The organism is Paenibacillus sp. NPDC057967, assembly GCF_042887015.1.
GTDB lineage: Bacteria > Bacillota > Bacilli > Paenibacillales > Paenibacillaceae > Pristimantibacillus.
The window spans coordinates 115344-173014 of the sequence record NZ_JBHVQB010000012.1 but is presented as its reverse complement, the minus strand read 5'-3'; the positions used below and the strand labels follow the sequence as shown (position 1 = coordinate 173014).

The 57671-nt window shown below is 52.3% G+C and carries 52 protein-coding genes and 1 pseudogene (2 of these 53 cut by a window edge); 41 read left to right on the top strand and 12 right to left on the bottom strand.

The window, feature by feature from the left end; genetic code table 11:
- From ACFVSO_RS26335 to rlmN, 3 genes are all read left to right on the top strand, one after another.
- Positions 1-180 carry the 3' end of a hypothetical protein gene (locus tag ACFVSO_RS26335; protein WP_387479701.1) on the top strand. 858 nt of this gene lie to the left of the window's left edge, so only the last 180 of its 1038 coding nucleotides appear in the window; its start codon lies off the left edge, out of view; it ends in the stop codon at positions 178-180.
- Positions 181-263: 83 nt separating this feature from the next.
- Entirely contained in the window at positions 264-1364 is a 1101-nt protein-coding gene (locus tag ACFVSO_RS26330; RefSeq protein ID WP_387479700.1) for a TlpA family protein disulfide reductase, read from the top strand.
- 105 nt (positions 1365-1469) lie between these two features.
- Positions 1470-2534: a dual-specificity RNA methyltransferase RlmN gene (gene rlmN / locus ACFVSO_RS26325; protein WP_387479699.1), complete on the top strand. Its 1065-nt coding sequence runs from the start codon at positions 1470-1472 to the stop codon at positions 2532-2534.
- A gap of 86 nt (positions 2535-2620) precedes the next feature.
- Here the strand turns inward: rlmN and ACFVSO_RS26320 are convergent, their stop codons facing one another.
- From ACFVSO_RS26320 to ACFVSO_RS26305, 4 genes are all read right to left on the bottom strand, one after another.
- Positions 2621-3400 (bottom strand): zinc ribbon domain-containing protein, encoded by a 780-nt coding sequence (locus ACFVSO_RS26320; RefSeq protein ID WP_387479698.1) that lies wholly within the window; start codon positions 3398-3400, stop codon positions 2621-2623.
- A gap of 68 nt (positions 3401-3468) precedes the next feature.
- Positions 3469-4416, bottom strand: coding sequence for a helix-turn-helix transcriptional regulator (locus ACFVSO_RS26315; RefSeq protein ID WP_387479697.1), 948 nt, complete (start codon positions 4414-4416; stop codon positions 3469-3471).
- Positions 4417-4495: 79 nt separating this feature from the next.
- Positions 4496-5557: a glycosyltransferase family 2 protein gene (locus ACFVSO_RS26310; RefSeq protein ID WP_387479696.1), complete on the bottom strand. Its 1062-nt coding sequence runs from the start codon at positions 5555-5557 to the stop codon at positions 4496-4498.
- 45 nt (positions 5558-5602) lie between these two features.
- On the bottom strand, positions 5603-6664 hold the full coding sequence (locus ACFVSO_RS26305) for a glycosyltransferase family 2 protein (protein WP_387479695.1): 1062 nt from the start codon (positions 6662-6664) through the stop codon (positions 5603-5605).
- A 250-nt stretch (positions 6665-6914) separates the two neighbouring features.
- Here ACFVSO_RS26305 and ACFVSO_RS26300 point away from each other — a divergent pair, with 250 nt between their 5' ends.
- Both ACFVSO_RS26300 and ACFVSO_RS26295 read left to right on the top strand, forming a co-directional pair.
- Entirely contained in the window at positions 6915-7655 is a 741-nt protein-coding gene (locus ACFVSO_RS26300; RefSeq protein ID WP_387479694.1) for an ABC transporter ATP-binding protein, read from the top strand.
- On the top strand, positions 7652-9001 hold the full coding sequence (locus ACFVSO_RS26295) for an ABC transporter permease (protein ID WP_387479693.1): 1350 nt from the start codon (positions 7652-7654) through the stop codon (positions 8999-9001). The genes ACFVSO_RS26300 and ACFVSO_RS26295 overlap by 4 nt, the downstream gene beginning before the upstream one ends.
- A gap of 333 nt (positions 9002-9334) precedes the next feature.
- Here the strand turns inward: ACFVSO_RS26295 and ACFVSO_RS26290 are convergent, their stop codons facing one another.
- Complete coding sequence (locus ACFVSO_RS26290; protein ID WP_387479692.1) at positions 9335-9517, bottom strand: hypothetical protein; 183 nt, start codon at positions 9515-9517, stop codon at positions 9335-9337.
- A gap of 15 nt (positions 9518-9532) precedes the next feature.
- Positions 9533-9826 (bottom strand): annotated as a pseudogene (locus tag ACFVSO_RS26285) (MBL fold metallo-hydrolase); the annotation flags it as partial.
- A 293-nt stretch (positions 9827-10119) separates the two neighbouring features.
- On the opposite strand from ACFVSO_RS26285, the gene ACFVSO_RS26280 reads away from it, so the two are divergent.
- The 6 genes from ACFVSO_RS26280 (at position 10120) to ACFVSO_RS26255 (ending at position 13813) form a co-directional block, all read left to right on the top strand.
- Positions 10120-10335, top strand: a complete 216-nt coding sequence (locus ACFVSO_RS26280) for an Lrp/AsnC family transcriptional regulator (protein ID WP_387479691.1) — start codon at positions 10120-10122, stop codon at positions 10333-10335.
- Positions 10332-10508 carry an Lrp/AsnC ligand binding domain-containing protein gene (locus tag ACFVSO_RS26275; protein WP_387479690.1) on the top strand — a complete coding sequence of 59 codons (177 nt, stop codon included), beginning with the start codon at positions 10332-10334 and terminating at the stop codon, positions 10506-10508. The genes ACFVSO_RS26280 and ACFVSO_RS26275 overlap by 4 nt, the downstream gene beginning before the upstream one ends.
- Positions 10509-10658: 150 nt before the next feature.
- Complete coding sequence (locus ACFVSO_RS26270; protein ID WP_387479689.1) at positions 10659-11279, top strand: TetR/AcrR family transcriptional regulator; 621 nt, start codon at positions 10659-10661, stop codon at positions 11277-11279.
- Between the two features lie 40 nt (positions 11280-11319).
- A complete protein-coding gene (locus ACFVSO_RS26265; RefSeq protein ID WP_387479688.1) occupies positions 11320-12204 on the top strand; it encodes an ABC transporter ATP-binding protein in 885 nt (294 codons plus the stop codon).
- A gap of 4 nt (positions 12205-12208) precedes the next feature.
- On the top strand, positions 12209-13006 hold the full coding sequence (locus ACFVSO_RS26260; RefSeq protein WP_387479687.1) for an ABC transporter permease subunit: 798 nt from the start codon (positions 12209-12211) through the stop codon (positions 13004-13006).
- A 15-nt stretch (positions 13007-13021) separates the two neighbouring features.
- Positions 13022-13813 carry an ABC transporter permease subunit gene (locus ACFVSO_RS26255; protein ID WP_387479686.1) on the top strand — a complete coding sequence of 264 codons (792 nt, stop codon included), beginning with the start codon at positions 13022-13024 and terminating at the stop codon, positions 13811-13813.
- A 298-nt stretch (positions 13814-14111) separates the two neighbouring features.
- On the opposite strand, the gene ggt is transcribed toward ACFVSO_RS26255, so the two are convergent.
- Positions 14112-15692, bottom strand: a complete 1581-nt coding sequence (gene ggt / locus ACFVSO_RS26250) for a gamma-glutamyltransferase (RefSeq protein ID WP_387479685.1) — start codon at positions 15690-15692, stop codon at positions 14112-14114.
- 256 nt (positions 15693-15948) lie between these two features.
- Here ggt and chrS point away from each other — a divergent pair, with 256 nt between their 5' ends.
- The 7 genes from chrS to ACFVSO_RS26215 all read left to right on the top strand — a co-directional run bounded on the left by chrS (position 15949) and on the right by ACFVSO_RS26215 (position 29243).
- The gene (gene chrS / locus ACFVSO_RS26245; protein ID WP_387479684.1) at positions 15949-16431 is read left to right on the top strand and encodes a chromate efflux transcriptional regulator ChrS; all 483 of its coding nucleotides are present in this window, start codon (positions 15949-15951) and stop codon (positions 16429-16431) included.
- A gap of 5 nt (positions 16432-16436) precedes the next feature.
- Positions 16437-17090: a chromate efflux transporter ChrB gene (chrB, locus tag ACFVSO_RS26240; protein ID WP_387479683.1), complete on the top strand. Its 654-nt coding sequence runs from the start codon at positions 16437-16439 to the stop codon at positions 17088-17090.
- Complete coding sequence (gene chrA / locus ACFVSO_RS26235) at positions 17077-17628, top strand: chromate efflux transporter ChrA (protein ID WP_387479682.1); 552 nt, start codon at positions 17077-17079, stop codon at positions 17626-17628. The genes chrB and chrA overlap by 14 nt, the downstream gene beginning before the upstream one ends.
- A 327-nt stretch (positions 17629-17955) precedes the next feature.
- Positions 17956-19866 carry a beta-N-acetylhexosaminidase gene (locus tag ACFVSO_RS26230; RefSeq protein WP_387479681.1) on the top strand — a complete coding sequence of 637 codons (1911 nt, stop codon included), beginning with the start codon at positions 17956-17958 and terminating at the stop codon, positions 19864-19866.
- 413 nt (positions 19867-20279) lie between these two features.
- On the top strand, positions 20280-25850 hold the full coding sequence (locus ACFVSO_RS26225) for a phosphodiester glycosidase family protein (RefSeq protein WP_387479680.1): 5571 nt from the start codon (positions 20280-20282) through the stop codon (positions 25848-25850).
- Between the two features lie 199 nt (positions 25851-26049).
- Positions 26050-27957: a CotS family spore coat protein gene (locus ACFVSO_RS26220; RefSeq protein ID WP_387479679.1), complete on the top strand. Its 1908-nt coding sequence runs from the start codon at positions 26050-26052 to the stop codon at positions 27955-27957.
- Positions 27954-29243, top strand: a complete 1290-nt coding sequence (locus ACFVSO_RS26215; RefSeq protein WP_387479678.1) for a glycosyltransferase family 4 protein — start codon at positions 27954-27956, stop codon at positions 29241-29243. The genes ACFVSO_RS26220 and ACFVSO_RS26215 overlap by 4 nt, the downstream gene beginning before the upstream one ends.
- 209 nt (positions 29244-29452) lie before the next feature.
- Here the strand turns inward: ACFVSO_RS26215 and ACFVSO_RS26210 are convergent, their stop codons facing one another.
- Positions 29453-29671 (bottom strand): hypothetical protein, encoded by a 219-nt coding sequence (locus ACFVSO_RS26210; protein WP_387479677.1) that lies wholly within the window; start codon positions 29669-29671, stop codon positions 29453-29455.
- A gap of 78 nt (positions 29672-29749) precedes the next feature.
- Positions 29750-30160 carry a hypothetical protein gene (locus ACFVSO_RS26205; protein WP_387479676.1) on the bottom strand — a complete coding sequence of 137 codons (411 nt, stop codon included), beginning with the start codon at positions 30158-30160 and terminating at the stop codon, positions 29750-29752.
- A gap of 198 nt (positions 30161-30358) precedes the next feature.
- On the opposite strand from ACFVSO_RS26205, the gene ACFVSO_RS26200 reads away from it, so the two are divergent.
- The 3 genes from ACFVSO_RS26200 to ACFVSO_RS26190 all read left to right on the top strand — a co-directional run bounded on the left by ACFVSO_RS26200 (position 30359) and on the right by ACFVSO_RS26190 (position 33001).
- The gene (locus tag ACFVSO_RS26200) at positions 30359-31102 is read left to right on the top strand and encodes a MerR family transcriptional regulator (protein ID WP_387479675.1); all 744 of its coding nucleotides are present in this window, start codon (positions 30359-30361) and stop codon (positions 31100-31102) included.
- Between the two features lie 329 nt (positions 31103-31431).
- Positions 31432-32565 (top strand): glycerate kinase, encoded by a 1134-nt coding sequence (locus ACFVSO_RS26195; RefSeq protein WP_387479674.1) that lies wholly within the window; start codon positions 31432-31434, stop codon positions 32563-32565.
- A 10-nt stretch (positions 32566-32575) separates the two neighbouring features.
- Entirely contained in the window at positions 32576-33001 is a 426-nt protein-coding gene (locus ACFVSO_RS26190) for a GntT/GntP/DsdX family permease (protein ID WP_387479673.1), read from the top strand.
- A 51-nt stretch (positions 33002-33052) separates the two neighbouring features.
- Here the strand turns inward: ACFVSO_RS26190 and ACFVSO_RS26185 are convergent, their stop codons facing one another.
- Positions 33053-34012, bottom strand: coding sequence for a BadF/BadG/BcrA/BcrD ATPase family protein (locus tag ACFVSO_RS26185; protein WP_387479672.1), 960 nt, complete (start codon positions 34010-34012; stop codon positions 33053-33055).
- Positions 34013-34171: 159 nt separating this feature from the next.
- Here ACFVSO_RS26185 and ACFVSO_RS26180 point away from each other — a divergent pair, with 159 nt between their 5' ends.
- On the top strand, positions 34172-34669 hold the full coding sequence (locus tag ACFVSO_RS26180; RefSeq protein WP_387479671.1) for a hypothetical protein: 498 nt from the start codon (positions 34172-34174) through the stop codon (positions 34667-34669).
- A gap of 97 nt (positions 34670-34766) precedes the next feature.
- A complete protein-coding gene (locus ACFVSO_RS26175; RefSeq protein WP_387479670.1) occupies positions 34767-35639 on the top strand; it encodes a hypothetical protein in 873 nt (290 codons plus the stop codon).
- A gap of 60 nt (positions 35640-35699) precedes the next feature.
- On the opposite strand, the gene trpS is transcribed toward ACFVSO_RS26175, so the two are convergent.
- Complete coding sequence (trpS, locus tag ACFVSO_RS26170) at positions 35700-36686, bottom strand: tryptophan--tRNA ligase (RefSeq protein WP_387479669.1); 987 nt, start codon at positions 36684-36686, stop codon at positions 35700-35702.
- Between the two features lie 525 nt (positions 36687-37211).
- Here trpS and ACFVSO_RS26165 point away from each other — a divergent pair.
- From ACFVSO_RS26165 to ACFVSO_RS26120, 10 genes are all read left to right on the top strand, one after another.
- Positions 37212-38792: a spore germination protein gene (locus tag ACFVSO_RS26165; RefSeq protein WP_387479668.1), complete on the top strand. Its 1581-nt coding sequence runs from the start codon at positions 37212-37214 to the stop codon at positions 38790-38792.
- Between the two features lie 32 nt (positions 38793-38824).
- Positions 38825-40024 carry a Ger(x)C family spore germination protein gene (locus ACFVSO_RS26160; protein ID WP_387479667.1) on the top strand — a complete coding sequence of 400 codons (1200 nt, stop codon included), beginning with the start codon at positions 38825-38827 and terminating at the stop codon, positions 40022-40024.
- 7 nt (positions 40025-40031) lie between these two features.
- The gene (locus ACFVSO_RS26155; protein WP_387479665.1) at positions 40032-40265 is read left to right on the top strand and encodes a hypothetical protein; all 234 of its coding nucleotides are present in this window, start codon (positions 40032-40034) and stop codon (positions 40263-40265) included.
- 14 nt (positions 40266-40279) lie between these two features.
- Positions 40280-41392: a GerAB/ArcD/ProY family transporter gene (locus ACFVSO_RS26150; RefSeq protein WP_387479663.1), complete on the top strand. Its 1113-nt coding sequence runs from the start codon at positions 40280-40282 to the stop codon at positions 41390-41392.
- Positions 41389-42480: a GerAB/ArcD/ProY family transporter gene (locus ACFVSO_RS26145; RefSeq protein WP_387479662.1), complete on the top strand. Its 1092-nt coding sequence runs from the start codon at positions 41389-41391 to the stop codon at positions 42478-42480. Before ACFVSO_RS26150 ends, ACFVSO_RS26145 begins: the two co-directional genes overlap by 4 nt.
- 127 nt (positions 42481-42607) lie before the next feature.
- Positions 42608-44014 (top strand): MATE family efflux transporter, encoded by a 1407-nt coding sequence (locus tag ACFVSO_RS26140; RefSeq protein ID WP_387479724.1) that lies wholly within the window; start codon positions 42608-42610, stop codon positions 44012-44014.
- A gap of 249 nt (positions 44015-44263) precedes the next feature.
- Positions 44264-44710 carry a MarR family winged helix-turn-helix transcriptional regulator gene (locus ACFVSO_RS26135; protein WP_387479660.1) on the top strand — a complete coding sequence of 149 codons (447 nt, stop codon included), beginning with the start codon at positions 44264-44266 and terminating at the stop codon, positions 44708-44710.
- A 93-nt stretch (positions 44711-44803) separates the two neighbouring features.
- Complete coding sequence (locus ACFVSO_RS26130) at positions 44804-45751, top strand: ring-cleaving dioxygenase (protein ID WP_387479658.1); 948 nt, start codon at positions 44804-44806, stop codon at positions 45749-45751.
- A complete protein-coding gene (locus tag ACFVSO_RS26125; RefSeq protein WP_387479723.1) occupies positions 45751-46356 on the top strand; it encodes an alpha/beta hydrolase in 606 nt (201 codons plus the stop codon). Before ACFVSO_RS26130 ends, ACFVSO_RS26125 begins: the two co-directional genes overlap by 1 nt.
- Positions 46357-47586: 1230 nt before the next feature.
- Positions 47587-48198 (top strand): flavin reductase family protein, encoded by a 612-nt coding sequence (locus ACFVSO_RS26120; protein WP_387479656.1) that lies wholly within the window; start codon positions 47587-47589, stop codon positions 48196-48198.
- 122 nt (positions 48199-48320) lie between these two features.
- Here ACFVSO_RS26120 and ACFVSO_RS26115 read toward each other — a convergent pair whose 3' ends face one another.
- A complete protein-coding gene (locus ACFVSO_RS26115) occupies positions 48321-49082 on the bottom strand; it encodes a helix-turn-helix transcriptional regulator (RefSeq protein WP_387479654.1) in 762 nt (253 codons plus the stop codon).
- 181 nt (positions 49083-49263) lie between these two features.
- On the opposite strand from ACFVSO_RS26115, the gene ACFVSO_RS26110 reads away from it, so the two are divergent.
- The 8 genes from ACFVSO_RS26110 to ACFVSO_RS26075 form a co-directional block, all read left to right on the top strand.
- On the top strand, positions 49264-50388 hold the full coding sequence (locus ACFVSO_RS26110; RefSeq protein WP_387479652.1) for a BMP family ABC transporter substrate-binding protein: 1125 nt from the start codon (positions 49264-49266) through the stop codon (positions 50386-50388).
- A gap of 122 nt (positions 50389-50510) precedes the next feature.
- Positions 50511-52082: an ABC transporter ATP-binding protein gene (locus ACFVSO_RS26105; RefSeq protein ID WP_387479650.1), complete on the top strand. Its 1572-nt coding sequence runs from the start codon at positions 50511-50513 to the stop codon at positions 52080-52082.
- Positions 52066-53109 carry an ABC transporter permease gene (locus tag ACFVSO_RS26100; protein WP_387479648.1) on the top strand — a complete coding sequence of 348 codons (1044 nt, stop codon included), beginning with the start codon at positions 52066-52068 and terminating at the stop codon, positions 53107-53109. The genes ACFVSO_RS26105 and ACFVSO_RS26100 overlap by 17 nt, the downstream gene beginning before the upstream one ends.
- Positions 53102-54028, top strand: coding sequence for an ABC transporter permease (locus ACFVSO_RS26095; RefSeq protein ID WP_387479646.1), 927 nt, complete (start codon positions 53102-53104; stop codon positions 54026-54028). The genes ACFVSO_RS26100 and ACFVSO_RS26095 overlap by 8 nt, the downstream gene beginning before the upstream one ends.
- 20 nt (positions 54029-54048) lie before the next feature.
- Positions 54049-54966: a nucleoside hydrolase gene (locus ACFVSO_RS26090; protein WP_387479644.1), complete on the top strand. Its 918-nt coding sequence runs from the start codon at positions 54049-54051 to the stop codon at positions 54964-54966.
- The gene (gene rbsK / locus ACFVSO_RS26085; protein ID WP_387479642.1) at positions 54963-55880 is read left to right on the top strand and encodes a ribokinase; all 918 of its coding nucleotides are present in this window, start codon (positions 54963-54965) and stop codon (positions 55878-55880) included. Before ACFVSO_RS26090 ends, rbsK begins: the two co-directional genes overlap by 4 nt.
- Before the next feature lie 25 nt (positions 55881-55905).
- On the top strand, positions 55906-56850 hold the full coding sequence (locus ACFVSO_RS26080; protein ID WP_387479722.1) for a nucleoside hydrolase: 945 nt from the start codon (positions 55906-55908) through the stop codon (positions 56848-56850).
- Positions 56851-57083: 233 nt separating this feature from the next.
- On the top strand, positions 57084-57671 hold the 5' portion of the coding sequence (locus ACFVSO_RS26075) for an NAD(P)/FAD-dependent oxidoreductase (RefSeq protein WP_387479640.1). 315 nt of this gene lie beyond the right edge of the window; only the first 588 of its 903 coding nucleotides appear in the window; the start codon lies at positions 57084-57086; its stop codon lies off the right edge, out of view.

Here is a 57671-nt window from a genome sequence, read left to right as displayed (position 1 = left end):
CCGTTCTCCGCCAGCCGGTATTATCAGGAGTTGAGCTGGTCGATTATCGATCCATCACATGCGAACAGGCAGTATATTTACCGAGTAGGATCAGAGTCGAAGGGGATCGGGAAAGCTGAGCTGCTTCGCTTGGCGGAGAGCTTTGTGAATCCACACGCCGAGCTGCGACAGGCAGCCTGATGATAGAGAGCGGCGTTCGCCTGGCCGCGCTTATCATGATATGATGAAGCTTAATCTTATTGTGATGAAGGGCGGATAGAGGAATGACGAACATACAACTGGGCTCGCTTGTGCTCAATACGGAGCTGCTCGTCTATTTGGCTGCCGGAATGATAGGTGTATTCGCGCTTCGGATCGGAAGCAGAGGCTTGGACAAGGCGGAGTTGGAGAAGGATATATCGGTGGCCTGGAGCGCCGTTATTATATGGATTGCCGTTTGGAAAGGAAGCCTGCTGCTAGTCGATCCTATGAGTGTCGTCAACCATCCGATGTCACTGCTGTTCTTCAGCGGCGGACGAATCGGTTTTTGGCTGGCATCGGCTGCGGCACTCGTATGGTGCGGTTACAAATACAAAAGGCATGGCATAGGCGGAGCCGCGGCAAGAATAGCGCTGCTCGCATCAGGATGGGTGAGCGTCTATGCGCTGGCCTTATTGTTTTTTGATCGGACCGCTTTCCATTATGGACATAGTATTGGTCTGCTGCTCGCCATATTCGTAGGGGTGCTGCTTCGCCGGATGGACCGTCTGGATCAATGGCGGCAGAGCTGGACGGGGGATAGAGGTTCTGCCAAACGAATGTTGACGCAGGGAGTTGTAGCGCTTGGCATAATCGGTTTGCTGGGCTTCACACTGCAGGATCAAGTTCAGTCGGGCGTTATTGCCAAGCTGCTGGACGGCAGCGGAGAGGATGCTGCTGTCGGCGCACGAGAAGGGCAGATTGCGCCTCCATTCGAGCTTGCCAATCTGGAGGATGAAGCATTGTCCCTCGCTCAGAATAAAGGGAGCATTGTCATCGTCAACTTCTGGACGACTTGGTGCAAAGTATGCAAGACGGAGATGCCGCATGTGCAGAAGCTGTATGAGCATTATGCCGCACAAGGGAAGTCGGTGCAGTTGTTGTCGGTGAACGTGACGAGCCAGGAGGCGAGCGTTGCAGGCGTGGAGCGATATATGAAGGATTACGGTTACAGCTTCCCGCTAGCGCTAGATATGCAGGGTGAGGCGGCTGATCAGTACCGGGTGAAAGCTTTTCCAGCGACTTTCATTATTGATTCGGAAGGAGTCATACAGGAGAGGATGCTGGGGGCGATTAGCTTCTCCGATATGAAGAAGCGCGTTGAGCGGGTGGAGGCGGCGCAGTAAGTCTTGTATTCGCCCTGTATTTTTGGGACAATAGGAGGATGCTGCGGGTCAGCTCTACAGGCTGGACCGGCGTGGAATATAGAGGTTTTGGAAAGAGGAACGATCATGATTACAACATCCATCTATGGATTAACTTTAGATCAATTGACCGCTTGGCTGGAAGAGAAGGGCCACCGCAAATTCCGGGCGCAGCAAGTATGGGACTGGCTGTACCGGAAGCGGGTTGTCTCCTTCGATGAGATGACGGATGTCCATGCCGACTGTATCGCGCTGCTGAAGCAGCACTTTGCCATGAGCACGATGGCCGAGCATGTGAAGCAGGAATCCAAGGACGGCACAATCAAGTTTTTGTTCAAGCTGTATGACGGCAACCTGATTGAGACGGTGCTCATGCGGCATAAGTTCGGTCTGTCCGTATGCGTCACGACGCAAGTCGGCTGCAATATCGGGTGCAGCTTCTGTGCCAGCGGACTCATCGCGAAGAGCCGCGATCTGTCAAGCGGCGAGATTGTGGAGCAGTTGATGCGGGTGCAGCTTCATCTGGATGCGGCAGGCCTCGGCGAGAGAGTCAGTCATATTGTCGTCATGGGTATCGGTGAGCCGTTCGATAACTTCCAGCACATGGGCGACTTCATCCGTGTCGTGAAGGATCATAAGGGACTGGCGATCGGTGCGCGTCACATTACGGTGTCGACAAGCGGCCTCGCCGGCAAGATCAGGGAGTTCGCTGACAGCGATCTGAATGTCAATCTGGCGGTATCCCTGCATGCGCCGAACAATGAGCTTCGTACGCGCATTATGAAGATTAACAAAGCCATTCCGATCGAGAAGCTGATGGACGCCATCGATTATTATCTGGAGACGACCAATCGCCGGATGACCATTGAGTATATTCTACTGAAGGATGTCAATGATGGCGTAGAGCAAGCGTTGGAGCTGGCGGAGCTGATGCGTGAACGGAGCAAGCTGGTGAACGTCAATCTGATTCCCTACAATCCCGTTGATGAGCACAGCCAATACCAGCGCAGCGAACAGGAATCCATCCGGTCGTTCTATGATGTGCTGAAGAAGCAAGGCATTAGCGTAAGCGTCAGACTGGAGCATGGCACGGACATCGATGCGGCATGCGGACAGCTCCGAAGCAAGCAAATGCGTGCGGCGAACGAATAACGGAGTGTAACAAAGGTCGGGTATAGAGGGGATTGCCTCTATGCCCGACCTTTTTTTGTTTGATGTTGTTTCCTTGAGCCATTGTTTTATTTGATCGCGATATAAATGTCAACTTGGGCAGAGGATGGGTCGGCTGCACGTTCACCGTAATATTCGAAGTCTCCGCTGAAGGTCCGCTCAACCTCCGAATGGGCGAACCAATACCAGATATCTTCCCATGCCCGGTACAAGACATGATGGAGGGGACCTGTCTCCGTAGTGAAGACGGCATATTTGGCCGCAGGGATCGTAATGGTGCCCAGGTTCAAGCCGGGGTCGATGTCTGAAGGGTTTACTCGCGTTCCTGCCATCAAGTCGTAGCGGCCCGCCGTTCCATTCTCGTAGTTGTGATAACAGGCATAGACGTCGCCATCCATACGGACTGCGGCTAATTGCGTCTGAAGATCAGGGTTCGAGAAGTGATTCCAGAGCTCGGCAATTCGCCCCTTGCCGCTTATCTCATCGGCATTGGTCGTCGTGATGGCGATGCCGGCAATGGTGAACGCCTCCCTCTCTCCGATTCGAGCCGGCTGCAGCCTGTCCCGATTCGGCGCCCAGCGCTTCAATCCCGGCAGCTGCTGTTGCAGAATGGCTTCTGCCGCCGCAGCTTCCATGCCGTCCTCTACCATATGAGGCACACAAATGCCGATCATATCTTCAATGGATAGATCCGGTTGTGTGAATGCTCCGTCCAAGTAGCAATATTGGCAGTAATCCGTTGATCTCTCGCCGTTTTGTTCCGTGCCCCGTATTTCTGGTTCGAGCATGGGCATGCTGCAGCTTTGGCAAAAAACGGGCTGCTGATGTTCCTGATTCATCATACTCATTGCAAATCACTCTCCTATTGGGATATGCCCTAAGTATAAAGAACCTAACCTGACAGCCCATTGTCAGGTTAGGTTCTATTGTCTCGATATATGTGTAAAATTCGGGCGGCACGATCCTCGAGGATTTCCCGCAGATGGGGTGGATGAAGCACTTCCGCTGCCGGACCGAAGCTTAGTAGAAAGCCGTAGAGCCACTCGTTCTCAGGAAAGGACGTTCTGACGATACAGCCTCCGTCTTCAATCGGTTCCAACTCTTCGATGTCGAACCATTCCTCTGCCAGATGCATCGCCTGGGGATAGAATTGGAGTGTGACCGCGATGTGATTTCCGGAATCATACCATACTTCTCCCACCCGCTCGTCCTCTACGGGAATGGTCTTGCGGATGAAGGTCTGCGGCAAGGGCGTAAGGTCTTTTATTCGCAGCAGCTTGAAAATGCGAAATTGCTCGCGTTCATGGCAGTAGGCTTGCAGATACCAATGCTTGCCCTTCCATATCAGCGTATGAGGCTCGACTGTGCGCTGCGACAGCTCGCCTTCCGCATTGGAATAGCGGAATTGCACAAGACAAGACTGATTAATCGCTTCCTTCAGCACAGCTTGCTTCTGTTCCAGAGGGCCTCTCATGCCCCAAGGAGAATAGTCGATCAGTACTTGATTGGCCTTCTTATGGAAGGCTTCGGCGCTGTCAGGGGTAACGATGCTCGTGATCTTCTCCATAAGAAGCTGATTAGGTCGTTGATCGTAGGTGGTCGATATGCTGCGAAGCGCGGTTACGATCGACGCCAGCTCATCATTGGTAAGGACGTTGCGGTCCAGCTTGTAGCCATCGGCAAGTCCGATCCCTCCATTCGTTCCCTGAAAGGTGACGATGGGAATGCCGGACTGATTAATCGCTTCAATGTCACGGTAGATGGTTCTGACGGATACCTCGAATCGATCCGCCAATTCCTTGGCCTGGACCATGCGGCGATTAAGCAGCAGAATGACAATGGACAAGAGTCGGTCAAGCTTCATAAGGGCAGTTCCTCCGAGTGTGGCATGTAGGCTCCATTGTAATCGAAAGGACAGCTGTGACGCTACTTCTGTATGGTACTCACCACAAATCTACGGGTCTTCGCAAAAAGTTGTTGCTCTTCTTCACGGAAAAGAGGATACAGCATAGGAGCAGCAGGTTGAACAGGTTCACATTATGCTTCATGGATTGCAGGCAGTAGCGTAGCCCCTTGCGCTTCTCGAAGCGATGGATGTAGCTCAGTGTGTAATATTGACGAGCCAGCGTGTAGCTGGACAGCACCAGCAGCCGCCTCCGGTCTTGCCAATCACAGTCTTCAATCTTCCGCCGCAAATATTGCTTGAAGGCGAGCGCCTGAAGCCCCGCTGTTTCGAGCTTCTGGAGCACCGCTTTGTCCAGATGCAGCCTGTCGGGATCCACTTTCCTTCGATCGATAAAGAAGTATAGGCTGTCAGGCGACAGATTATAGATGGAATGGGGCTTCATATGCAGCGATATCCGGCAGTGATCGAAGAAGTTGATCATAAAGGCAGTGTCTTCCCCGATATGGAAATCCTCCAGAAACATGCCGCCAGGCTGAAGCTTCTCCCGTTTGAACACCATCGAATTGATGTGGAAGATGCACAAGGTGTCTTTCACATACCGCTCGAATAGGCCAGTGTGCATGACAGCTACATCTTCGCTGTGCTGCTGGAAGGATCGCTTGATCGATTCCAGCCGTGCTCGCTGATGCGGCTCTTCGAATACATCGATCAGGACTTCTCCTTGACGCTCCAGCCATAGCGCGAAGCCCACATCTGACTGGGTTTCCCGAAGTATGCGCAAGGTTTCCTCCAAGTGAAAAGAGAGCCACTCATCGTCAGAGTCGAGGAATGCGATAAGGTCTCCTTTGGCATACAGCATACCGCAGTTGCGAGCGCCGCCGACTCCCTTGATCCTGTCGTTCATAAGATACTGAATTCGGTTATCTCGCTCGGCCAGCTCAGCTACCACGTCCTTGGTCGTATCCGTACTGCGATCATCCACAACGATAAGCTCCCAGTTGCCATAGCTCTGTCCCTGTACAGAAGCAATAGCAGCGGGCAGAGTCCGAGCACGATTATAAGCGGGCATAATGACGCTGACCAATGGATTCGTGTTCAATACAAACGCCTCCCATATGGATATAGTTAAGTCCTGGTTCGATCCTTACCACAGGTTTAACGGCCTTCTCAAAAAGTCGCTGCTCTTGCTGCCGGGGAACAAGATATGAAGCAGAAGCAGCAGGTTGAAGGCATTGACGTTATACCGCATAGACAGGAAGCAGTAACGCAGCGCCTTCCGCTTATTCAGCTTATTGATGTAGCTTAATGTGTAATATTGTCTGGCCAACATATATCGGATGTGCAGATGAAGATGTTTTTTGTTAGTCAGCATAGGGGAGCGTTTGACCAGGGCTCGCATATCCAGTCTCATTTTTATCGTTTGCAAACCGACAAATTCAATTTTTTCGAAAACCTCTTTTTGCAGGTGTAGCGTGTCAGGGTCAAGAAAACGCCTGTCGCAAAACAAATAGACACTGTCCGGAGATTGATTGTAGATGAAGTGAGGTTTGGTGATGAGCGCGATGCGGCAGTGGTCAAAAAATTTGATAATAAACGAGGTGTCTTCGCCAATGCTGAATTGTTCATTGAACAAACCGAAGGTTTGGAGGAGCTCTTTTTTTAGAACCATGGAGTTGATGGAATAGAAGTGCCGGGGATTGCTAATAAATCGCTCCAGCAACCCTTTTTCAATAATGATGCCGTCGTCCTGTGTTTCGTACTGCTCCCTCATCTCGGCTAGCAGTCGTTGTTCCAGCTCGTTGTTGAAATTGTGGTAGACGGTCGTTCCGTGACGTTCTTCCCATAAGGCGAAGCAGATATCCGCACGGGATTTATGGAGCATGTTAATGCTGTCCTGCAAATGATACGGAAACCATTGGTCATCCGAATCGAGGAAGGAGACAAAAGAGCCCTTTGCGTTAAGCAACCCGCAATTTCTGGCGCCGCCTACCCCTTTAGTACGATCGTTGACCATGTATCGAATACGGGAGTCGTCCTTGCTGAGGGACTCCACTACTTCTCTAGTATGGTCGGTGCACTTGTCGCTGACCACAATGATCTCCCAATTCTGGTAAGTTTGATCTATGACGGATTGAATGGCGGAAGTAATTAATTCTGCCCGGTTATAAGTAGGTATGATGACACTGATTAGCGGTTCATTGTGCATGGCTTCATCCCTTTCCCGCCTCCTGCTATGCTAGTCCAACTACAGGAGGTCTTCGATAGTGTAAAATGAAATATTTTTCTAGTCAAGGTACTAAAAGGTTTAATTGTAAATAGTTCAATAGTCGGATGCGGATCATTCATTATTATTGGTTTCTATAGTTTATTTTAAGGTTTTCTTTAAGATCGCTTATCTTTTGCTTGTTATAGTAAGTGTAGTGAACGGCAAGGTTATCGAAAGGTGGAGTTGGCCTATGATCGAGCTGGCGAATGTCAGTCATCAATTTATAATTGGCAAGAAAGGCAAAGAGCGTATTGTGCCTGTCCTGCATGATATTAATCTGAAGGTGGAGAAGGGCGAGATTGTCGCGATTGTAGGACGGAGCGGATCGGGCAAGTCGACGCTTCTGAATTTAATGTCCGGCTATATCCGACCGTCATCGGGAGAGATTAAGGTAAGCGGCAAGGATGTCACGAAGCTGAATGAAGGCGAATGGGCGGACTTCCGCTTGGCGAATTACGGTTTTATTTTCCAAAGCTTTCAGCTGATCGGGAGTATGACCGCTTATGAGAACGTGGAGCTGCCGCTCGTGCTGAAAGGAATCGCGGGCGCGGAGAGGAAGCGGCGTGTCATGAAATTGATGGAACAAGTCGGCATTGCGGAATTCGAGGGCCATTATCCGAGCGAGCTCTCCGGCGGCCAGCAGCAAAGGGTATCAGTAGCCAGATCACTCATTCTGGAACCTCCGATTGTACTTGCGGACGAGCCGTCGGGAAGCCTGGACAGCGAAAATGAGAAGACGCTGCTTACGATGATTCAGCAGCTCAATCATGAGCTGGGCATTACGTTCGTCATCATTACCCATGACGAGCAGGTTGCTTCTATCGCCCATCGGGCCATTCGGCTGCAAGACGGAAAGCTTGTCCGCCATGATGAGCATCAGCGGTCTGCGGCAAGCGTGGAGCATATTGGACTGGGAGGCGAGCACGAATGAAACTAGGGGATCAATTCCGGTTTGTCCGGCAAAATATGAAGAAAAACAAAACCAGGCTGTTCATGACCGTGCTTGCCACGGCGATGGGCTGTGCGTTCCTCATTGTGCTGGCTTCAGTAGGGTTTGGCCTGCAGCAGAGTATTGTGGATAATATCGTGGGCGACCGCATGGTGACAGGCATCGACATTTACTCCAAAGACCCAAGCAAATTCAAAGAAGACACGAATGTGTACGATGCAGATATTAAGGATTTGCAGGCGATCCCTAATGTGAAAGCCGTCACGTACCGCAATTTCATCGGTCAATGGATGGACCCTACGATTGACGGCCAGCCGATATCTGGCGACCGCACCTATCAGGTGGACTTTCAAGCGGAGGAGCGTGCGGGCTTCGGCCTAAGCGCGGGCAGAATGCCGCAGAAGGACAATGAAGTGATTCTAGGCTACAACATTCGCCAGCAATACGATGAGGAAGGCGTGCCGAGCGAGTATCTGGATGCTTCGGAGTGGCTCAATAAGACGATTGTGCTGAATGTCGGTTATTATGAGGGCGGAGAGCTGAAGAAGAAACCGGTTGAAGCTGTCGTTGTCGGCATTTCGGCGGAGCCGACCAAGGAGTGGAAGATGGATCAGGCTTTATACGTCGGTGTTGATCTGTTGGAGCAGGTTGAGGCCATTACGGGTACGCAAAGAGGAGAATTGCCTTATGTGCAAGAGGGTTCTACCCCTGAGCAAATCGAGGAATTGCTGAAGAGCATACCGGTGCCAAGCGAGAACAGGAGCTACAATCAGGTTCAGGTTATCGCCGGTCATGCGAATGATGTGACAGGTATTGCCGAGGTGCTGCGCGAGAAAGGGTACTACAACCATTCGATTGCTGATGAGCTGAAGCAGGTCAATCTGATGTTCCTTATTATGAAGATCGGTCTGATCTTCGTCGGTACGATTGCCGTCATTATCGCTTCGATTGGCATCTTCAATACGATGACGATGGCGGTGACGGAGCGGGCGCAGGATATCGGAATTATGAAAGCGATCGGAGCGCATCCGTCGGTCATTCGCAAAATCTTTTTGCTGGAGAGCGCGCTAATCGGCATCATGGGCGCGGTCATCGGGACGATTGTATCTTATATCATATCGGTGGCGGTGAATGCGGGACTGCCTGTATTGATTCAGACCTTCATGGAGGAAAAAGTGCCGGAAGGCTTCCTGTTCTCTGTTATTCCGCCGTATCTCACTGCGCTTGCCTGCGCTATCGCGCTTGGCGTGGCAATGCTGTCCGGCTATCGCCCGGCGCTAAGAGCGACACGCATTGACGTGCTGCGAGCGCTGCGCAGAGATGTGTAATTCCTAGATATCTGTATAATCAGCAAAAATAAAGCGGAAGAGCTATCCGACAAGTCACATGTGATGACTTAGCGGATAGCTCTTTTTTGTTGAGCGCTGCGCGGCTGATGCATGCTGGTCGTGTAGTTGCTCTAAGCCGAGAAATTCGGCTTGCAAGCCCGAATCGCGCCCGCGCGGGAGCTCTAAGCCGAGAAACTCGGCTTGCAAGCCCGAATCGAGCCTGCGCGAGAGCTCTAAGCCGAGAAACTCGGCTTGCAAGCCCGAATCGAGCCTGCGCGAGAGCTCTAAGCCGAGAAACTCGGCTTGCCTGGCCTGCCCTGGCTCGCGCCAAGGCTACAGCGCCAGCAACTCGCCGTCTGCCGGGATGAAAACACGGTCGGTGAAGCCCTCCAGCGCCAGATCCCGCTGGAGCGACTTGCGCGTCAGGCCGCAATGGTTCCAGGCTTCCATGTGGGCAATGACGACCTTCGTCCATGGCGCTCGGCGAAGCACCTGGATGATGTCGTTCAATCCCATCGTGATCGCTCCGCTTCAGATAAATCTGGTTTCCCCTGCGAACAGCATGGTCACGTCCGGCTCATAGTGGTCCAGCACGGCACCCACTTCCTCGCACCATACCGTATCTCCTGCCACGTACAGCTTCTGCATCCCGTCATCCAGCACGAAACCCGAGACCGTGCCCATCGCTTGGCCGATAGCCCCGTAGCCATGATGACCGCCCGTCCGGCTTACGCGCAAGCCATGCAACTCATAAGACTCGCCGGCAGCGAGCCCATGCACTTGGGCGAACCCCTCCTGCACGAAGGCTTCCCCATCCTCCCATTGGCAAAGAACAGGGAGTTTACGGGATAATAAAGCGGAAGCTGTTCATCCCAGTGATCGGGATGGTGGTGCGTAACCAGGACGGCATCGACGTCTGCCGCTTGCTCCTGCGAAACAGGCAGCGCCACGAGCGGGTTGCGCTGCACCGGCGTCGTCGAAGCAATTGTATATTCATAGTGAAATCACCTTTCTCAATTGGTATGCAACCGATTATAATGCGATTGAACGAAAAGGCCCATAATCTCAATCAACAATATCGACCGATCTGCTTGATTCATGAAAGGAATGGTACCAATATGCTGGATAAAACCGATTATGCCATATTGGCATGTCTACAAAGCAACGCCCGCATGCAAATGAAGGAAATCGGCGAGCGTGTACATATGACCGGACAGGCTGTGGCGAACCGGATTGACCGCCTTGAGGAGCTGGGCGTGCTGCTTGGTTATACGGTCAAGCTGGATGAGAGCAAGCAGGAGAAGCCGTTCGAAGCCATGGTCACCGTATTTTGACCTCCAATAGTCACGCCAGCTTCCGAGAATGGGCGCTGACCGAGCCCGCTATAACGGAGCTCCACCGCGTCACTGGCGAGGGCTGCTACTGGCTGAAAGTGAGGTACAGCAATCCTGCCGGCTTTTTGGAGAATATGCTTCGCTTCGGAAATATCGCGTCAATAATTCAATAGAAAAATTAAAATAAAATCGCTATTGACCACAGTGGTCAATGAACAATATAATGGTATTGACCGGGGTGGTCAATTCTGTTGTTTCCTGTCCTCTCTGCTTGCCGGCAACGCTAGAGGACAGTGTTCTATTCGCGAATAGGAGGCATACCATTGTTTAGCAAGTTTTTGAGCATAGAGGAAGAGAAGCGTGATCGCGTGATCAACGCAGCGCTGAAAGAATTTGCAATGAAAGGCTATACGGCCGCATCGACCAATGAGATTGCGAAGGAAGCGGGCATCTCAAAGGGACTTGTTTTTCATTATTTTAAAAGCAAGAAGGACCTATACTTTTTTCTGTACGACCATACGCTTGAGGTGGTGAACGGGGAGCTTCGGGAGACGGTGGACTTGCTGGAGACGGATTTGTTCATTCGGATGCAGCAGGTGACAAGGCTGAGGATGTCGGTATTCGGCAAGTATCCGAGTATGATGGATTATATGAAAAGCGTGTACTTGGAGGAAGCCGAAGAGGTGCGGCCGGACGTGCTTGAGCGGATTCAGAGCATGTCCGCCAACGATTACGGACAGATCTTCTCCGGCATCGACACGACGAAGTTCAAAGACGGGGTTAGCTCGGAGCGGGCGATCAACGTCATATTATGGACGGTCGAAGGATTAGGCGAGCAGTACAAAGAGCGCAGCAAGCTTACGGGCGGTGAGCTAGATCTGGATGGCATTATGGATGAATTCGACCGGTACATGGAGATGTTCAAAACGACCTTTTACAAATAACGTATGGTCATAAACAGGATGAAAACGGGAGGAATCGGGAATGCCGATCATCGAGTTGAATCGCCTGACGAAGACATACGGAGGAGCGCGCGGAATTCACGACTTGACGTTTCAAGTGGAAGAAGGAGAAATTTTCGGGTTTATCGGACCCAATGGAGCGGGCAAATCGACGACAATCCGCACCATGCTGGGCCTTATCTATCCCACGAGCGGCAGCGCGAAGGTATTCGGCAAAGATTGTGTGCAGCACGGGCCGGACATTAAGCGTCATATCGGGTACTTGCCCTCAGAGGTTTTTTATTACGACAATATGCGGGTGAGAGACCTGCTTCATTATTCAGCGAGCTTCTACAAGAAGGATTGCCGCAAGCGCATGACGGAGCTGGCAGAGCTGCTGGAGCTGGATATGAGCAAGCGGATCGACGATCTGTCGCTGGGCAACAAGAAGAAGGTCGGTATCGTGCAGGGGCTGCTGCATGAGCCAAAGCTGATTATTTTGGACGAACCGACAAGCGGGTTGGACCCACTCATGCAGCAGCGATTTTTTGGTTTGCTGGAGGAGGAGAACCGGAAAGGGGCTACCATTCTGTTCTCTTCCCATATTTTGAGCGAGGTGCAGCGGCTGTGCGACCGTGTCGCCATCATTAAGGAAGGGCGGCTCATTGCGCTGGAGAAGATGAGCGATCTGAAGGATCGCACCTACAAGAAGTTTAAGCTGCAAGTGAGGGATGAACTGCGGGCTGGCGCGTTTGCAATAGAGGGCGTGACGGAATGGCACTTCAAGAACGGAGAAGCCAGCTTCTTGTTCCAGGGCGATATTAATGTCGTGATGCGCAGAATTTCGGAGCTGGACCTGTTGAACCTTTGGGTAGAGGAGCCGGATCTGGAGGAAATCTTCATGCATTACTACGCGAAGGAGGCGTAAGAGAATGAACATGTATCTCTATGAGCTCAAAGCGTACCGCAATGCGACGATGATCTGGACGGCTTCAATGACCGGGCTTGTTTTGCTTATGATGGTGATGTATCCTGCTTTCTCCGCAGATGCGGAGGCCTTTATGGATGTGCTGGCTTCCATGCCGGAGTCCGTGGTGCAAGCGATCGGCATTCAGATCGATTCTATCGCATCCTTGCTGGGGTATTATTCTTACATTTTTCTATATGTGTCGCTGTGCGGTGCGATTCAGGCCATGCATTTGGGCAGTTCCATTCTATCCAAAGAAACCCGGGAGAAAACAGCCGACTTCCTGCTGGCCAAACCCGTTACGCGGGGGGCGATCATCACGTCGAAGGCGCTGGCTGCGCTGACGCTGCTGCTTGCGACGAATGCGGTTTATTTTGTGGCGGCCAGTCTTATCGCTGCCTCCGTTGCATTGGAGCCTTATGATTATGGGGCGTTTGCGCTAATCTCGCTCAGCCTGCTCCTGCTGCAGCTCATCTTTCTGGCGATGGGAATCGCAGCGGCGATGCTGCTGCCCCGGATGAAGACCGTATTGCCGGTCTCGCTGGGTACGGTGTTTGCTTTCTTCGTACTGACATTTATCGGCTCCTCTTCGGGGGACGGGAAGCTGCGCTATGTGACGCCGTTTCAGTATTTTGACCGGGCTTATATTATTCAGCATGGGAGCTATGAGACGGGGTTTGTGGCGGCTTCGCTCGTCATTATCGCTGCTTGCTCGTTCTTCGGATATATTCGGTATCGAAAAAGGGATGTCCATGCGGTATAAAGGGAGGCGTGTGCAATGAATCTGTACAGGAGAGAGATGAGAGCGCATATGAAGTCGCTGCTGATCTGGATTGCGGGAATCATCGCCATGCTGGCCGCTGGCATGGGCAAGTTCACGGGCATGGAGGAATCCGGCGATGCAATGAATGAGCTGATGGCCGATATGCCGAAGGCGCTGCAGGCGATTATGGGTGTAGGCCAGCTTGATATCGGAACGCCGATCGGCTATTACGGCGTATTGTTTCTATATCTGCTGCTCATGGCGGCAATCCATGCCTCGATGCTGGGAGCTGCAATCATCTCCAAGGAAGAGCGAGATAAGACGGCAGAATTTCTGCTTGCGAAGCCGTTGTCGCGAGGGGGCTTGCTCCTCTGCAAGCTGCTGGCTGCTATGACACAAGTTCTGGTGTTTAATCTGGTCATGCTGATCGGCTCAATCCTGGTGATCGGGTCTTATGCGGGAGAGGAGTCCAGCACCGGGGCAGTCCTATCGCTGATGGGGGGCATGCTGCTCGTGCAATTGGTCTTTCTGACCGTCGGCATGGCCATCGCCGGGGCGGGACGGCAGCCGAAGCGGGCGGTGGCCTATTCCGCCGCCGTTATGCTATTGACCTTCCTGCTGTCCATGGCAATTGAGATCAGCGGCCATATCGACTACTTACGTGTCCTGTCGCCGTTTCAATACGCCAATGCAGCTGCGGTAATCGATCAAGGAGTAGGCGCCGGCTATACGTTGCTATCACTAGGGATCACGGCTATAGCGCTTGTCATCTTGTTTGTTGGCTATAACCGGAGAGATATGCGGTAGACCAAAACCTTTCCACATGTAGAAGGAGGCTTTCCGATCAAGGAATGCCTCCTTTACTTATGCCGGATAAGTCGCTGCGCATCCAATCTCCTCCATCCCGGCAGTCCTGATGGCGGGCTGCGATGAAAGAGAGGCCGATTGGCAGCAGACACGATTGGCGTGACTAGCAGGGTGCTATCGTCGCGCTATTCGTTCATGCGGCTGACGGAGCTCGCTCGAATCCTTCGGCTCATACCTTTCGTCGATACGCATTCCAACGATCTGCCACTTGCCGAGCCACCTGTCTCTGTCCGAATCCTTACCAGCCAAAGGCTCCTCCGTCGCTTCGCGGATCGACTCCGCCTTGCAGGAAGCCGTTCGCATCCCGGCGAATCGCGCAAGCATGGCCCATGATACCGTCGAACGGAGCCGCTCTGCGAACCATATGTCCGGCGCTTGATAGCTTGCTCATGACATCCTCGCAGACGCGAGCCTCCACCTTTAATTCCTGAGTAAGCTCACCCCAAGTCCGTCCCCATACCCAGCGCGGCTCGGCAATGGCCTGCTGAGGGTCCATGCCATAATCCACCATGCGTGTGAAGATGGCCGTCTGCGTCTGCGGCTGGCCTTCGCCGCCTTGTGTCCCGTACAGAATGGAGGGCTTGCCATCTACGCAGGCCATTGCCGGCATGAGCGTATGAAAGGTTCGCTTGCCCGGCTGGAGCCTGTTCACGTGAGAGGGATCGAGGGAGAAGAAGGAGCCCCGATTTTGCAACAAAATGCCCGTGTCGCCCGCTACTATACCAGAACCGAACTCGAAGTACAGGCTTTGGATGAAGGACACCGCATTGCCTTCCCGATCAACGACGGCAGCGTAAGCCGTATCGCTGCCGGTGGGCAACGTGTCCATGGATGCCGCGCTGTCCAATTGGACCGAAGCCGATAATGAGGCGGCGTAGCTCTTGCTGAGCAGCCGCTCCAGCGGTACTTCGGCGAAAGCCGGGTCGGTCAAATAAGCGTCCCTGTCCCGGAAACTGAGCTTCACGGCCTCGACGCAGAGCTGATAATATTCATAGGAGCCGTGTTCAATGGCCGAAAAGTCGAAGTTCTCCAGCATTTGCAGCGCCATAATACCGGTAAAGCCTTGTGAATTGGGCGGCATCTGATAGAGGGTATGTCCCCGGTAGGAGCCCTGGATCGGTTCGACCCAATCCCCTTGATGATCGGCCAGATCATCGGCAGTTAACATGCCGCCATGCCTTGCCAGGAACGAGGAGATTTCCGTCGCGGTCTCTCCTTTGTAGAACTCGTCTCGTCCATGCTCGGCAATACGCTTTAACGTACGAGCCATGGCGAGCTGACGAAACCGTTCATTGGGTTGCAACGGCGAGCCTCCAGGCAGATAGATCGCGGCAGTCTCCGGCGTTGCCGCGAGTACATGCGCATACTGCGCTGTATTGGCAAATTGATCTTGCGTCATGGGGAAGCCGTGCTCGGCATAGCGGATTGCGGGCGCCAGAACCTCTTCCCAAGCAAGCCTGCCATAGCGGCTGTGTACAGCATGCCAGCCGTCGACCATGCCCGGTACCGTCACGGCGCTGCCGACACCCCTTCTGGGAATGGCGGCAAGACCTGCATATCGATCGGGCGTAGCCTCATAACCGGCACGGCCGCTGGCATTGTAGCCGCGCACAGCTCCATCATCCTGATGATAGGTGAGCCAGAATGCGTCGCCGCCGATACTGGTCATATGGGGGTACACAACTGCCAGACAGGCGCTTACCGCGACTGCCGCATCAAAAGCATTGCCGCCTTGCTCCAGGATGCGGGCTCCCGCTGCGCTTGCCAAATAATGCGGACTGACAACCATCGTCTCGCTGCCGAAAGCCGGCTGCTTCATGCAGATCACTCCTCAACCGTTTCCCATGATGATTTTAAAAACATACGATAGATTTCCTCATGCCATAACTAGATTTAAAAATACCATCATCTCTGCTGCTGTGCAATGATTAAGAAAGAAAAAATCCTGAAATGGGTTGAAAATGAATGTAATCGTCATTATATTAATACATATCGTAAGTGAAATTATATAAATGCTAACGTAATGTTCGATGATTAACTGGGGCGTAAGGTTGAATAGATGGGAGTGACAGAACTTGAGCGAAAAAAGGGAGCAGGGCACGGAAGCCGTAGAGATTGATGAGATTGACCGCAAAATTATAAAAGAGCTGAATCGCAACGGACGAATATCCTATACGGATCTTGCCAAGGAAATTGGATTGTCCAGAGTGGCCGTACAGGCGAGAGTAAGCGCCTTGATGGATGCGGGCGTAATCGAGCGATTCACCGCGGTCATTAATCCTGAGAAAATCGGCATTGGCGTATCGGCGTTTTTCAATGTTGAAGTGGAGCCGAAGCATCTGCATGACGTGGCCGATCAGCTAGCGGAGGAACCGTACGTTACCAGCCTGTACCATATGACAGGCCCAAGCAAGCTTCATATGCACGGCTTGTTCCGCAATAATGCGGAGATGGAATATTTCATGCGGGAGAAGCTGTATGTGTTGCCGGGCATTACGGGTGTAGACTGCCAGTTGCTCATTAACCGCTACAAGAGCCGCATGGGAATGAGGTTGTAGCTGTTATGGGAGAGAACAGGGCCGAAGGCAATCCGTATGTACAGCTTAGCTGGGCGATGATCAAGACGGGCGTGCTGGGATATGGCGGCGGACCGTCAGTCATTCCGCTGATCCGCTACGAAGCGGTCACGCAGTACAAATGGATTGACGACGAGGAGTTTGGCGAAATATTGGCGCTTGCGAACGCGCTGCCGGGTCCGATCGCGACGAAGATGGCCGCTTATCTGGGCTACCGGTTGAAAGGAACGGCGGGTGCGGTCGTCTCCGTGCTGGCTCATATTGTCCCGTCTACGATTGCGATGCTTGCCCTGCTGTCAGCGGTGCAGTGGCTAAGCGGATCGGCGTTTATTCAGGGCATGATCGGCGCTGTTATTCCAGTCATTGCCGTTATGCTGGCGATGATGGCTTACGAATTCGGCGAACGGGCGGTGAAGGGGCTGGGCAAATGGGCAGGCGGCGCTTTTTTTGTGCTGTCCTTCGTCCTGCTTCAACTGGTCCAGCTACATCCCGCTATCGTCATTATGATATTTCTCGTGTATGGCGCTTTCCATATGAGAATGGCCGAGACTTGGAAGCGGAGGCGCGAGGCGCGACAGGAGAAGAGGGAACAAGAGACCCGCTTGAAGGAGAAGGGAGACGCTACGCATGGAATGGATTGAGTGGTGGCGTCTGCTGCTCGGTTTCTTTGTCGCGAATGTGTTAGGGTATGGCGGGGGGCCGGCATCCATTCCGCTCATGTACCAGGAGGTCGTGACCAATTATGCGTGGACGACGCCGTCGGAATTTTCCAACATTCTCGCGCTGGGGAATGCGCTGCCGGGGCCGATCGCGACGAAGATGGCTGCCTTTGTCGGCTATGATGTAGGCGGCTGGATCGGATTGTTCGTCGCTTTGGCAGCCACGATCATCCCCTCCGCTGTGGCGCTAATTATATTGCTTGGCGTACTGCGCAAGCATCGCCAGTCGCCCGTTGTGAAAGGGATGACGCTGCTGATCCAGCCGGTCATCGCCATTCTGATGCTGGTGCTGACCTGGCAGATGGGAGAGAGCGCGATCGCTTCCATCGGGTGGATTCAGTCGCTTATCATTGCCGCAGTGGCATTCTGGGCCATGCAAATACGCAAGATTCATCCCGCATTGGTCATTGTTGCGGCCTTTGCTTACGGCGGGTTTGTCATTCCGCATTTGAATATCTAACGAAAAGCGAAGCTTGTGCCGACTTTATATATCGAGTTGGCGCAAGCTTTTTTTATTGTCCATGCCGAATGCTCAATAACAGGCCCGTTATGATGAACTGAGGCAATGAGATGTTAGATCAGCTGATGTAATCAGTGACAATTAGCCATAGAGCGGCTTTGAAAGCAACAGATAGCGGCGTCAATGAGGCATGATGGGTAAGTCAACTGCAAGAAGATTGATAGTTTCCGCTTTATTTTGTCACTTTTTCATGATGGATTCGATCATTCGTTTTGATGTAATATACATATATATGAACGATTCAATCACTCTTAGGAGGAACATTAGATGAAATTGCAGTTTCAGGGCAATACGGCAGAGCTGCGCTCCGGCATCGAGCTGCTGCTTAAGGATATGGGCGTAACGGAAGCAGAGGGCGGTATTGTCGTATCCGTCGAGCCTTCTGAGAAGGAGCTTCAAGTAGGCTTGCAGGGTGATCAGGCATATATTCGCTATGCGGAAAAACATCAATTTTTCCGGGGACTCGGATTGCTGGTGCAGAAGGGCAGTGCAGGAGAGGCGTTCGAGCTGAGCGAGACGCAGCAATTCGATACGATCGGACCGATGTTTGACTTGTCCCGCAATGGTGTGCTGACCGTAGGAGCGTTCAAGTTCATGCTTCGCAAGATGGCGCTGATGGGCCTGAATACAGTGATGTTGTATATGGAAGATACGTATGAGATCGAAGGAGAGCCGTACTTCGGCTACATGCGCGGACGCTACTCCGCTGCGGAGCTGAAGGAGATCGACGATTACGCTGACCAATTCGGTATCGAAGCCTTCCCTAGCATCCAGACGCTTGCGCATCTGGAGGAGTTCCTGAAGTGGGAGCCGGTGAAGGAATACAAGGATACGAAGGGCGCACTTCTGGTTGGATCGGAGAAAACGGACCTTTTGGTTGAAAATATGATTAAGAGCGTCACGGCGCCATTCCGCAGCAAAAAAATCCATATCGGTATGGACGAGGCGGAAGAGCTTGGCCGCGGCAAATTCCTGGACCATAACGGCCATATCAGCCGTTTCGATATTATGACGCAGCATTTGGACAAGGTGCTTGCCATAACACGGCGCCTTGGTCTGAAATCGCTCATGTGGAGCGACATGTTCCTGAAGCTGGCTTCGTCGAATGGCGAAGACTATTATGGTCATGAGACGCAAATTCCGGAAGAGATGGCAAGCCGCATTCCGAAGGATGTCGATATGGTGTATTGGGACTACAACCATGTCGACAGCCAAGATTACGAGACTCTGATTGCCAAGCATCGTCCGCTCGGCAACAATCTGGTGTTCGCAGGCGCGGTATGGGTGTTCAATACATTCGGCGTCAACTACGGCTTGTCTTTGCCTGCTACAGACACGGCATTGACCGTCTGTAAAAAAGAAGGTATCAACGAAGTATACGCTACGATGTGGGGCGACGACGGCATGGAGAGCAATCCGTACATCGCATTCCTCGGCTTGCAGCTGTATGCGGAGCATGCTTATACGGAAGGCTCGCCGGATATGGACGTAGTGGCGGAGCGCGTCAAATTCTGCACAGGCATCGATGGCGACACGTATTTGCAGTTGAAGTATCTGGATGAGACACCGGGGGCGGAGCCGAACAACCAGAAGCAAAGCAACCCGTCGAAGTTCCTGTTGTATCAAGACGTTCTGCTCGGCCTGTTCGACAAGCAGATCGAAGGCCTTACAATAAATGAGCACTACGCTGGCGTCGAACAGAAGATCGCATCGCGCCGCAATCCGGAAGCGGAGCTGGACTATCTGTTTGAGGTGCCGCAGAAGCTTGCGGCTGTGCTGAAGGTGAAGAGCGAGATCGGCATCGAGCTGAAGCGCGCTTATGATGCAGGTGACAAAGAGACGCTGAAGCGCATTGCGAACGAAACGCTGCCGCTTATCTCGAAGGCGGTATCGGAGCTGCGCGCTGCCCATCGCGCGCAATGGCTGAGCATGTTCAAAGTATTCGGCTGGGAAGTTATCGATATCCGTTACGGCGGCGTTATCAACCGTCTGGATACGGCAAGCATGCGTATCCTCGATTATGTGGATGGCCGCATTGAGCGGATCGAAGAGCTGGAGCAGGAACGCTTGCTCTACAGCACGACCAACCGCTTCAACAATAAAGGCGCTGGCTGGTGCAGCTACTACTACCGCATGGCTTCGCCTAATGTATTTTTCCATGTCATTAATCCGTTCTAAGCAATGGCTGCCAACAGGCAGAATGTGAAGAAGATCGCCGGCCTCCTGCCCAGCAGGGGAAAGGCGATTTTTTGTGTTCTTGTAGGGCTGGTTAAGCGGGCTGTCATTCTAGCATTATAGGGTAGGGATTAAAACATCCTGTGAGCCGAGCCGATTCGATTGCTGTCGAGTCGGCTTTTTTGCGTTGAGCGATGACGACATGAGTCGTCGTGGAGAGACGTTCGTCAGTGTCGAAAGCCGCGATATGACGATTCGTTGTCGATTCTATTATTTCTTTGTAAAGAAAAATGAAAATGATAGGGTCTATATTAAGATAATGTTTTATTTCGTCATAAATCATTGATTGTGAAATAAAATTACAAATATAATCGCTGTGAATGCGATAAAAAAACGTAGTTTGGAGGAATGCAGCAATGAAAACACGACAGCGTGTCGCCAGTCTGATTCTGGCCGTCATGATGCTCCTTTCGGTGCTGGCACCGGCCGTCTCGGCCGGCGTTATGGACCCGCCGAGCACCGGATTCGGCCAAGTCATCGACGTACGCCGAACAGAGCTGGCGCCGGGAGCAGCTTACACCTGGTATGACATGCAGACAGCAAGAGGGACACAGAAAGCGCATTTCGTAGAATTCGATCCTGCCAATGCCAATTTGGGCCTAATCGCCGGAACGAAGTCCGGCAAGGTGCGCGGCATGGAAGGTGTCACGGCGATGGCCGCTTATGCGGATCAGCCTGGCAATCGCGTTATCGCCGGCATTAACGGCGACTTTTATGAGATTAGCGGCAACGCAACAGGGGTTCCGAACGGTTTGTTCATGGGCGAAGGCCGTATCTTGAACAGCGCAGTGAGCAGTTACGCCTTTGGCTTGAAGGCGGACGGCTCGTCCATATACGGAACGCCTCAGCTGACCAAGACGGTGTCGATTAACGGCACAGCTTCTCCGCTGTCGCACATTAACCGTTTCCGCAGCGATAATCAGCTTGTCCTTTATACGACAGATTATTATACGTCGACGATGACAGGGAATGACGGCGATGAGGTTGTGCTTGAAATCGCTGATGGAGAAGTGAAGCACGGCTCCACGCTTTTGCTTAAAGTTGAAGCCGTTCGTCAGAATCAAGGCAATGCGCCTCTCGAAGAAGGAAAGGCGGTATTGTCCGCATCGGGCAGTGCGCGCAGCTTGCTCGCGGGCCTGAATCCCGGCGATGAAATATCGGCCGAGTTTGCACTGAGCGACGAGTGGAGCGATGTTCAAGTGGCGATCGGCGGCATGGGTCCGCTGATCAAGGACGGCGTCGTACAGAACGGCGTCGGCCCGGCGGGTGTTCATCCACGGACAGCAATCGGAACCAAGGCGGACGGATCGATCGTCCTGTTCGAGATTGACGGCAGACAGCCGGGCTTTAGCGAAGGCGTAGAGACAGAGGAACTCGCCGCCATGCTGGCTGATTTGGGTGTCGTGCAGGCTATGAACCTGGACGGCGGCGGTTCGTCGACGCTGGTTGCGAAGCTGCCGGGCGAGTCGGCGGTGAAAGTGATGAACACGCCGTCCGACGGCGGTGAGCGCAAGACAGGCAACAGTCTGCTGCTGGTCAACAAGGCGCCAGAGCTGGGCAGTGCGGCAAGCTTGGCGGTGCGGCCGGGCGCGGAGCGGATTCTCGCAGGCTCCTCCTTCCCGTTCACGGCGAAGGGCATGGATGCGAACGGGCATCCCGCAGCTGTGAATGGCGCATTGGCGTGGGAGGTAGAGGCTGCGCTTGGAAGCATCTCGGCTGACGGAATGTTTACAGCCGGGGAGAAGGCGGCGGAAGGCAGCATCAACGTGCAAGTGGGAGGCGTACAAGGCTCGGCAGCCATTGAGGTGGTCGACAAGCTGACGGCACTCGTCTTCCCTGATGAGACGAAAACCTATGAGTCCGCAGCAGTTGAGACGCTGAAGGTTGTTGCGACTCGTGACGGTCAAGTGATTCAAGCGAGCAACGACAGCTTTGAGTGGCGAGTAGAAGGCGATGTTGGTGCGGTAGACGAGCGCGGCGTATTCACCGCTACAGAGAGCAACGGACAATCCGGCCGGATTATCGTGTCTTACGGTGATCTGGAGGCTGTTATGAACGTCAGCGTAGGCATCCCGCCAGTTGTTCTGGAGGGTTTTGAGAACGGACTGTCGGCTTACATCGCTGCGGGCGCAGCTTTCAATAACGTCGACATTGCGGAAGAAAGCAATCCCGACTTCGTCCGTTTTGGCGATACAGCATTGAAATTATCGTACGATTTTACAGGCAAAACGGGTACTTCCGGCGCTTACTTGCAGGCCAAGTCGGTCGATGACCGGATTCAGGTGCCGGGCTATCCACAGAAAATCGGCATGTGGGTGTACGGCGACGGCAAGACACACTGGCTCCGCATGCAGATGAGAGACGGTAACAACGCGGCGATTCCGCTCGACTTTACCGATCAGGTCACAGGCGTTAACTGGACGGGATGGAAGTACGTCGAGGCCGCTGTCCCGACGGGCAAGTCAGAGCCGTTCACGATTGATATGCCGGTTCGCTATATGGAGACGAACAATGCGAAGAAGGATGCCGGCGCCATCTACGTCGACCAGATTCGCGCGATCTACGGTTCCACCGCGGGCGAGGATATTGAGCCTCCGGTGCTGAAGGAAATGGCTCCGGCGCCGAATACGACCGTCAGAGAAGCTCATCCGACGATTAGCGTCATCGGCGAGGATGTCGGCTATGATCCCGCCCAGCATCCGGCAACAACACTGATCGATCCCGACAAGATCAGGGTGTATTTGGATGATCAGCCCGTCAAGCATGGCTTGTATCCGCCGAAAGGCTTGATCACCTATACGCCGACCGAGCCGCTTGCCGAAGGCCGTCATAAAGCGAAGGTAGCGATTCGGGATTTGAGCGGCAACCAGACCATTAAGGAATGGTACTTTAACGTGAATCTGGGCTCTCCGCAATATTTGTATGAGACGCCGGAGGAAGTGTTTGCAGGAGGAACGTACGAAATTCCGGTAACCATTGAATCGGCTGCCAAGCTGAAGAGTGGCCATGCGGAATTCAAATTTGACCCTGCAATCGTGCAGGGACTGGAAGTGGTACGGGGGCAGAAGCTAGGCGAAGCCCAGTTGAGCTCTACGGTGAATGCGGAGCAGGGAACAGTACGTCTTGTGTTCGCCAATCTGCCATCCGCTTCATTGAAGGACAACGATGTGGCGGCGACCATCCGTTATACGGTGAAGAGCGATGTGATCGGTCCAATCGGCCTTGAGCAGGCCAAAGGCAGTGAGGTAACGCGCCAGCATGACATTCAGTTCGTTTCCGGTTCTATCGTAATGGTAGAGGGCGACGGTACCGCGAAGCCGTTTTACGGTCCGCCTCTGGAGACGATCGTCAAGAACAAGCTGAAGCTGCTGTGGAATCATGCCGATATCGCGCTTGGATATCCAGCGGCATTCACGATTACAGATGGCGGCAAGCCGGTCCGCGATGCGGTCTTGCTGCTGAACGGAGCTGAAGTGAAAGAGGCCCTATCCAATGCGGAAGGTCAGCTTACGACGGCTGGCGTCACTTTGGCGGAGGGCACATATAAGCTTCAGGCCAAGCAAGGCGACAGCTACAGCCCCATTATGTCCTTTGTCGTAGCGCCGCCTGCGCATACGGCCGCGCCGGTTAATATCAACGTCTCGGTAGGCGAGAACGCTTCTACCTCCAGATATGTCGCTTGGCAGACGCATCCTGATGTGTTGGTGTCAGTTGTCGAGTTGGCGGAGAAGGAAGGCTTCGCCGGATTTGACGGGGACCTGGTGAAACAAACGGAGGGCACAAACAGCCTGTACAATACGAACAATGACGGTACTTACCGCGTACATCGCGCGCAGTTGACCGGACTTAAGCCGGATACGGCTTATGTCTATCGTGTAGGCGACGGCGAGAGCCACGTCAGCGCGCAAGGAGAATTCCGTACGTCCCCGGCATCGGGAGATGGAGTGAAGTTCCTGTTCCTGGGTGACTCCCAGGCTTCCAATCAGGCAGGCTTTGATGATTGGGGCAAGTCCTTGACCAAGGCGGTGGAGCATATGCCGAATGCGGAATTGCTTATTCATGCAGGCGATATGGTCGACCATGGCCATGAGCAGGAGCAATGGAATATGTGGTTTGGCGCCGCGCAGGAGCTCTTCTTGAAGTACACGCTGCAGACGGTAGTCGGCAACCATGAGGTGACTGGCACGAACGGCAACGGCGATTACTTGGCCCATTTCTACAATCCGCAGAACGGGGCGGATGCAGCGAAGGGCAGCAGCTATTCTTTTGATATGAAAAATGTGCATTTTGTCATGATGAATACGGAAATGTCGGAGGAAGCCTTCAAGGAACAGGCGAAGTGGCTGGAGAAGGATCTGGCCGCCACGAAGAAAAAGTGGAAGGTTATCGTATTCCATCAAGGCCCTTACGGCAGCATTTATGCCAATACGAATGTGCAAAAGTATTGGGTACCGGTCTTCGATAAGTACGAAGTCGACCTGGTCATGAACGGTCATGACCATATCTATCTGCGCACGTTCCCGATGAAAGGCGGAGAGATTGCCAAGGAAGGCGAGGGCACCCGCTACGTCGTGGGCGGCTCTACGGGACCGAAGTTCTACGCGCTTACGGAGCGGCCATGGCAGGAGTTCGTTTATGACGAGGACAAAAACCTGTATACGGCAGTGGAGATTGCAGGCGATAAAATCGTCATTACGGCGACTAGTATAGATGGCGATCTGGTCGATACCTTCGAAATTGTGAAGAAGACAAAGCCGACAACGCCGGTAACGCCAGGCCCTGAGCCATCGCCGGAGCCGACGGATAAGCCGGGCCGGGTAGAAGTGAAGCCGGAGCAGCTGCAAGGCACTTCCTCGGGCGAGATCGTGATTCGTACCGATGTGCCGCTGGAAGAGCTGATTCTTCCGGGTCATGCGGCACAGCTCGCAGGAGCATCGGATGTCGTCGTGGAAGCGGGTAATCTTCGCGTCACGCTGCCTTCCGCATGGCTGAAGGAGCTCGCGGGCAAGCTGCCGGAGCAGCAGCTGGAGCAAAGCAAGATTACGCTCACGGTTGAGCGCTTGGCTAAGACAGCGGCTGAATCGCTGCTTGATGCAGCGGAAGAGCAGGCTGCCGCCGAGCTTGGACTGTCGGGCGAGGTGCTGGCGCTATCATTCGCCGTCATAGAACCGGATGGCAAGAAAACAACGATTGGACAATTCCAGCAGGCTGTATCCATCGCCCTGATGCCAAGCGCTCAGGCGGATGGTCGCTTGCTCGGCGTGTACCGTCTATCCGGTCAAGGCGAATTGACTTACCTGGGCAGCCAGCGCAGCGGAGAATGGCTGATGGCCTCCATCAGCGCGCCAGGACAATATGCGCTCCTGGAATACCGCAAGTCCTTCCTTGATGTGGCAAGCGGTCACTGGGCTGCAGCCGGCATTATGGAATTGTCGGCGAGGCATATTATTGAAGGCGTAGCGTCGGAACGTTTTGCGCCGGAGCGAGCTGTCACGCGAGCTGAATTTGCCGCTTTGCTTGTGCGTGCGTTAGGCCTGCAAGGGGAAGCGACAGCTGCTTTCACCGATGTGGCCGCTGATGCTTGGTATGCGAACGCGGTCAATCTGGCCGTGAAAGCAGGGATCGTGAACGGCGTAGGCGACGGCTTGTTCAAGCCGAACGCTTCAGTTAGCCGTCAAGAGATGGCGGCGATGATTGTACGCGCTTATTCCTTAAAAAGCGAAGAAGCAGTCGGAGAATACGGCAAAACGCCGTTCAGCGATACGGCATCCGCGCCGATCTGGGCACAGCAAGCGATCGCCGCGGCACATAGGTTAGACCTGATGCAGGGCTTCCCGTCCCAGACCTTCAAGCCGGAAGGCCAAGGCACGCGGGCGCAAAGCGCCAGTCTGCTGCTCAATCTGCTGCATTTAATTGAAAAGAACTAAATAAAGACATAAGGGACTGCCCAGGCGAAGAACTGCCGGGGCAGTCTTCTTTTTGATTTGATAGAATTGGCCATCTCGGCATTCACCCAAACCGCCCGCCCGCGCACAAATCTCCACTTGTATACCTATCCATTAATTTCTAGTAAACATATACATAATAGAACTTCATATTTACCGCAAAAGAGTGGAGGTTGCTTAGTTGGAACAGTATCAAATCGTACCATGGGATGACATGGTGGCAGAAGAATCTTCCGGTCTGAACTTAGAGCAATACGTTCCACCCGAGCTGGAGAAGCTCGCTTATCTGGTATGCAAGTCGTATAACATGGACGTCAGAGGCATGACGCTTATTACCTCCAAGCCGGATAAAGGAGGCGCAATCTGGCGCATCGACACCAATCACGGAACCCGCAGTCTGAAGGTGCTTCACCGTACGCCCGCAAGAAGCTTGTTCAGTGTAGGCGCACAAGAGTATGTGGTGAAGCAGGGCGCGCGGGTTCCCGGCATTATTTTGACCAAGGATGGCAAAAACTCTGTCGTAGCTGGCGGAAAGCTGTGGATTGTGACCGATTGGATTGACACGCTGACACCCGTCGCCAAGATCGATCTGGAAGGCGCGCAGACGCTCTGTCATGGACTCGGGGAGTTTCACAAGTGGTCGAAAGGGTATGTGCCTCCGCTGGAGGCGGGGAAGTCTACCCGTATATTCAAGTGGGAGAGCCAATATCAGAAGATCATGACGAAGATCGGCTGGTTCCGCCATATCGCAAAGGCTTACCCCGATGCGGCGGCAAGTCCGCAATTGCTCTCGGTATTGGACACATTCGAGAATCAGGCAAAAGAGATTTTCACCAAGTTTCAGGAGTCGTCGTATCAAAAAATGATTCGTAAAGGAGAGCCGCACTGGGGGCTCGCTCACCAGGACTATGGCTGGTCTAATGGCCAGATGGGGCCGGGCGGCATTTGGGTCATTGATCTGGACGGTGTGGCGTTCGACTTGCCGATCCGTGATCTTCGCAAAATCATTACCAGCACGATGGATGATATGGGAGCATGGGATCTGGCATGGATTCGCGGCGTAATTGACGCGTATCATCGCGCCAACCCGCTGGATCGTGAGACATTCGAGCTATTATGGATCGATATGGCGTTTCCGAACGAATTTTATAAGCATGTAAAAGAAGTGGTGTTCCGCCCTGTCGAATTTATGGACACGGAGCTCGGCCCGATACTGGATCGCGTCATCGCAACGGAGACAAACAAGTGGGAAGTGCTGCGCGAGCTGGAGAAAGATAAAGCCAAGTATCCGGAAGGCGACTACACGGAGATCGTCACAGCGCCAAGCCAGCCGTACACGTACCGGGATTACGCGAAGAAGGGTCGGCGCGTGGAAGGCGGACGTCCGCTGGAGCGGACCCGCAGCGAGTCCAACATTATCCGTCTCGTTGTGGGGCCGGATGGCAAGGGTATCCTGCTGAAGCCTGGAGCAGAACCGGGAGATTTCCGGAAAGGCAAACGGTCGAAGGGCGAAACCGAGCCAGTCTACAACAAGCCGTCAAAGAAGCTTCGTGATGAGAAAAAGGGACGTCGCAAACAGAAGAAACGGAAGTCCGAGGAGCCGGTTTACTACCTTCCGCTGGACGTCAAGCCAAAGAAAGAGAAAGCTGCGAAAGCTCTGAAGCCTGGAAAAGCTGCCAAAGCTCTAAAGCCTGGAAAAGCTGCAAAAGCTGGAAAAGCTGCAAAAGCTGTAAAAGCTCTGAAACCTGTCTCGGAAAAACTGGCTAAAGGGAAGAAGTCTTCGAAGGCATTGGTCCCTCAGGCGCCGAAGGACGACAGAATCTCCCGCTCGCATGTGAAACGGCCGACCGAGGAGGATATTCGCAGGCTGAGAACAGAACCTGCCAGAAGAGCCGCAAGAAAGCTCATGGTACCGGAGAAGCCGGCCGGCAAGAAAAAATCGGTGCAAGCACCTTCGTCCAAGAAGAAAAAAGGCGCCATCGGCAAAGGAACATTCGCTGCTCAAAGAACATCGTATAAGAAGGCTAAGGTCAAAGCCTATATCCTCGCTTACCGGAGAAGCGAAGTGTTAAGGGAGAGTAAGCCATGAATATATTATTGATATGCACAGAGAAGCTTCCGGTGCCTAATATACGGGGTGGAGCCATTCAAACTTATATCGGTGGCGTCGTTCCTTTGCTGAGCCGCGGTCATAAGATTACCGTTATCGGGCGAGAAGATCCTGAACTGCCGGAAGAGGAGACGGTGAACGGAATACGCTATCTTCGGTTTGACTCCCAGGGTGTCCTTGATATCTATATGAGCAATGTGATCCCGTACCTGGAAGCGAGCACGGAGGAATACGATCTGATTCATATTTTCAACCGTCCCAAATTGGTGCTTCCCGTTGCTTCCGTAAAGCCGAATGCGCGTATTGTGCTGAGCATGCACAACGACATGTTCAATCCGCTGAAGCTGAACAAGGTAGAGGGAGACGCCATCATAGAGCGCGTCGAAACTATCATCACGATCAGTAATTATATCGGTGCGGCGATCTGCAAGGACTATCCGCAGGCGGAGTCTAAGATACGCACAGTGTATTCCGGTGTCGATCTGTCGAAGTTCGCTCCGTGGAAGCAGTCGCAGGCGGCGCAAAGAGATCGGGACAGTATCCGCGACCAGCATAAACTGGGCAACAAAAAGGTGATTTTGTTCGTCGGCAGGCTGTCGCGCAACAAGGGGCCTCACGTATTGGTCAGAGCGATGTCCAATCTGCGGCATTCAGACGCAGTACTCGTCATTGTGGGCGCGGCTTGGTATAGCGACGACCGGATTAGCGATTATATCGCTTATCTGCGGGCGCTCGCGGAGAAGTCGCCGATCCCGGTTATGACAACGGGGTATGTACAGGCAAGCGAGGTTCACAAATGGTTTTGCGCCGCTGACGTCTTCGTCTGCACATCGATCTGGGAGGAGCCGCTGGCACGCGTTCACTATGAAGCTATGGCAGCGGGGCTGCCGCTTATTACGACAGCCAGAGGGGGCAACCCGGAGATTATCCGCGGCAACAATGGCATCATCATCCAGAATCCGGAGGACCCGGCCGAATATGCTTCCAATCTGAACAGCATGCTGTCCAATGTCAACAACGCCCGCCAGATGGGCTTGCATGGGCGCAAGCTGGTAGAGGACCACTTCACTTGGAACCATGTAGCGGGTCAAATCCAGGAGGTCTGGGAAAGTCCGCCCGCCGCTGTGGAGGGAGCATCCGAATTCGTATCCGAGCCTGCAGTTGAATCTGCACCTGAATTTGAACTTGAATTCACTCCTGAATCCGAACCCGCATCCGAGCCTGCATCTGAACCTGCATCTGAACCCGTAACTGAACACGAATAGGTACCCCTATTCGTCTCTTATAAAGAGCAATACCCCCTTGCCGCTAGGCGAGGGGGTTTTTGTCATTGCGCCGATAGAGGGGCGTGGCGCGCCGGGCATCTGCGGCGCCAGCGAGGCTCCAAGCCGAGAAATTCGGCTTGCAGAGCCGCATCGAGCGCCCAGCGAAGCTCCAAGCCGAAAAACCCGGCTTGCAGAGCCGCATCGAGCGCCTAGCGAAGCTCTAAGCCGAAAAACTCGGCTTGCAGAGCCGCATCGAGCGCCCAACGAAGCTCCAAGCCGAAAAACTCGGCTTGCAGAGCCGCATCGAGCGCCCAGCGAAGCTCCAAGCCGAAAAACTCGGCTTGCAGAGCCGCATCGAGCGCCCAGCGAGGCTCCAAGCCGAAAAACTCGGCTTGCAGAGCCGCATCGAGCACCCAACGAAGCTCCAAGCTGAAAACCGCCTTACCACTTCTCACCGAATAAAAAAACCCTGCCTCCCGGGCAGGGTTGGACACCTCTAGTTAGTCCTAGTTATCTTCATCATCGTCATCATCGTCATCATCATCGTCGTCATCGTCGTCATCGTCATCATCGTCGTCATCGTCATCATCGTCGTCATCGTCATCATCGCCGTAGTCATCGTCATCGTCGTAATCGCTGTAGTCGTCATCGTCGTCATCATCGTCATCATCGACAGAATGAACGTTTACCTCGTCATCATCGTCGTCATCGTCATCATCGTCATCATCGTCGAGGACGAACTGAACCTCGGCGACATCTCCCCATTTAATGGAGCTGAGCATGTCTTTGATCGCGGACTTGCTGCCATTTTTGCCGTCAAGTGAATATTCCTTCGTGCTGCCGTTTCCGTATTCGACAATCAGCTGCGAGACTTCTTTCGATTTCAGCACGCTTTTAACTTGCTTTAGAATGGACAAGAAAGGATCCCTCCGTCTGCTTCATATTTTCAAGCTAGTATATTGTATAAGAGGGCAGTATCATTGGCGTGGGTGGATGAAGCGGGGTAACCGCATGTTTTTGCTAGATTGATGTTAAGAAAAAATAAATCAAATCACATATTGACTCTCACGTTGCGTAATACTTTAAAGTAAAGCTTGCAAGGGGGCGAAGACGCTATGAAGGTAAAAGAAGTTGCGAAGCTGGTCGGGATCAGTGTGCGCACACTGCATCATTATGATGAAATCGGATTGCTTATTCCCGATCAGCTGACCGAATCCGGCTACCGGGTCTATTCGGAACGGAATTTGGAGCAATTGCAGCAAATTTTATTTTTTCGCGAGCTTGGCTTTCCTTTGAAAAAAATAAAGGAAATCGTCACAAGTCCGGATTTCGACCGGCTGGAGGCGCTTAGGCTTCACGAGCAAATGCTGGTCGAGAAGAAGAGGCACATAGATATGCTGCTTCAGACCGTGGCGAAGACGATCCAACATGCGAAGGGAGAGGTTCAAATGTCGCATAAAGAGAAATTTCAAGGCTTTGATTTCAGCAGCAACCCTTATGAGCAGGAGGCGCGCGAGCGCTGGGGAGATAAAGCGGTCGACGAGTCGAACGCCAAGGCAGCCCAAATGAAAAAAGAAGGGCAAATGGAAAAGTTCCAGGAGGATATGAATCAGCTATATGTGAGACTGGCTGATCTCCGTCACACCGACCCGGCTTCGGAAGCCGCGCAGCAGTCTATCGGAGAATGGTACCGAATGCTGAGCCAGATGGGGAGTTATTCGCCGGAGGCTTTCAAAGGCTTGGGACAAATGTATGTCGATGACCAGCGTTTTACGAAAAACATCGATCAATTCGGAGAAGGGCTCGCGGTATTCATGCGGGACGCCATGGCGATCTACGCCGACCGGCTCCAAAACTAGCATGCCATTCAAACAGGGCAGAAGAGGGATACTCCCTTTTCTGCTGTTTTCATTTGGGCAGGCCGATTAATGGCGGTTGGCGTTTATGGTTCCGCATGTTTTTCCGCTTTAGGGAGTCACAAGTTTTCTTCATGCAGCAGACGCTGCATTAGACCAGGTCTTTACTTTTGAACTGGGCAACACTACGATGTAGGGGAGTATTGTTTAATGCTGCACAGCATGTTGCGGCTGACGCGAGTCTCCTATAATGAATGACAGATAGACAAAACGAAGCATACTAAGGGTAATTCAGGGCATAGACGTTTGGCTGCAAGAAGGAGGTTTTTGGCATGAAAATAGTGATCGCACCCGATTCTTTCAAGGGGAGCTTGTCGGCCAAGGAAGCAGGATTGGCTATGGAGAGAGGCATCAGGCGGACTTATCCTGAAAGCGTTATCAAAGTAATGCCGATGGCTGATGGCGGGGAAGGCACGATGGAATGTTTGATTAGCGCCACGGAAGGGAGGTTCGTGACCCGTACGGTTCTGAATCCGCTGGGGCGGGAAATCGAATCCGGGTTCGGCATACTCGGCAACGGCACGACCTGTATTATCGAGATGGCGATGTCATCCGGTCTGTACTTGATCGAAAGCCATGAGCGGGACCCGCTGAAGACTACAACTTACGGATTTGGCCAATTGATTACAGCCGCATTGGATCAAGGCTGCCGGGAATTTATATTGGCAGTTGGCGGCAGTGCGACCAACGACGGCGGGGCGGGCATGTTGCAGGCTTTAGGAGTAAAGCTGCTCGGAGCGAATGGGGAAGACATCGGCTTCGGGGGCGGCGAGTTGTCAAAGCTCCATAGTGTGCAGACGGACGGCATGGATCCGAGGCTTGGCGAATGCGAGTTCATCATTGCTTGCGATGTAGATAATCCGTTTATCGGTCCGAAGGGTGCGTCGGCTGTGTTCGGGCCGCAGAAAGGCGCAACACCGGAGATGGTAAGCCAGCTCGACGAGAGCTTGAAGCACTTCGCCGATGTGATCGAGCAGACGCTAGGAACGGCCATCCATCATATCCCCGGTACAGGAGCGGCGGGCGGATTGGCTGGTGGCATTCTGGCCTTTCTGAACGGGAAGCTGGAGTCTGGTGTAGCCATTGTAGCTCGTGTTACCGGATTAGAGGAGGCCTTGCAGCGCGCCGATCTGGTTCTGACGGGAGAAGGCCGCGTCGACTTTCAGACGGTTGGCGGCAAGACGCCTTACGGCGTCGCCAAGCTTGCACAAGCACATCGTGTGCCGGTCATTATACTCGCTGGCTCGGTCGGCGAGGGAGTGGACGTTCTGTATGAGCATGGCGTGTCAGCGGTGCTGAGCATCGTAAACCGGCCGATGACATTGGAGGAAGCGATGGCGCGTACAGGACCGCTGCTTGAAGATGCAGCCGAGCAAGTGATTCGAATCATTCATACGAAAGCTTAGGAGTATGCGTATGATTCTTAGCGCAGAAGTGATTCAATTGGGACCCATTATATCAGGTCTATTGTTCGCCTGTATGATCTTTATCGTATTCGCAACGGCCAAGTGGAAGCTTCATCCGTTCTTATCGATTATAGCTGCCCCCTATATTCTGGCGCTTGGCACGAATTTGGTCGGCAAGCTGTCCGGACAATCAGTACCGATCACTGGCATCGGCTTAGTGATTATATTGGGTACTATTATCGGAAAAGCGCTGGAGAAAACCGGGGCATCAAAATGGCGGAGTGACCGACTTAAACGGAGCAAACCAGCCATAATTAGTGGATGCAATCGACTGAAAACATCCGCGTTATGCATTCAATCTATACATAAGAAGCCGAGGCATTGCCGCTCGGCTTCTTTGTGCTTGCTTGACGACGCGGAACCAGTATTTGGATGAAGCGTATTAAGAAGAAGGGAAAGAAAAAAGATAGGATGAGTTGTGCAGCAGTTAAGAGACCTGGAGAAGCGAATCGGTCGGCGCATCGATACCTAGTTCCTGATAAGCCAGTAATACAGCGCCCGCGACAGGCGACAGTGCAGGCTCCATTGCCAAGTACCGTTTATTGCTGCCTTGAGCCAGCTCTTCAGACAGTCGCCTGGATACATAGCCGCTGCGGATGACACTGCCGATATAAGCGGTCTCCACTGTATCGCTGCTGAAGGAAGAGCCAATCAGCTCGATGCCGACTTTAAGCTGATGGATAGCTCGATTGCAGACGGCCATAGCGATCGAGCTGCCGCTTTCCGCAGCATTGGTAACGACAGGCGCGAATTGCCCGAAATGCTTGTCCCTCTCCTTGCTGTCGGAGTGGAAGCCTTGACGGGCTATTGCAGTCAAACTATCAAGATCTGCTGCTTCCCAGTGACGAAGCATGGATGCGACTAAAGCTTCGTCTGAAGCTCCGGCATGGCCGGCAAGCACTTCATATACAGCATCATAAGCCAAAAAGCGCGCAGCGCTGTGCGCATAGTGGCGAAAGTCGTAATTGCGGATATGCTGGCGTGATTCGTTTATCCCTAGAATAATCGATCCGGTGCCGGAGATCGCTACAATGCCGGGCCTCGCCCGTAATGCGCCAGCATGTGCCGCGACCGCATCATTCATATGCAGCTTGGGGCAATGAAGTCCAGGCAGCGCGGTCAGCTCGGATACCCAGGCGAGGTCCTCCGGTTTATCATAGCCGGCAATGCCCGCAGCGACACAGCGTACGTCTTTGGGGCTACTATTTGCGATGGCCAGTGCTTCAATGATGCTGTTTCGAACGTTATGAACAGCGTTAGAATCTTTGTATATGGATGCAGCGCACGGGTTGTCCAGATAAGCTAGCTGACGTCCCTCCAAATCGCATACAAGTACTCGGGTATGCGTACCGCCTCCGTCAATGCCGATAACAGCCGGTATACTCATATGCAGCAATGCCCCCCTGATTTACACGAATCGTGAATCTCGCATCTACTATCACTTAATAGGGTAATCATAACATAATTTGGATGAGTGATATAAAGTGATATCCAACAACTGGACGAGCGCCAGAAAAGCGTTGTCTACCGTAAGGAGGTTACTCAGATGAAGAACATGAAACGAATGCTGTCCATCATGATTGCCATGTCTCTGTTGCTTGTTGCCTGCTCAGAAACTTCCGCAGAAGAGAAGGATGCCAAGCAGCTCATTACGGATTATAAAAAAGCGATGCTGGAAGTAAAAGATTACCGTCAAATCAATATCCAAGATGACTCCTTCGTTACCGAACAGGAGAGCAAGATCAAAGCTTTTTTCACCGAAGAAGGCTCTAAAGTGCTTCTCAACCGGGAATTTATCATGTATCTAGTCTACGCAGCTAAGAATAAGCAGAATATCGAGCTTGGCGAGGTCAAATTGACATCCATGAAAGAGGAAAGCGATGTGTTCGATTACGAATACCGGATACCTGTGCGCATCAAAAACGGGTCAGGCGAGCGGCTGGAAGAGCATGAATATCAGGGACAAGTGAAATTGACGAAAGAGAATGGGCGTTTGGTAATTGCAAAGGAATGGAGCAGACCCATTAAAGCGATGGTTTGGTAGTGAGTTGTTTGTTTTCTAAAGAAGACTTCGCCGAATTGTTGTAACCATTAACTGCTTAGAAGCGTCTATTTGGAAAAGGGAAACGGGAGGTACGGTGATGACAAGAGAGAGGCATCGAGCGTTGCACAGAACGGCGGGACTGCTCGCAGTGGCGATCCTTGCTATCATGATAGCCGGTTGTCAGAAGGGAACGCCGAATCAAGCTGCAGTGGAGGGCTCGCCGTCGCCGCTTTCTACTCCATTGACGTTTCAGATCGATAACGCCACGCAAAGTCCGTCGGAACCTGCGACAGCATCTCCTGCGCCGACATTGACGGAGGAAGAACTGCCGACACTGGTAGATGATGAACAGACAGGCAGCGAGCCTGAGCGGCCTCACTGGCTGCGCGATGCGGCGTATGAGAACGAATATGCGACTATTCTGCATCAGCTTGAATATGAGACATTAATGGTGTTGGTTCGAGCGGCGGAATTGAAATTCGCCAATAAGGAAGAGGCTCCTTCGTTCGAAGAGCTGCGGCCTGAACTGCTGAAGTACAATGCCGAGCAGAGACTGGACCCGTGGCAAACGATATACGAACATAACCCGGGTTGGCTGCTGGAGCCAAATGATCTGCTCTATGCAGTCAATATGTATGAGCCGAGCCTGGAACTGTCCAGGGACGATGACGATAAAGTGCGGCTCAGCTTCAAGACATTCGGCCATTCCTATCAAGAGTATACCGTATCCAGACATATGGAGATTGAACTGCTGCGTTCCGGGGAGAATTGGCAGATCGGCGACATTAAGAGTCGTGCTTCCGAATTTGCGTTTGCAAAGGAAGATGCGGAACATATTATGATGCGTGCTTTTGAAAACGTGAATTATATCGGAGATGACGAGACGCATTTTCTGTTCCAGGACGATCAGGGACAGCCATATGTCTTTCATAAGAAGCACGGCTACTATTCCACTCCTGAGAATATCTAAGAGAATCCATGACAAAGAAAGGGCACCCTGCAGGGTGCCCTTTCTTCATGCATATCAAGCCTAGAACGTCAGCAAACCCATCGCGCGTTTGGCGGCGTCCAGTGTTTTGTGCGCTTCCTCGGAGGCTTTCCGTGCGCCTTCCTTGAGGATGCGGTCCAGCTCTTCGGAATGGACCAGCTCGTTATAACGCTCTTGCAGCGGAGCAAGCTTGTCGATGACAACCTCTGCCAGCTCCTTCTTGAACGTACCGTAGCCTTGGCCTTCGTAGCGCTTCTCGACGACCGGAATCGACTCGCCGGAGAAGACGGAATAGATTTCGATCAGATTGCTGACGGCCGGCTTGTTGTCCCAGTCGTAGCGGACGCTCATATCGGAGTCCGTCACGGCTCTGGAGAACTTCTTGCGGATCGCGGCTGGCGTATCCAACAGAAGGACGTAGCTGCTTTGGTTCGGGTTACTTTTGCTCATTTTCTTCGATGGATCATCCAGCCCCATGACTCGCGCACCTACGTCTTGGATGACTGGCTCCGGCAGGATGAAGGTTTCGCCGAATCGGTTATTGAACCGGGCAGCAAGGTCGCGTGTCAGCTCCAGATGCTGCTTCTGGTCTTCACCTACCGGCACGTGCGTGGCCTGATAGAGGAGGATGTCGGCAGCCATCAGTGCCGGGTACGTGAACAGAGCGGAGCTGACGGCATCCTTGCCGTCGGACTTTTCCTTGAATTGCGTCATGCGGCTCATCTCGCCGAAGTAAGCTTGCGTCTCCATAATCCATCCCAGCTCGGCATGAGCCGGCACATGCGACTGCATGAAGATGGTATTGCGTTCCGAATCTACGCCTGCGGCAACATAGAGCGCCGCGATTTGGCGGGAGCGCTCACGCAGCTCCTTCGGATCCTGCGGAACGGTAATGGCGTGCAGATCAGGCACGAAGAAGAAGCCCTCATATTCCTCTTGAAGCTTCACGAACTGTTGAAGCGCTCCTACATAACCTCCGATGTTTAAATCGCCGCTTGGCTTAATGCCGGACAAGATACGTTTACCCATTGTGCATTCCTCTTTTCTCCCATAATTTGAGTTGATTGGGGAACCAAGGCAATAAAAAAACGCCCGTCCCCCTGCAAGGGACGAAGCGTAAACTCCGCGATACCACCCGAATTCGGCCATTGGCCGCTCTTAGCCATGAACGGAGCAATAAGCGCGTTGCCGCGTCCCTTGCATACTTTCGATCATGTCTCCCGGGATAACGGGGGGAGAGTCCGTCAAAGCCTACTGTCATAAGCCGATGCAAGGCTTACCGGTTCGGTTTGAAGCGATGGGATCCATTCGCCGAATGCGGATGCGCCGGACCTTTCACCAGTCGCCGGCTCGCTAGGGCATACACAGAAGAATCGGGTACTACTTCCCATCATGGCTGTAGCTGTATGTTTCAAGTATTGATTATAAGAATAGCTGGAAACAGGAGCGGAGTCAAGCGTGGCGGAAGCGACATCCGCTGGAGAAGAAAATGTCTAAAATTGTCTAATGATGTTCATAATGGACTAATATCATATAACCTCAAAGGTGGTCCATATGAAGGAAGCGAAGGGTAAAAAAACTCCGGCCGCACATGATCAGTCTCAGGATCAGGATCAGGCGATGAAAGCAAAATCGATCATGCCCAGCCTTCAAGACAACCTGGAGCTGATCAGAAGCCAGCTTGGCAACAGCAATGATATCGTCATACGAGAGGTAGGGCTGCCAGGCAGCACAGGTCCAGCGTTAGCTGTAATCTATACGGACGGTCTAGCGGATAAGCAATCCGTCTCCGAATTTATTCTTGAATCAGCTATGAGGCGTGACCGAATGATGAAGGGAGAAGGAGAAGACACCGCTCACGCAAGTCCTCAGGCGTTGGCGAACGATGTTCTGAGCATTAGCGATACGAGTGAAATCAGCAATTATGGAAGTTTGTATAATGCCTTGTTGTCCGGCGAGACGATCATCTTGGTTGATGGCTACGCCTCCGCGATTGCGGCGGGAACCAGAGGCTGGCGAGACCGCGGGATTAACGAGACGTTGACAGAGACGGTCGTTCGAGGTCCGAAGGAAGCTTTCACAGAGACGCTGCGTACGAATACGGCTATGATACGGCGGAAAATCAAGGACCCGAATTTATGGCTGGAAACGAGGCAGATCGGGCGGGTTACGGGGACCGATGTGTCCATTATGTTCATCAAAGGCATCGCAGACGACAAAATCGTGGAGGAAGTGCGCCTCCGGCTGGACCGTATTGATATCGACGGCATACTGGAGAGCGGATATATCGAGGAGCTTATTCAGGATGAGACGTATACGCCCTTCCCAACGATCTATAACAGCGAGCGGCCGGATGTGGTCGCAGCAGAGCTGCTCGAAGGGAAGATTGCCATCATGGTAGACGGAACGCCGATGGTGCTTATCGTACCGGCGTTGTTCGTGTCCTTTCTCCACGCAGCAGAAGATTATTATCATCGGTTTGATATTAGTACCCTTATCCGAATACTGCGTTACATTGGCGTATTTATCGCCCTGTTTGGACCTTCACTCTACGTTGCAATCACAACGTATCATCAAGAAATGCTGCCGACTCAGCTGCTGTACAGCTTGGCGGCACAGCGGGAAGGCATTCCTTTCCCGGCCTTTATCGAGGCGATCATGATGGAAGTGGCCTTCGAGATATTGCGGGAAGCAGGTCTTCGAATGCCTCGTACGATTGGTCCGGCAGTCTCGATCGTTGGAACCTTGGTCATCGGGCAGGCTGCAGTTGAAGCGGGAATCATATCTGCGGCGATGGTCATCGTCGTATCGACGACGGCGATTGCCAGCTTTGTTTTCCCTTCGTACAGTTTGGCCAATACGATGCGTATGCTACGTTTTCCTCTGATGGGTTTGGCCGCCACCTTTGGATTATACGGCATTATTATCGGTACCTTTGCCATTGTGCTGCATGTCAGCAGTTTACGGTCCTTTGGCGTGCCTTATATGAGCCCCTTTGCCCCGCTCATTATTAGGGATCAGAAGGATGCGATCTTCCGGATGCCCCACTGGGTGCAATTCACCCGGCCTAGACTTGTGAGCCGAAGCAACCGACAGCGACAGCAGAGTCCCAAGTCCGCGAGGCCCAAGCCATAAATGCCAATTGTGTTGGAAGGAGGGAAGCTGTAATGGCGCGTAAAGCAGGATGGTGCTTCATCATTCTACTTCTGCTTGTGCCTCTTATAACCGGATGCTGGAATCGCCGCGAGTTGAATGATCTCGCCATCGTTGCCGCATTGGGCATCGATCAGATTAAGGGCAAATACCTCGTTACCGTTCAGGTGGTCGATCCGGGCGAGGTCGCCTCGAGGAAAGGCAGTAGCGGTCTGTCCCCCGTCTCGACGTACCATGCAACAGGAGATACGGTATTCGAGGCGATTCGCAAAATGACGACCGTCACGCCGCGCAAGCTGTACTTCTCCCATTTGAGGGTATTTGTCATCGGCGAGGAACTAGCGAGGAAGGGCATGGGCGAGGTGCTTGATTTGATGTCACGGGACCAGGAAGGGCGTACGGACTTCTATATTGTCGTAGCCAAAGGAACAACAGCGGAAAGAGTGCTGAAGGTGCTGACGCCGATCGAGAAGATTCCGGCATCCAAGATGTTCGATTCACTGGAGGTGTCCGCCAGATCATGGGCGCCGACGGTTGCCGTCCAATTGGACCAACTGATTACCAACATTGTGAGTCCCGGCATTCAAGCGACGTTAACAGGCATCGTGATTCATGGGGATCCTGAACAGGGCAGCAAACGGAAGAATATCGAGACGCCGGATACGCCTACTCATATTCAATATAAAGGCATTGCTATGTTCAAAGAGGATAAGCTGATCGCCTGGATGAATGACGATGAAAGCAAGGGTTTCAGCAATATTACGGACCGGTTGAAAAGCACGGTAGTGGAGACTACTTGCCCAAGCGGCGGCAAGCTCGGGATCGAAGTGATTCGGTCTAAAACGACCATCAAGGCGAAGGTAAGGAACGGGAAACCGGAAGCCGAGGTCGTCATGCATACAGAAGCGAATGTGGCCGATGTCGAATGCAGAATTAAGCTGACAACATCCAAGACGCTGATCGATCTGGAGAAAGCCGCTGAGGATGTTTTGAAGGAGCATGCCGAGCAAGCCGTGAAGAAAGCGCAAAGGTTGAAGTGCGATGTGTTCGGATTCGGGGACGCGGTGCATCGGGCTAATCCGCGCTACTGGAGCAAAGCCAAAGAAAATTGGGATGAACAATTCTCCAAGATGGAAATCCGATATAACGTGGATGTAAAGATAAGAAGAATTGGAACGATAGGCGAGTCTTTCTTAAATGACTTAAAGGAGTAGGATCGTAATGCTTGCAGTTGGAGGCATATTAACGACAGCCGTCATTATTGCTATGTTGGAGCTGCCAGGTTTATGGAAGAAGCGGCAAGTGAAGGAGATCTGGCTTTTTTCAATACTCCTGCTGCTCGGTACGGGAGTCGGCATAGCGGAGAGCCTCCATATTCCGCTGCCGAATCCGCTGGACTGGGTGTCTTACATATACAGGCCGATTGGCCAATTGCTAGATAGCGCGCTGAACTAACAGGGGATGAAAGCATGAAGATGAACGAAATGATGAGCGGCAGACAATTTGCTTTATTGGCTGCCTATATTTCAGTTGGCGACTCCATGCTTGTCCTGCCGACCATACCGACCAGCGCCGCAAAGCAGAATGCTTGGGTCTCTGCTCTCGTAGGCCTATGTGCGGGCTTATTGATCGTATGGCTCCTAAGCGCGATCGGCAAGCTATATCCCCGTCTCACATTGGTGCAATATGTGGAGAAGCTATTCGGGAAGTGGCTGGGTAAAATCGTATCCATTTGTTTTATCTTTTATTTGTTCCTTTCTCTCGCTGCTCACACCAGGGAAATCGGAGATTTTATGACGACCCAGATGATGCCGGAGACGCCAATTCAAGCGATCCATATCATGTATGCGGGGATATTGGTTATGGCTGCAAGACTAGGGATGGAGACAATTGCACGTACGGGTGAGTTTTTTTTCTCGTTCCTGCTACTGCTTTTGTTTGTATTCTTCTTGTTCTTAATACCAGATATAAAGGTCAATCATCTGCTTCCCTTCTGGGATGGAGGCTTAAAGCCGATCCTGCGCGGCTCGATTACAATGACCGCTTACCCCTTCATGGAGCTCGCCGTTTTGTTAATGGTTATTCCCAGCGTAGACAAGCCTGAGAAGGTCCGCTCCAGTTTTTTGAAAGGGGCGCTGTTTGGAGGACTCGTGCTGCTTCTCATTATTTTGCTCTCTATTCTCGTGCTTGGTCCCGATTATGCGACGAGAAGTATGTATCCCAGCTATGCATTAGCCAAAAAAATTGACGTAGGGAAGTTTTTTCAGAGGCTGGAGGTTCTATTGGCCTTTATGTGGCTGCTCACCTCCTTTATTAAATCTGCGGTTTTCTTTAACGCCCTTCAAATCGCCGTGGCTCAGACGGCTGGCCTTCGCAGCGAGAAGGGAATGGAGCTTCCATTCGGGATGCTGCTGGTGTTTTTCGCGGTGCTGATCTCTTCAAATGTTATTGAGTTTCTTAATGCGGATATATATTGGCCGTACATGGACATGACGTTCAGTGTCATTCTGCCGCTCTTGCTGCTGGCCGCTTACGCGATTCGCCGTGCCGCAGGGCACGGAAAGGGGGAGCTGCGGCCATGAGGTCCAAGGAAAAAATTAATGCCCGCCAATTTAGTATTCTGGTTATTCTCTTCTCCATTGGAACCCCCATACTCATTATACCGGCAACGGTGACTTCCATTGTGAAGCAGGATGGATGGATAGCTGCTTTGCTCGGTCTTGGAATCGGATTGGTTCTCACGAAGCTTTATGTAGCGGTAGGGAGTCTGAATTCAGAGAAATCGCTGTTTGAAACGATTGAGCAAGTACTAGGGAAGTGGCTGGGTAAAGCCGTAATCGCAACGATTATTTGCTTTTGTCTCGTTACGGCGTCGGAAGTGTTGTTTTTTATCGGCAACTTTATGACGACTCAAATTATGCAGGCAACGCCAATTCAAGCGTTTAACATCTTATTTGCCATTGTGGTGGTTATGGGCATCCGAATGGGGATTGAGACGATTGCACGTTCTGCAGAGCTGTTGTTCCCTGTATTTGTGCTTCTTTTTATTGTTTTGGTGGTATTCGTATCGCCGCAGATTCGTATCGAGCGGATTCAGCCTATGCTGGAGTCGGATCTGAAGAGCATGGTCGGGGCAACGATGTACTTCACAAGCGTACTTTCAATTACCACCTTCTTTCTGCTTGCGGTTTTCCCGGGAGAGGTCGATCGGCCGAAAGCGGCAAGCAAAGGGTTCTATAGAGGTGCAATGATCTCGGGGATAGTACTCGTTATTATCATTGTATTATGCATTACGGTGCTTGGTACGGATATGACAGCCAGACAGACCTATCCCAGTTATGCGTTGGCCAAAAAAATTAATGTGGGCCACTTTTTGCAGCGTATCGAGATCGTGATGGCCATCATGTGGTTTATTACGATCTTTTATCGGGTAAGCCTTTACTTCTATGCGGCAGTGCTTGGCATGAAGCAGCTCTTCAATCTGAAAGACTATCGTTCTCTCGTGCTTCCTATGGGCATGCTTCTGGTCGTAGTGTCGCTGATTGTACATCCTAATGTGATGCATAGCGAAGAATATAATAGAAGCGTGTGGGTGCCTTATGTTTCAACTTTTGGTATATTTCTCCCGATACTATTGCTGATCATTCATGCCATTCGCAGAAAAAAATAGGCGCAACACAAAATCACATTCTTTTTTACCAATAATCGCTGATGTAACTTTTTCTTTTGTGTGCTACGATACGATACGGTAGAAGCCTCTAGGGGCATAGCGCATGATGAAGAGTGAAGGTGATGACATGGAAGGGCATGCTGGAGAGACAGCAACGGGCAAAGGCAAGGGTACGAAGGATTTAAAGCTGTTCTACCTGACATGGCCTATATTTTTGGAAATATCATTATTTATGATGATGGGTATTGCAGATACGTTCATGCTGAGTGCGATCTCCGACAATGCGGTATCGGGCGTCGGCGCGGCGAATCAATTTCTGCATATTTCTATTCTGCTGCTGGAGGTTATCGGTAACGGGGCATCCATCGTTGTAGCGCAATACATCGGGTCGCGGAAGTTTTTTGAGGCGTCCAAAATTTCGGCAATTGCCGTTACGCTTAACTTGCTTGTCGGTATCGTGATGAGCGTACTATTCGTCGTGTTCAACGGATTTTTGCTGCGCTCACTGAACTTGCAAGGCGAAGTCTATGAGTTCGCGCACAGCTATCTGGCCATCGTGGGCGGGGCGATCTTCCTGCAAGCGATCATTAACTCGCTGGCCGCAATTATTCGTGTTCATGGCTTTACGAAGGAAGCGATGTTCGTATCGCTTGGTATGAACGTGATTCATATTATCGGCAACTATGCTCTGATCTTCGGCAACTTTGGTATGCCGGCACTTGGCGTAGAAGGTGCGGCGATCTCGACCGTAGCGAGCAGGCTGCTGGCGATTGTTGTCTTCTTCTGGCTGCTGTACCGCATTATGGAGGTACGCATCCAGTTCAGCTATTACTTTAATCTATCCAAGGAATACATCGGCAAGATATTGAAGATTGGCGTTCCCTCCGCTCTGGAGCAGGTGATGTATCAGAGCTGCCAGATTATCTTTATCTTCTATACAACATTCCTGGGCGAAGCGGCCCTAGCCGCCAAGCAATATGCGACCAACATCTCGATGTTCATCTATTTGTTTGCACTCGCAATCGGCATGGGAACATCGATTATGGTCGGTCGTTTGGTCGGTGAGGCTCGCCCGAACGACGCTTATAAGCGCGTCTGGATGAGCGTGCGCTCGGCGATCATTGGGACACTGATTGTTGTTGCGCTAGTGATGCTGTTCCGGGAGCAGCTTGTCGGCATGTTCACCGACGATGCCGATGTCTTGCGCATCGGAGCGCAGGTGCTGCTGTACAGCTTGCTGCTGGAGACAGGACGCACGATCAACTTGGTTATCGTCAATGCGCTGCGCGCAGCCGGCGATGCGAAGTATCCGCTCTTCGTCGGCATGTTCTCCATGGTAGGCATGAGTTTGACGCTGGGCTATCTGTTCGTCTTCCATTTCAATATGGGGCTTGTCGGCATATGGCTGGCGATTGCCGCTGACGAATGGCTCCGAGCCTGTATCTTTTACTTCCGATGGAAGAGCCGGGCATGGGAGAAGCATGCGCTTGTGCGGCCGGATAAGGAAGCGGACAAAGCAGCGGTTCATGTATAGCAAGTAAGCTGCGCTGCCTGCCACGACAGATGCCTCTGTGTGGCAGGCGTTTTTTTGGTGGAGGGCTTCGGGGGTGTGGGGGCGCATCGGATGATGCGGGAATAGGCTGCCTGACAAGGTGGTATGCTAGTGCTGAAGAGAGAAAGATCGTGAATAAAAAAGCTTCATCTGACGGGGTTGACATCTTGCTTATGTTCTGATATCTTTAATTTAAGATAATGCAAATTGAAATAAAGGAGGCAGGCGCACATGGCGAACCAAGGGACCAATGAAGCACTCGATTTATACATTGCCTTATCCCGAGCAAGCCAGTGGATCAATGCCCATGCCGACCGCGATATACGCAAGCATGGACTGAATAGAACCGAATTCGGCGTGCTGGAGCTTCTATATCACAAAGGACCGCAGCCCTTGCAGCAAATTGGAGGCAAGGTGCTGATGAGCAGTGGCAATATTACGTATGTAGTGGATAAGCTGGAGAAAAAAGGGCTCGTTGCCAGACGCGCTTCCAAGGAAGACCGCCGCTTGATTTATGCGGAGGTTACAGACGCGGGCTGCGCCTTCATAGAAGCCGTGTTCCCGACGCATACTACGATTATCGAGCAGGCTGCCAGCGGATTATCCGACGAAGAGAAGCAGGTGGCCAGCGAGCTGTTGAAGAAGCTAGGCAAATACGCACAGCAGTCCTATCATTAGAGCTTGTCCAGCCGTTATCCGGCGGAGGATGAGCAAGAGGGCTGCTTCTGCAGAACATATATCTTAAATTAAAGATAATAAGGAGAGATGGACATGACAACCAAAACAGCAGGTATTCACCATATTACGGCATTTGTTCGGAATCCTCAGCAAACCACGAATTTTTACGCAGGGGTACTGGGACTGCGGCTTGTGAAAAAAACGATCAACTTCGACGCCCCAGAGGTTTATCACCTGTACTTCGGCGACCGGATGGGCAGCCCGGGAACGATTATTACGTTCTTCCCTTGGGCGGATTCGCGCAAGGGCCGTATAGGCGGCGGGCAAGTCGGCATTACGAGCTATGTGGTGCCAGCAGGTGCATATGAGTTCTGGAAGGAACGCCTTGTGAGACTTGGCGTAGAGATTCAGGAAACGGAGCGTTTCGGTGAGCGCTACTTACAGTTCGCCGATCCGGACGGCTTGCGCGGTGAAATTGTGGCGCGGGAGGAAGGTCCGAACAGCGACTGGTCGTTCGGTGGCATTCCAGTTGACAAAGCGATCAAAGGCTTTGGCGGAGCGGTACTGTTCAGTACAGCGCCGGAATCGACAGGCAAGCTGCTGGAAGTCGTGATGGGCTTGACGAAAGTCGGCGAGGATGCCGGCTTTGTACGCTACCGCGCTTTCGGCGATTTGGGCAATGTCATTGAAGTGAACGCAACTCCTATGGCTCACGGCCAAGGAGGGCACGGTACCGTGCATCACATCGCAATGCGAGCTGTGGATGACGCCGAGCATGCTGTCTGGAGGCAGCATGTAGCCGCGCATGGCTATCAGCCAACGCCAATCGTAGACCGTCAATACTTTAATGCCCTTTACTTCCGCGAAGAAGGCGGTATTCTGTTCGAAATCGCAACAGATCCTCCGGGCTTTGCAAGAGATGAAGAGCCAGAGCATCTGGGTGAGAAGTTGATGCTGCCGGAATGGTACGAGAAGCATCGGGGTGAGATCGAGAAGAATCTGCTGCCATTTGAAGTTAGAGAATTGGAGGAGAACAAATGATGAAGCATCTATTCATAAAAGGGACCGATTCGAACGCGCCGGTATTGCTGCTGCTGCATGGAACGGGAGGCACGGAGCGCGATCTGTTGCCGCTGGCGGAGAGGCTGTCGCCTGCATCCTCCGTCCTTAGCGTCCGAGGCAATGTATTGGAGAACGGCATGCCCCGTTTCTTCCGCAGACTGGCGGAGGGCGTATTCGATATTGAGGACTTGATCTTCCGTACGAAAGAGCTCAATGAGTTCCTGGCCAGCGCAGCGGCGGAATACGGATTTGACCGCGGCAATATTGTGGCAGTTGGTTATTCCAACGGGGCGAATATTGCAGGGAGCTTGCTCTTCCATTACAAGGATACGCTGAAGGGCGCTGTCCTGCATCATCCGATGGTTCCGATTCGCGGCGTAGAGCTGCCAAATATGGATGGGCTGCCTGTCTTCATCGGGGCAGGCGAGAACGACCCGATCTGTCCGCCGTCAGAAACAAGAGATCTGGAGGCGCTGCTGAGCGAAGCAGGAGCCGAGGTGACGACCTACTGGGAGAGATTCGGGCATCAGCTGACCGGCACAGAGGTTTCGGCCGCTGCGGAATGGTTCAAGAGAACTTTTTGAGGAGGAAGCGTCTAAATCACAGTAAACATAATGAACACACAAGCTTGTGCAGATGCACGGGCTTGTTTTTATGGAAATAATTGCTGCTCATAAAAGCTTTTCGGATACCTGGCGGTTAATATTAGTAAAAGGGGATACTTTTTAGCGAAGTAGTATGGCGGAAGAGGAAATCGCTATAAGAAAACAATGCACATTCTCAGCAAGAACTGAAACAAGATTTCAGTTCATCGAAGACCAGCGCTCCGAATTTCGACTGGAGAAGATCTGTAAAGTGTTACAGGTATTAGTGCAATGAGCCGCATTCTTCGTTAAGGTTATTATCAAGTGTTTTAATGATTTGGCTAATTGTGAATATTGTTCAGAAAGGTATGATATTTGGAGGAAATGGATGCAGCCTAGTGTTGAGAATGGCAGGTGGATATTATTTTTTCGGACGAAATATTTCACTAACAGTGAAATAAATAATTGAATTTATGAGTGTTAGTATAATAGTTGGGCCATAATAACTTATATATTCTTTGATGTTATCTATATGATCGAATTTGAAATTATTGTATATGGAGTAAACTAGAAAAAGTAAGGTCTGTGATATTACAAGTAGTAATATAAGTGAGCTAATACCACGAAATGATTGATTATTTTTTGTGATATAATCGACTAAGAAAGAGACTGGTATTGCAATAAAAAACAAAACAGGTGTTATAAACAACATATACGTTGATATGAAATACCAAGTGTTATCATGCTGGGTTCGTTCGAACAGGCGCATTAAAGATATAATTATAGTAGAGAAAACTAAAGTAATGACTGATATTTTAATTTTATTCTTCATTTGATTAGTCTCCTAGTAGACGAATGAAAATTAGTATGATGCCAAAAGATACTCAAAGCTGACTCATTCCTCTGAAGCACTTGATAACTTGGTTGCCCTATATAAAATTCACCAGTATAAGTATAGTGAATGGTTGGATAATTGACAAGTAGATTTCCAGAAGAGTGATTAACAGTAAATTTAATTTTGTTTGCCCCGGTAAGATCAGCGTTAGTCAAATATGAATACTCTTTTTTCGAATTTATTTAGTGTCTATAACCTTGCTTTCATAAACTTTTTTTGAAAAACACCGTGCTTGTGTAATCGTATTTATTACCCCCTTCAATTCATCCCATTTAATGCTGATTACCTGCTTAATAACCATGGTGTTTATAATATTTGATTTAGGAGGAAGCGGTATGATCGTTATTGACCCGGAGCACCAGAGCGCCCAGGACAACTACAAGCTGTTGATCGGCAGCATTATTCCCCGACCGATCGCTCTGGTAACGACGCTGTCGGCAGACGGTGTGCTGAATGCCGCACCGTTCAGCTTCTTCAACATTGTGTCCTCCAATCCACCGATGGTGTCCGTCTCTGTGCAGCGAAAGAACGGCATACAGAAGGATACGGCGCGAAATGCTGCGGCGCAAGACGCCTTCGTCGTCCATATCGCCGATGAGACGTATGTGGAAGCGATGAATGCGACAGCGGCCCAGGTTGCTTCGGATGTCAGTGAAGTAGAGCTTGCAGGGCTGACGGCGGTGGCTAGCGACAGAATCAAGGTGCCGGGTGTGCTTGAAGCGAGTATCCGAATGGAATGTGTGCTGGAGCATGCCTTGCCGCTTGGCGGCACTGAAGATTCGCCAGCATGCGATCTGCTGATCGGCAGGGTCGTACGCTTCCATATTGCAGATTCACTTTATGAGAACGGACGAATTGATCCGGACGGCCTGAAGCCGGTAAGCCGGCTGGCGGGACATGATTACGCCAAGCTTGGCGAACGGTTTACGCTGGCTCGCCCGGAGTAATGTTCATACTAGAGAAAAGCAGCAGCCCAGATAGAACGGGATGCTGCTTTTTAGTTTGGAAGGGGCATGCTGCGCTGCATGCATCTGCAAGCTGCTGGACACAGCATCAGCAGCGGCTTGCTTCAATCGTTGCTCCATACTTTGGAGAGCCGATACTGCTTGGGAGAGATGCCGTTCTCGCGCTTGAACATGCTGCAGAATTGCGCATCGTTGACAAACCCGGCATCGAGCGCAACCTCCGAGACGAGCTTCTCCGGGTGCAGAATGAGCGAGGATCTTGCATAGTTGAGCCGCTTCACATACAAATATTGAAGCGGAGCTACGCCGTACTTCTCCTTGAACAAATGGCGAAACCGTCCGTAGCTGTATCCCGCGAGATCGGCAAGCGCTTGAATGGATATTTTTTGGCGAAAGTGCTCATCCATAAAGTTAAGCACATAATTCATCCGATCCGATTGCTGCTTGGGCGCCTTCCGGGCGCCAATCAGCCGGATCAGCTGAATCGACAGCTCCCCGACTAGCAAGTTCAGCATGTCCGAGAAGTCATCCTGCTGCTTCACGAACTCGTCTTTCATCCGCAGCAATATATTTTCAATCGTACCTTCTTGATCGTCCTCGAATACGCCATTAAGATAAGACAGTCCCTCGCGTTCACTATAGAAACCAACGAACAGGACGTCCGCTTCATGCAGATGCAGCTCGTCATGCTCGATGAAGGGGGCGACGAGGGCAAAGGTGTTTTTGCGGAAATGGTAAGGTGTGGAACCGATCTTCGTATGGCCCTTCCCGTAATAGTAGACGAGCTCAAAGCACTCGTGAAAGTGAGAAGGGATATAGTGCTTCTCCCGCCGTCTGGAGAAGAACAGAAAATCCATATTGTTCATGCCCGTTGCTCCCATCTGTTGATTTAGCCAAATCATATAAGAAATATGAGCGAATCAAGATAAAATATAAGGGCGTTGTTTGGTACAATCATATCATTGAAAGAAGCATATCGTAAACTTCATAGCGAATAGAGAAGATGAGCTGTGAAGAAATAAACCAAACCTACCTATAGGGGGCATAATGATGAAACGAAGTTTATTGGCTTTAGTGCTGGCTGCTGTGATGTTGATTGCGGCCTGTTCGGGCGGAGGCAAAAATGCAGGTCCGGCGAACGAGAAACCGGACAACTCCGGTTCCAAATCGGACAACTTGAAAGTTGTGTTGCTTGTACCGGGTACGCTTGGCGACAAATCATTCTTCGATGCGGCGAACAGCGGTCTTGAGCAAGTGGCGAACAGCCTGCAAGCAGAGACGAAAGTTATCGAGATGGGCGTTGACACCACGAAGTGGGAGCCGACATTCAATTCCGTAGCGGCACAAGACTGGGATGTTATCATCTCTGGCGGGTCCCAAATTACGGAGCTTCTGAACGCAACAGCTGAGAAGCACCCGGACAAGAAGTTCATTAACTATGATACTGACATCCCAGAAGCGGCAGCTAACGTATACGCGATTTCTTACGCAACGAATGAAGTATCCTTCATGGCAGGCGCTGCGGCGGCTCTGACGAGCGTATCCGACATGGCGCATGCGAACGAAGACAAGAAAATCGGCTTCCTGGGCGGCATGGATATCCCTGCAATCAACGCATTCCTGGTTGGTTACATCGAGGGTGCCAAATACGCTGTTCCAGACATCAAGGTTGCCGTATCTTACGCAGGCGACTTTGCCGATCCGGGCAAAGGCAAAGAGCTGTCCCTGCTGCAATACAACTCCGGCGTTGACGTTATCTTCAACGTAGCGGGCGGAACAGGCCTTGGCGTGTTCGACGCAGCGAAGGAGAAAAGCCGTTACGCAATCGGTGTAGACTCCGACCAGGCGACAATGATGGCTGGTACGGATAAAGAAAAAGCAGATTTGATCATTACCTCTTCTGTGAAAAAAATCGACCAAGCGATCGTTCATGCGGTTCGCGGCATCAAAGCCGGTACGCTGGAGCTTGGCAAGCTGGATGTTGTAGGCCTGGAGCAAGACGGCGTAGGCATCGTGCGCAACAGCATTTTCAACGCGGTCGTATCCGAGGACATCAAAGCTCAGCTGGTTGAAATCGAGAAAAAACTGATTGCCGGCGAGATCGAAGTAAGCAATGCCATGGGCATGCAGACTTCCGATGTTGACCAAATCCGCAATTCCGTTAAGCCATAACACACGGATTCATACAAGCTTTTAGCTAAAATAACCAAGGGAGTTCTTCGGCTGCGAAGAATTCCCTTCAATTCTATCAGGCCGCCATCGCTATGCTGCGAGGGGCTAAGGGGAGAACATTGATGCGGCAGAACGTGCTGGAGATGCGCAATATCACCAAGGTCTATCCGAATGGCGTTACAGCCAACCGCAACGTCGACTTCTCGCTGAGAGAAGGCGAAATTCATGCTCTGGCTGGAGAGAACGGGGCCGGCAAGTCGACTTTGATGAAAATCCTGTTCGGCATGGAAGCACCAAGTGACGGGGAAATCCGGCTGAGAGGCGAGCAGATGCGTTTCCAAACGCCGCAGGATGCGATTGCGAAGGGCATTGGCATGGTCCATCAGCACTTTATGCTGGTGCCGTCTTTCACCGTAGCGGAGAATATGGTGCTTGGTATGGAGCCGAAGAAAGGGCTTGGTATCCATTATGAAGAAGCGGTGCGCATGACGCAGGCGCTGTCGGAGAAGTACCAGCTGACGGTTGATCCAAGGGCGAAGGTGGAGTCCTTGTCGGTCGGCATGAAGCAAAAGGTGGAAATTTTGAAAGCGCTCCTACGCGGAGCGAAGATTCTCATTCTGGACGAGCCGACAGCCGTTCTGACCCCGCAAGAGACCGATGAGCTGTTCAAGCAATTGCTGGTGTTGAAGCAGGAAGGCCATACGATCGTCTTCATCTCTCACAAATTAAAGGAAGTGAAGGCGATCTGCGATCGCATCACGATCATGCGCAGCGGAACAAGCGCAGGCGTCTTCGATATGGCGGACGTCACCGAACAGGAGATATCGCGGCTGATGGTCGGCCGGGATGTTGTGCTCAAATATGATAAGGCTGAATCGTTCTATGGACCGCCAGTACTGGATGTCAAAGGGATTACGTACGTCAATGCCTTGGACAAAAAAGCGTTGAACGATATCGGTCTCACGATCCGTGCGGGTGAGATTGTCGGCATTGCCGGCGTAGAGGGGAATGGACAGGCCGAGTTGGTCAAGGCGCTTACGGGCGGACTTGGCGGCCGGGTACAGGGCTCGGCCAAGGTGAACGGCTCCGAGATCGTCAGCCTGGATATGCGTGCCATTCGGGAGCTAGGCATATCCTATGTGCCTGAGGATCGCATGAGCCAAGGAGCTGCCAAAGAGGAGAGCATCTCCGACAATATCATATCCACGCGTTATCGCAGCAGGGACTGGAATAAGGGTCTCTTTATGAAAGGAAAGTCGATTATACGTCTGGCGGAGAAGCTGATTGAGGAATTCAAGGTCAGATGCTCCGGCCCTGCACAGCCGATTGGAATGCTGTCCGGCGGCAATATGCAGAAGGTTATCGTGGCGCGGGAATGCTCCACCGATCCTATTCTGCTCATTGCCGAGCAGCCAACCAGGGGCGTCGATATCGGGGCGGCTCAGCTCGTCCACCAGAAGCTGCTGGAGATGAGAAGCCAGAACTGCGCGATACTGCTGATTTCGGCCGATTTGAATGAAATTATGGAGTTGAGCGATACGCTGTACGTCATGTACGGCGGTGAGCTGGTTGCTGCATTCGATAAGCCGTCTGAAGTGACGGAAGAAGAGCTGGGACTGTATATGCTCGGATTGAAAAAACAGCAGGGTGAACACATAGGGAGGGGCGTAACGTCAGATGCTCAAGTACTTTGATGCCATAAGAACACTGATATCGATTGCGATCGCGCTAGTTATCGCCTTCCTCATCATTGCTATGATCAGCGAACAGCCCCTGGAGACAATCAGAATTTTCCTGATGGGGCCGCTGTCGACTACGGCACAGATCGGCAATGTGATTGAGATGGCGATTCCGCTCATGTTCACAGGCCTGTCGGTTGTCCTGCTATTCCGCAGCGGATTATTCAATCTCGGCGCGGAAGGCTTGTTCTATATTTCGGGTGTAGTTGCTGCCATTGTCGCGATCTACGCCAGCATGAACGGCTTTATCCATCCTGTTGTAGCGATACTGGCCGGCTCGACTGTCGGGGCGCTGCTGTCTGCTATCCCCGGCATTATGAAAGCGAAGTGGAATGCGGAAGTGCTCGTTACATCACTGATGTTCAACAGCATATTGTCCGGTATTGGCCTTTATATCTTGAACTATCACTTGCGGGATGCGGCAGCCTTCGCCAATGTGTCCTACAAGTTCCAGGAGACGGCGAGACTTGCGAACCTGATCCCGGGGACGCGAATTCATACCGGTCTAATCTTGGTTCTCATCTGCATCGTAGCCACGCATTACTTCATGTATCACACAAGATGGGGCTATGAGCTGCGGATGACGGGCTCCAACCGCGCTTTCGCCGAGTTTTCCGGTATCAAGACGGGACGGGTCATCATTACGGTACATCTTATCGCCGGCTTCCTTGCGGGGATGGGCGGATCGGTGGAAGTACTGGGGATGTATTCCCGGTTTCAATGGTCTGATCTTCCGGGCTACGGCCTGGACGGGGCACTGGTCGCCTTGTTGGCGAAGAACAACCCTCTGTCGGTTGTAGGCGCGGCTCTGTTCCTCGCTTATATTCGGATTGGCGCCGATCAGATGTCCATTATGTCGGATGTTCCGGCGGAGCTGATCTCGATTATTCAAGCCATTATTATTCTGCTTATCTCGGCGGAGCAATTCCTGAAGATGTGGAAGAACAGACAGCTGCTGAAGGAGGCGGAGAAACTTGGATAGCTTCTGGAGCGTACTTTTTTCGACGGATTTTGCTTTCTCCGTCCTTCGCGTTACGACACCGATCCTGCTTGCCGCATTAGGGGCACTGATCTCCAACAAAGCCGGTATCGTTAATATCGGTATGGAGGGCACGATGCTCGTTGGCGCGTTAACGGGTGTTATCGTGAGCGCCTATACAGGCAGCGCTTGGATCGGGCTGCTTGGGGCGGTCATGTCCGGCATTACGTTGTCGGCCATTCTGGCCTATTTCACACTGAAGATCAAGACGCATATTATTTTGGGCGGTATCGCCATCAACATGTTCGCCTCGGGCGGAACGGTCTTTATTCTTTATTTGGTCAGCGGGGACAAAGGCACTTCGACTTCTCTGCAAAGCAAAGTGCTGCCGAACCTGCATATTCCGCTGGTACAGGATATTCCGGTGCTGGGACCGATCCTCTCCGGCCATAACGTATTAACGTACATTTCCTTGCTGGCAGTGGCAGGCGTGTATTATATGCTGAAGAGAACGCCGCTGGGCTTGCAGATTCGTTCGGTCGGCGAGAACCCTCAGGCGGCTCAATCGGTCGGCATCAGCGTAGCCAAAATTCAATTTATCGCATTGTTGCTTAGCGGATTTTTCGCTTCCCTCGGCGGCGCGTTCATGTCCATGGGCTATCTGTCACTCTTCACGAGAGATATGACGGCCGGACGGGGCTGGATCGCGATCGCGGCGGAAGCGCTTGGCGGAGGCAGCACGATTGGGACATTCATCGCTTCCTTAATCTTCGGGGCGACGAATGCGATGGCGAATGCGCTGCAAATTTTGAAAATACCATCAGAGCTGATCTCGACGTTCCCCTATGTGGCAACGGTCGTAGGATTGCTCGTCTATGCGATTATTGAGAGCAAACGGAAGAAACGCAAAAAGGGAATCTAACAGCTAAGGAGACGGACATTATGGTACGAATTATACTAGATACCGATATCGGGAGCGACGTGGATGACGCAATGGCGCTGGCACTGGCCATGCATTCGGAAGAAATTCAAATTGAGGGCGTCACGACAGTCTACGGCAACGTAGATCTGCGTGCTCGCATGGCGAAGAAGATGCTGCAATATGGCGGGCATCCCGAAGTGCGCGTATACGCGGGCCTCAACAAGACTCTCCTGGACAACCGCGAGATCTGGATGGCCGGCCATGAGGGCGACGGTCTGCTGGCGGAGGATGATCACTTGGAATATGAAGACCGTCATGCAGTCGATTTCATGATCGACACGGTCATGAGCAACCCCGGCGAGATTACGCTCGTTGCGATCGGTCCGCTGACGAATATTGCGGCTTGCTTAATTCGTGAGCCGCGAGTGGCTCAGAATGTGAAGGAAATCGTCATTATGGGCGGTGTGACCCGTCTAGGCGATAACGGCAAGCATATGCGGGTCGTAGAGCACAACATCGTCTGCGATCCAGAGGCAGCTTCACTTGTATTCCGCAGCGGCGCTCCGATCCTGATGGCGGGGCTTGATGTGACGCTTAAGGTTATTATTACGGAAGCAGAGAGAGCGAAGCTGCATGAATCCGGCGATCCGCTGAATATGGCGCTTGCCCGCATGATCGGCAAATGGTTCGAATTTGCGAAAGAAGAGAAGTCGTTTATGCACGATCCGCTTACGATCGCACTGCTGATCGACCGTACGCTCGTCCGCACGGAGCGCATGAACATTCGCGTGGATTATGATCATCGTCCACAGACGGGGCAGACGATTGCGACACTCGACGAGAACGGCAACGTCGAGGTTTGTCTGGATGTCGATCATAGCCGCGCGGTAGCGCTGCTCATGGAGCGCTTGGTCTACAGAAAGGCCAACGCCGTATGAAGCAGCCGAATATTGTCGTCGTAGGCAGCATGAATATGGATATCGTCGTGAAGACGTCTCGATTCCCTGAAGGCGGGGAGACGATTCTGGGCGACGAGATTCATTTTATTCCCGGCGGCAAAGGAGCCAATCAGGCGGTTGCCCTCGCGCGTCTTGGCGCGCAGGTGACGATGGTCGGAGCAGTCGGTCTTGACTCCTTCGGCCGTACGCTCATGACGGCGATGGCCGACAATGGAGTGAACGGCGACTATATTAAAATCACGGAGCAAGCTTCCACCGGCACAGCTTCGATTACGCTGACACCGGACGAAAATAATATTGTGGTGGTGCCTGGAGCGAATGACAAGCTGGCTCCTCCCGACATCAAGCAGGTCGAGTCGCTCATTCAAGCTGCGGACGCAGTTCTGCTTCAACTGGAAATTCCGCTGGAGACGGTGGAGTATGCCGCGGGGCTGGCTCATCGATATGGCAAGCTTGTTATCCTGAATCCGGCACCGGCTCGTCCGCTGCCGGAGAGTCTGCTGAAGCGTGTGCATGTCATTACGCCGAACCGGACGGAGCTGGAAGCCCTAACCGGGATTGCGCTTGAGGAGCGCTCGCTGGAAGAAGCGGTAGACAAGCTGCTGGAGAGCGGAGTAGGCTGCGTCGTGACGACGTTAGGCGCGGAAGGTTCATTATGGAAGCGGAGAGACGGCTCGCTGCAGCGCCAATCTGCCTATCGCATGGAAGTTGTTGACACAACCGGCGCAGGGGATGCATTTAATGCGGGATTAGCCTATGATATAAGCGCGGCCCGTAGTATCGGAGACGCAGTTGCTTTTGCCGCCAAGGTATCCGGTCTCGCCGTTACGAAGTTCGGGGCGCAGGATGGCATGCCGACGATGGCGGAAGTACAGGCATACTTTCAGGAATGAGAAGCGAGGGCTGCATGTGAGACAGATGAAAAAAATGATCATTGATGCCGATACAGGCATCGACGACGCGCTTGCCATTCTATATGCATTGAGATCGCCTTCTATTAAGGTGGAAGGGATTACGACCGTGTTCGGGAACATTAACGTAGATCAGGCGACGGACAATACGTTAAGAATGATCGCACTGGCGGCTCCTGCTTATGAGGTGCCGGTTGCCAAGGGAGCGGGCAAGCCGCTCAAACGGGGGAAGCCGGAATTTGGCACGCATGTTCATGGCGCGAACGGGATTGGCAATGTGGAGGTAGCAGCTTCCGCCCAGCAGCCGCTGGACGAAGCGGCGGCAGATTTCATATTGCACAAATCCGAGGAGCTCGCAGGCGAGCTAATCGTGGTGACGCTGGGCCGGCTGACGAATCTGGCGCATGCGATCGAGAAGGACCCTTCCGTATGCGGAAGAATCAAGCATGTATACGTAATGGGTGGAGCGGTAGGCGTTCCCGGTAATATCACGCCCGTATCGGAGGCGAACATTTGGGGCGATCCTGAAGCGGCTGAGCTTGTATTTGCTTCCAGCGTTCCGCTTACGATGGTCGGTCTCGACGTGACGATGAAGACGCTGCTGACGGGCGAGCATCTGGACAGGCTGCAGCAAGCATGTGGAGAAGGAAATGCGGAGGTTGTCGATTTCATCCGGGAATCGCATCGCTTCTACTTCGACTTCTATCGCACCAGCAACTACTTTATCGATGCAGCTCCGATTCATGATCCGCTTACCATATTGATAGCGGAAGATCCGTCGATCGTGACCACGCAACAGATGAATGTCAAGGTCATTTGCGACAGCGAGCTGTGCGCGGGCATGACGGTGGCCGATCTGCGCCGCAGATCATTGGTCGGCTCACCGATTCAAGTATGCACAGAAGTGAACGCTGCTTTGGCGGTCGATCGTTTGCTGCACGCTTTTCTATAAGAGCATCTACAGCGTAAGCAGTAGTACTGTGATTAGTAGGTTCAACCATAATCGTTCAATTGCAATCGTTCGTTCATTTTTAACCCTTTGTTCGGAGCCCGTGCTGGATGCACGGGTTATTTTTTTGCTCTCGATCGGTGGTCATAAAAGCATGACGCACTCCGGCCCTTGATATACATAATTAGATGGGATCTTTTTTGAGTTCGGGCAAGGACAGGAAGGGTGGTTGGAGCATGGCAGTGGATTGTGCCATTATCGGCGGGGGCCCGGCAGGGATGAATGCCGCGCTGGTGCTCGGTAGAGCCAGAAGAAGCGTCGTTCTATTCGATGATAATCGGCCGCGCAATGCGGCAACCCGGCATACGCACGGCTTTCTGACCAGGGATGGCGTGAAGCCAAGCGAGCTGAGAGAGTTGGCCCAGAAGGAGCTTGCCGCCTACTCAACGGTGGAGGTGAAGCGGCAGCGGGTGACGGATATTCGGCGCGCGGGTAGCGGGTTTCATATAGGGACAGGGGATGGCGGATGGTATGCTGCCCGCAAGGTGCTGCTGGCGACGGGGCTTCGGGAGACGCTGCCGCAGATACCGGGTATCGGGAGCTATTACGGCCGAAGCTTGTTCAACTGTCCGTACTGCGATGGGTGGGAGCTGCGTGACCGCCCGTTGATTGTAATTGCTGACGGCATGAACGCATTTACACTGACCAGACTGGCTTACCAATGGAGCAAGGATTTGATCCTGTGCACCAATGGTGCAAGACGTACATTATCCCATGAAGAACTGCAAAAATTGCAGAGTCGCGGAATCCGGTTGACCAGACAG

What these genes read in the sequence shown, in the direction of transcription:
- ACFVSO_RS26330 (WP_387479700.1), top strand. Translation starts at nt 264, where the DNA reads ATGACGAACATACAACTGGGCTCGCTTGTGCTCAATACGGAGCTGCTC.
- rlmN (WP_387479699.1), top strand. Translation starts at nt 1,470, where the DNA reads ATGATTACAACATCCATCTATGGATTAACTTTAGATCAATTGACCGCT.
- ACFVSO_RS26320 (WP_387479698.1), bottom strand. Translation starts at nt 3,400, where the DNA reads ATGAGTATGATGAATCAGGAACATCAGCAGCCCGTTTTTTGCCAAAGC.
- ACFVSO_RS26315 (WP_387479697.1), bottom strand. Translation starts at nt 4,416, where the DNA reads ATGAAGCTTGACCGACTCTTGTCCATTGTCATTCTGCTGCTTAATCGC.
- ACFVSO_RS26305 (WP_387479695.1), bottom strand. Translation starts at nt 6,664, where the DNA reads ATGCACAATGAACCGCTAATCAGTGTCATCATACCTACTTATAACCGG.
- ACFVSO_RS26300 (WP_387479694.1), top strand. Translation starts at nt 6,915, where the DNA reads ATGATCGAGCTGGCGAATGTCAGTCATCAATTTATAATTGGCAAGAAA.
- ACFVSO_RS26295 (WP_387479693.1), top strand. Translation starts at nt 7,652, where the DNA reads ATGAAACTAGGGGATCAATTCCGGTTTGTCCGGCAAAATATGAAGAAA.
- ACFVSO_RS26290 (WP_387479692.1), bottom strand. Translation starts at nt 9,517, where the DNA reads ATGGGATTGAACGACATCATCCAGGTGCTTCGCCGAGCGCCATGGACG.
- ACFVSO_RS26280 (WP_387479691.1), top strand. Translation starts at nt 10,120, where the DNA reads ATGCTGGATAAAACCGATTATGCCATATTGGCATGTCTACAAAGCAAC.
- ACFVSO_RS26265 (WP_387479688.1), top strand. Translation starts at nt 11,320, where the DNA reads ATGCCGATCATCGAGTTGAATCGCCTGACGAAGACATACGGAGGAGCG.
- ACFVSO_RS26260 (WP_387479687.1), top strand. Translation starts at nt 12,209, where the DNA reads ATGAACATGTATCTCTATGAGCTCAAAGCGTACCGCAATGCGACGATG.
- ACFVSO_RS26255 (WP_387479686.1), top strand. Translation starts at nt 13,022, where the DNA reads ATGAATCTGTACAGGAGAGAGATGAGAGCGCATATGAAGTCGCTGCTG.
- ggt (WP_387479685.1), bottom strand. Translation starts at nt 15,692, where the DNA reads ATGAAGCAGCCGGCTTTCGGCAGCGAGACGATGGTTGTCAGTCCGCAT.
- chrB (WP_387479683.1), top strand. Translation starts at nt 16,437, where the DNA reads ATGGGAGAGAACAGGGCCGAAGGCAATCCGTATGTACAGCTTAGCTGG.
- chrA (WP_387479682.1), top strand. Translation starts at nt 17,077, where the DNA reads ATGGAATGGATTGAGTGGTGGCGTCTGCTGCTCGGTTTCTTTGTCGCG.
- ACFVSO_RS26230 (WP_387479681.1), top strand. Translation starts at nt 17,956, where the DNA reads ATGAAATTGCAGTTTCAGGGCAATACGGCAGAGCTGCGCTCCGGCATC.
- ACFVSO_RS26225 (WP_387479680.1), top strand. Translation starts at nt 20,280, where the DNA reads ATGAAAACACGACAGCGTGTCGCCAGTCTGATTCTGGCCGTCATGATG.
- ACFVSO_RS26215 (WP_387479678.1), top strand. Translation starts at nt 27,954, where the DNA reads ATGAATATATTATTGATATGCACAGAGAAGCTTCCGGTGCCTAATATA.
- ACFVSO_RS26200 (WP_387479675.1), top strand. Translation starts at nt 30,359, where the DNA reads ATGAAGGTAAAAGAAGTTGCGAAGCTGGTCGGGATCAGTGTGCGCACA.
- ACFVSO_RS26195 (WP_387479674.1), top strand. Translation starts at nt 31,432, where the DNA reads ATGAAAATAGTGATCGCACCCGATTCTTTCAAGGGGAGCTTGTCGGCC.
- ACFVSO_RS26190 (WP_387479673.1), top strand. Translation starts at nt 32,576, where the DNA reads ATGATTCTTAGCGCAGAAGTGATTCAATTGGGACCCATTATATCAGGT.
- ACFVSO_RS26185 (WP_387479672.1), bottom strand. Translation starts at nt 34,012, where the DNA reads ATGAGTATACCGGCTGTTATCGGCATTGACGGAGGCGGTACGCATACC.
- ACFVSO_RS26180 (WP_387479671.1), top strand. Translation starts at nt 34,172, where the DNA reads ATGAAGAACATGAAACGAATGCTGTCCATCATGATTGCCATGTCTCTG.
- ACFVSO_RS26175 (WP_387479670.1), top strand. Translation starts at nt 34,767, where the DNA reads ATGACAAGAGAGAGGCATCGAGCGTTGCACAGAACGGCGGGACTGCTC.
- trpS (WP_387479669.1), bottom strand. Translation starts at nt 36,686, where the DNA reads ATGGGTAAACGTATCTTGTCCGGCATTAAGCCAAGCGGCGATTTAAAC.
- ACFVSO_RS26165 (WP_387479668.1), top strand. Translation starts at nt 37,212, where the DNA reads ATGAAGGAAGCGAAGGGTAAAAAAACTCCGGCCGCACATGATCAGTCT.
- ACFVSO_RS26160 (WP_387479667.1), top strand. Translation starts at nt 38,825, where the DNA reads ATGGCGCGTAAAGCAGGATGGTGCTTCATCATTCTACTTCTGCTTGTG.
- ACFVSO_RS26155 (WP_387479665.1), top strand. Translation starts at nt 40,032, where the DNA reads ATGCTTGCAGTTGGAGGCATATTAACGACAGCCGTCATTATTGCTATG.
- ACFVSO_RS26150 (WP_387479663.1), top strand. Translation starts at nt 40,280, where the DNA reads ATGAAGATGAACGAAATGATGAGCGGCAGACAATTTGCTTTATTGGCT.
- ACFVSO_RS26145 (WP_387479662.1), top strand. Translation starts at nt 41,389, where the DNA reads ATGAGGTCCAAGGAAAAAATTAATGCCCGCCAATTTAGTATTCTGGTT.
- ACFVSO_RS26140 (WP_387479724.1), top strand. Translation starts at nt 42,608, where the DNA reads ATGGAAGGGCATGCTGGAGAGACAGCAACGGGCAAAGGCAAGGGTACG.
- ACFVSO_RS26135 (WP_387479660.1), top strand. Translation starts at nt 44,264, where the DNA reads ATGGCGAACCAAGGGACCAATGAAGCACTCGATTTATACATTGCCTTA.
- ACFVSO_RS26130 (WP_387479658.1), top strand. Translation starts at nt 44,804, where the DNA reads ATGACAACCAAAACAGCAGGTATTCACCATATTACGGCATTTGTTCGG.
- ACFVSO_RS26125 (WP_387479723.1), top strand. Translation starts at nt 45,751, where the DNA reads ATGAAGCATCTATTCATAAAAGGGACCGATTCGAACGCGCCGGTATTG.
- ACFVSO_RS26120 (WP_387479656.1), top strand. Translation starts at nt 47,587, where the DNA reads ATGATCGTTATTGACCCGGAGCACCAGAGCGCCCAGGACAACTACAAG.
- ACFVSO_RS26115 (WP_387479654.1), bottom strand. Translation starts at nt 49,082, where the DNA reads ATGAACAATATGGATTTTCTGTTCTTCTCCAGACGGCGGGAGAAGCAC.
- ACFVSO_RS26110 (WP_387479652.1), top strand. Translation starts at nt 49,264, where the DNA reads ATGATGAAACGAAGTTTATTGGCTTTAGTGCTGGCTGCTGTGATGTTG.
- ACFVSO_RS26105 (WP_387479650.1), top strand. Translation starts at nt 50,511, where the DNA reads ATGCGGCAGAACGTGCTGGAGATGCGCAATATCACCAAGGTCTATCCG.
- ACFVSO_RS26100 (WP_387479648.1), top strand. Translation starts at nt 52,066, where the DNA reads ATGCTCAAGTACTTTGATGCCATAAGAACACTGATATCGATTGCGATC.
- ACFVSO_RS26090 (WP_387479644.1), top strand. Translation starts at nt 54,049, where the DNA reads ATGGTACGAATTATACTAGATACCGATATCGGGAGCGACGTGGATGAC.
- rbsK (WP_387479642.1), top strand. Translation starts at nt 54,963, where the DNA reads ATGAAGCAGCCGAATATTGTCGTCGTAGGCAGCATGAATATGGATATC.
- ACFVSO_RS26080 (WP_387479722.1), top strand. Translation starts at nt 55,906, where the DNA reads ATGAAAAAAATGATCATTGATGCCGATACAGGCATCGACGACGCGCTT.